The sequence below is a fragment of the Roseivivax sp. genome (assembly GCF_054552075.1).
Map to the genome: position 1 here is coordinate 1 of NZ_JBTOLZ010000023.1, position 55,712 is coordinate 55,712.

52 protein-coding genes and 4 tRNA genes (1 of these 56 running past the window's edge) are annotated in these 55,712 nt (G+C 69.1%); 26 read left to right on the forward strand and 30 right to left on the reverse strand.

Annotated elements, in window-relative coordinates; all coding sequences use genetic code 11:
* Positions 1-649 precede the first annotated feature (649 nt).
* The 7 genes from ACX938_RS15625 to ACX938_RS15655 all read right to left on the reverse strand — a co-directional run bounded on the left by ACX938_RS15625 (position 650) and on the right by ACX938_RS15655 (position 6,244).
* Positions 650-724 (reverse strand) — tRNA-Glu (locus ACX938_RS15625).
* A gap of 104 nt (positions 725-828) precedes the next feature.
* Positions 829-903 (reverse strand) — tRNA-Glu (locus ACX938_RS15630).
* Positions 904-959: 56 nt separating this feature from the next.
* On the reverse strand, positions 960-2,714 hold the full coding sequence (recJ, locus tag ACX938_RS15635; RefSeq protein ID WP_459431744.1) for a single-stranded-DNA-specific exonuclease RecJ: 1,755 nt from the start codon (positions 2,712-2,714) through the stop codon (positions 960-962).
* Between the two features lie 71 nt (positions 2,715-2,785).
* Positions 2,786-3,751 (reverse strand): class II fructose-bisphosphatase, encoded by a 966-nt coding sequence (glpX, locus tag ACX938_RS15640; protein ID WP_232755446.1) that lies wholly within the window; start codon positions 3,749-3,751, stop codon positions 2,786-2,788.
* Between the two features lie 83 nt (positions 3,752-3,834).
* Complete coding sequence (locus tag ACX938_RS15645) at positions 3,835-4,236, reverse strand: NUDIX hydrolase (protein ID WP_459431745.1); 402 nt, start codon at positions 4,234-4,236, stop codon at positions 3,835-3,837.
* A gap of 3 nt (positions 4,237-4,239) precedes the next feature.
* Positions 4,240-5,526 carry a homoserine dehydrogenase gene (locus tag ACX938_RS15650; RefSeq protein WP_232755444.1) on the reverse strand — a complete coding sequence of 429 codons (1,287 nt, stop codon included), beginning with the start codon at positions 5,524-5,526 and terminating at the stop codon, positions 4,240-4,242.
* 433 nt (positions 5,527-5,959) lie between these two features.
* Positions 5,960-6,244: a hypothetical protein gene (locus ACX938_RS15655; RefSeq protein WP_459431746.1), complete on the reverse strand. Its 285-nt coding sequence runs from the start codon at positions 6,242-6,244 to the stop codon at positions 5,960-5,962.
* A gap of 107 nt (positions 6,245-6,351) precedes the next feature.
* Here ACX938_RS15655 and ACX938_RS15660 point away from each other — a divergent pair, with 107 nt between their 5' ends.
* Positions 6,352-6,939, forward strand: coding sequence for a TetR/AcrR family transcriptional regulator (locus ACX938_RS15660; protein WP_232755442.1), 588 nt, complete (start codon positions 6,352-6,354; stop codon positions 6,937-6,939).
* 3 nt (positions 6,940-6,942) lie between these two features.
* Here ACX938_RS15660 and ACX938_RS15665 read toward each other — a convergent pair whose 3' ends face one another.
* A complete protein-coding gene (locus ACX938_RS15665) occupies positions 6,943-7,410 on the reverse strand; it encodes a c-type cytochrome (protein ID WP_459431747.1) in 468 nt (155 codons plus the stop codon).
* Positions 7,411-8,334: 924 nt separating this feature from the next.
* On the opposite strand from ACX938_RS15665, the gene ACX938_RS15670 reads away from it, so the two are divergent.
* On the forward strand, positions 8,335-8,769 hold the full coding sequence (locus ACX938_RS15670; RefSeq protein WP_459431748.1) for a DMT family transporter: 435 nt from the start codon (positions 8,335-8,337) through the stop codon (positions 8,767-8,769).
* A 13-nt stretch (positions 8,770-8,782) separates the two neighbouring features.
* Here ACX938_RS15670 and ACX938_RS15675 read toward each other — a convergent pair whose 3' ends face one another.
* From ACX938_RS15675 to ACX938_RS15690, 4 genes are all read right to left on the reverse strand, one after another.
* Entirely contained in the window at positions 8,783-9,445 is a 663-nt protein-coding gene (locus ACX938_RS15675; protein WP_459431749.1) for a DUF3047 domain-containing protein, read from the reverse strand.
* A gap of 272 nt (positions 9,446-9,717) precedes the next feature.
* Positions 9,718-10,503 (reverse strand): calcium-binding protein, encoded by a 786-nt coding sequence (locus ACX938_RS15680; protein WP_459431750.1) that lies wholly within the window; start codon positions 10,501-10,503, stop codon positions 9,718-9,720.
* 176 nt (positions 10,504-10,679) lie between these two features.
* Positions 10,680-11,366, reverse strand: coding sequence for an ABC transporter ATP-binding protein (locus ACX938_RS15685; protein ID WP_459431751.1), 687 nt, complete (start codon positions 11,364-11,366; stop codon positions 10,680-10,682).
* Positions 11,359-12,645, reverse strand: coding sequence for a lipoprotein-releasing ABC transporter permease subunit (locus tag ACX938_RS15690; protein ID WP_459431752.1), 1,287 nt, complete (start codon positions 12,643-12,645; stop codon positions 11,359-11,361). The genes ACX938_RS15685 and ACX938_RS15690 overlap by 8 nt, the downstream gene beginning before the upstream one ends.
* A gap of 122 nt (positions 12,646-12,767) precedes the next feature.
* On the opposite strand from ACX938_RS15690, the gene ACX938_RS15695 reads away from it, so the two are divergent.
* The 4 genes from ACX938_RS15695 (at position 12,768) to ACX938_RS15710 (ending at position 15,239) form a co-directional block, all read left to right on the forward strand.
* On the forward strand, positions 12,768-13,409 hold the full coding sequence (locus tag ACX938_RS15695; RefSeq protein WP_459431753.1) for an NAD(P)-dependent oxidoreductase: 642 nt from the start codon (positions 12,768-12,770) through the stop codon (positions 13,407-13,409).
* A gap of 71 nt (positions 13,410-13,480) precedes the next feature.
* Positions 13,481-13,807, forward strand: coding sequence for a DnaJ family domain-containing protein (locus tag ACX938_RS15700; protein WP_459431754.1), 327 nt, complete (start codon positions 13,481-13,483; stop codon positions 13,805-13,807).
* A 39-nt stretch (positions 13,808-13,846) separates the two neighbouring features.
* Positions 13,847-14,968 (forward strand): pyridoxal phosphate-dependent aminotransferase, encoded by a 1,122-nt coding sequence (locus ACX938_RS15705; RefSeq protein WP_459431755.1) that lies wholly within the window; start codon positions 13,847-13,849, stop codon positions 14,966-14,968.
* 91 nt (positions 14,969-15,059) lie between these two features.
* Positions 15,060-15,239 carry a hypothetical protein gene (locus tag ACX938_RS15710; protein ID WP_459431756.1) on the forward strand — a complete coding sequence of 60 codons (180 nt, stop codon included), beginning with the start codon at positions 15,060-15,062 and terminating at the stop codon, positions 15,237-15,239.
* 5 nt (positions 15,240-15,244) lie between these two features.
* On the opposite strand, the gene ACX938_RS15715 is transcribed toward ACX938_RS15710, so the two are convergent.
* Complete coding sequence (locus ACX938_RS15715; RefSeq protein WP_232755431.1) at positions 15,245-16,441, reverse strand: pyridoxal-phosphate-dependent aminotransferase family protein; 1,197 nt, start codon at positions 16,439-16,441, stop codon at positions 15,245-15,247.
* Positions 16,442-16,617: 176 nt separating this feature from the next.
* Between ACX938_RS15715 and ACX938_RS15720 the strand changes: the two genes are divergently transcribed.
* From ACX938_RS15720 to ACX938_RS15735, 4 genes are read left to right on the forward strand one after another with little or no spacing between them, the layout of a single operon-like run.
* Positions 16,618-17,328 (forward strand): phosphatase domain-containing putative toxin, encoded by a 711-nt coding sequence (locus ACX938_RS15720; RefSeq protein ID WP_459431757.1) that lies wholly within the window; start codon positions 16,618-16,620, stop codon positions 17,326-17,328.
* Positions 17,328-19,127, forward strand: coding sequence for an ABC transporter ATP-binding protein (locus ACX938_RS15725; protein WP_459431758.1), 1,800 nt, complete (start codon positions 17,328-17,330; stop codon positions 19,125-19,127). Before ACX938_RS15720 ends, ACX938_RS15725 begins: the two co-directional genes overlap by 1 nt.
* 58 nt (positions 19,128-19,185) lie before the next feature.
* Positions 19,186-19,929 (forward strand): CAF17-like 4Fe-4S cluster assembly/insertion protein YgfZ, encoded by a 744-nt coding sequence (ygfZ, locus tag ACX938_RS15730; protein ID WP_459431759.1) that lies wholly within the window; start codon positions 19,186-19,188, stop codon positions 19,927-19,929.
* Complete coding sequence (locus ACX938_RS15735) at positions 19,926-20,726, forward strand: fructosamine kinase family protein (RefSeq protein WP_459431760.1); 801 nt, start codon at positions 19,926-19,928, stop codon at positions 20,724-20,726. Before ygfZ ends, ACX938_RS15735 begins: the two co-directional genes overlap by 4 nt.
* A 484-nt stretch (positions 20,727-21,210) precedes the next feature.
* Here the strand turns inward: ACX938_RS15735 and efp are convergent, their stop codons facing one another.
* Positions 21,211-21,774 (reverse strand): elongation factor P, encoded by a 564-nt coding sequence (gene efp, locus ACX938_RS15740; RefSeq protein ID WP_459431761.1) that lies wholly within the window; start codon positions 21,772-21,774, stop codon positions 21,211-21,213.
* Between the two features lie 214 nt (positions 21,775-21,988).
* On the opposite strand from efp, the gene ACX938_RS15745 reads away from it, so the two are divergent.
* Positions 21,989-22,309, forward strand: a complete 321-nt coding sequence (locus ACX938_RS15745) for a DUF6280 family protein (protein WP_232755425.1) — start codon at positions 21,989-21,991, stop codon at positions 22,307-22,309.
* Between the two features lie 250 nt (positions 22,310-22,559).
* On the opposite strand, the gene ACX938_RS15750 is transcribed toward ACX938_RS15745, so the two are convergent.
* From ACX938_RS15750 to ACX938_RS15775, 6 genes are all read right to left on the reverse strand, one after another.
* Positions 22,560-23,990, reverse strand: coding sequence for a hypothetical protein (locus ACX938_RS15750; RefSeq protein ID WP_459431762.1), 1,431 nt, complete (start codon positions 23,988-23,990; stop codon positions 22,560-22,562).
* Positions 23,991-24,062: 72 nt separating this feature from the next.
* Positions 24,063-25,469, reverse strand: coding sequence for a TolC family outer membrane protein (locus ACX938_RS15755; protein WP_459431763.1), 1,407 nt, complete (start codon positions 25,467-25,469; stop codon positions 24,063-24,065).
* A gap of 59 nt (positions 25,470-25,528) precedes the next feature.
* Positions 25,529-26,182 carry a protein-L-isoaspartate O-methyltransferase family protein gene (locus ACX938_RS15760; RefSeq protein WP_232755422.1) on the reverse strand — a complete coding sequence of 218 codons (654 nt, stop codon included), beginning with the start codon at positions 26,180-26,182 and terminating at the stop codon, positions 25,529-25,531.
* Between the two features lie 121 nt (positions 26,183-26,303).
* Entirely contained in the window at positions 26,304-27,380 is a 1,077-nt protein-coding gene (locus tag ACX938_RS15765) for an AI-2E family transporter (protein ID WP_459431764.1), read from the reverse strand.
* Between the two features lie 73 nt (positions 27,381-27,453).
* Positions 27,454-27,795, reverse strand: coding sequence for a hypothetical protein (locus ACX938_RS15770; RefSeq protein ID WP_459431765.1), 342 nt, complete (start codon positions 27,793-27,795; stop codon positions 27,454-27,456).
* Between the two features lies 1 nt (position 27,796).
* On the reverse strand, positions 27,797-28,156 hold the full coding sequence (locus ACX938_RS15775) for an ElaB/YgaM/YqjD family protein (protein WP_232755419.1): 360 nt from the start codon (positions 28,154-28,156) through the stop codon (positions 27,797-27,799).
* A 571-nt stretch (positions 28,157-28,727) separates the two neighbouring features.
* Between ACX938_RS15775 and ACX938_RS15780 the strand changes: the two genes are divergently transcribed.
* From ACX938_RS15780 to ACX938_RS15815, 8 genes are all read left to right on the forward strand, one after another.
* Entirely contained in the window at positions 28,728-29,726 is a 999-nt protein-coding gene (locus ACX938_RS15780) for a type 2 periplasmic-binding domain-containing protein (RefSeq protein WP_459431766.1), read from the forward strand.
* A gap of 26 nt (positions 29,727-29,752) precedes the next feature.
* Positions 29,753-30,259, forward strand: coding sequence for a TRAP transporter small permease (locus ACX938_RS15785; RefSeq protein ID WP_232755417.1), 507 nt, complete (start codon positions 29,753-29,755; stop codon positions 30,257-30,259).
* Between the two features lie 12 nt (positions 30,260-30,271).
* The gene (locus ACX938_RS15790; protein ID WP_459431785.1) at positions 30,272-31,588 is read left to right on the forward strand and encodes a TRAP transporter large permease; all 1,317 of its coding nucleotides are present in this window, start codon (positions 30,272-30,274) and stop codon (positions 31,586-31,588) included.
* The gene (locus ACX938_RS15795) at positions 31,585-33,888 is read left to right on the forward strand and encodes a xanthine dehydrogenase family protein molybdopterin-binding subunit (RefSeq protein WP_459431767.1); all 2,304 of its coding nucleotides are present in this window, start codon (positions 31,585-31,587) and stop codon (positions 33,886-33,888) included. Before ACX938_RS15790 ends, ACX938_RS15795 begins: the two co-directional genes overlap by 4 nt.
* Positions 33,885-35,105 carry an FAD-dependent oxidoreductase gene (locus ACX938_RS15800; protein ID WP_459431768.1) on the forward strand — a complete coding sequence of 407 codons (1,221 nt, stop codon included), beginning with the start codon at positions 33,885-33,887 and terminating at the stop codon, positions 35,103-35,105. The genes ACX938_RS15795 and ACX938_RS15800 overlap by 4 nt, the downstream gene beginning before the upstream one ends.
* Complete coding sequence (locus ACX938_RS15805) at positions 35,102-35,851, forward strand: maleate cis-trans isomerase family protein (RefSeq protein WP_459431769.1); 750 nt, start codon at positions 35,102-35,104, stop codon at positions 35,849-35,851. Before ACX938_RS15800 ends, ACX938_RS15805 begins: the two co-directional genes overlap by 4 nt.
* A gap of 100 nt (positions 35,852-35,951) precedes the next feature.
* Positions 35,952-36,025: transfer RNA gene (locus ACX938_RS15810), tRNA-Cys, on the forward strand.
* A 224-nt stretch (positions 36,026-36,249) separates the two neighbouring features.
* A complete protein-coding gene (locus tag ACX938_RS15815; RefSeq protein WP_459431770.1) occupies positions 36,250-37,698 on the forward strand; it encodes a hypothetical protein in 1,449 nt (482 codons plus the stop codon).
* Positions 37,699-38,040: 342 nt separating this feature from the next.
* Here ACX938_RS15815 and ACX938_RS15820 read toward each other — a convergent pair whose 3' ends face one another.
* The 4 genes from ACX938_RS15820 to ACX938_RS15835 form a co-directional block, all read right to left on the reverse strand.
* A complete protein-coding gene (locus ACX938_RS15820) occupies positions 38,041-39,609 on the reverse strand; it encodes a GMC family oxidoreductase (RefSeq protein ID WP_459431771.1) in 1,569 nt (522 codons plus the stop codon).
* 18 nt (positions 39,610-39,627) lie between these two features.
* Positions 39,628-40,152, reverse strand: coding sequence for a Twin-arginine translocation pathway signal (locus ACX938_RS15825; RefSeq protein ID WP_459431772.1), 525 nt, complete (start codon positions 40,150-40,152; stop codon positions 39,628-39,630).
* A gap of 81 nt (positions 40,153-40,233) precedes the next feature.
* The gene (locus ACX938_RS15830) at positions 40,234-40,629 is read right to left on the reverse strand and encodes a VOC family protein (protein WP_459431773.1); all 396 of its coding nucleotides are present in this window, start codon (positions 40,627-40,629) and stop codon (positions 40,234-40,236) included.
* Between the two features lie 104 nt (positions 40,630-40,733).
* Positions 40,734-41,033 (reverse strand): ribbon-helix-helix domain-containing protein, encoded by a 300-nt coding sequence (locus tag ACX938_RS15835; protein ID WP_459431774.1) that lies wholly within the window; start codon positions 41,031-41,033, stop codon positions 40,734-40,736.
* 231 nt (positions 41,034-41,264) lie between these two features.
* On the opposite strand from ACX938_RS15835, the gene ACX938_RS15840 reads away from it, so the two are divergent.
* The 4 genes from ACX938_RS15840 to rfbA all read left to right on the forward strand — a co-directional run bounded on the left by ACX938_RS15840 (position 41,265) and on the right by rfbA (position 45,208).
* The gene (locus tag ACX938_RS15840) at positions 41,265-42,359 is read left to right on the forward strand and encodes a DUF1972 domain-containing protein (RefSeq protein ID WP_459431775.1); all 1,095 of its coding nucleotides are present in this window, start codon (positions 41,265-41,267) and stop codon (positions 42,357-42,359) included.
* Positions 42,360-42,459: 100 nt separating this feature from the next.
* Positions 42,460-43,500 (forward strand): dTDP-glucose 4,6-dehydratase, encoded by a 1,041-nt coding sequence (gene rfbB / locus ACX938_RS15845; protein WP_459431776.1) that lies wholly within the window; start codon positions 42,460-42,462, stop codon positions 43,498-43,500.
* Positions 43,497-44,339, forward strand: coding sequence for a dTDP-4-dehydrorhamnose reductase (rfbD, locus tag ACX938_RS15850; RefSeq protein ID WP_459431777.1), 843 nt, complete (start codon positions 43,497-43,499; stop codon positions 44,337-44,339). The genes rfbB and rfbD overlap by 4 nt, the downstream gene beginning before the upstream one ends.
* Positions 44,336-45,208, forward strand: a complete 873-nt coding sequence (gene rfbA, locus ACX938_RS15855; RefSeq protein ID WP_459431778.1) for a glucose-1-phosphate thymidylyltransferase RfbA — start codon at positions 44,336-44,338, stop codon at positions 45,206-45,208. The genes rfbD and rfbA overlap by 4 nt, the downstream gene beginning before the upstream one ends.
* Before the next feature lie 166 nt (positions 45,209-45,374).
* Here rfbA and ACX938_RS15860 read toward each other — a convergent pair whose 3' ends face one another.
* From ACX938_RS15860 to ACX938_RS15880, 5 genes are all read right to left on the reverse strand, one after another.
* Positions 45,375-46,667: a M10 family metallopeptidase gene (locus ACX938_RS15860; protein WP_459431779.1), complete on the reverse strand. Its 1,293-nt coding sequence runs from the start codon at positions 46,665-46,667 to the stop codon at positions 45,375-45,377.
* Between the two features lie 127 nt (positions 46,668-46,794).
* Positions 46,795-47,514, reverse strand: coding sequence for a peptidase (locus ACX938_RS15865; RefSeq protein WP_459431780.1), 720 nt, complete (start codon positions 47,512-47,514; stop codon positions 46,795-46,797).
* Between the two features lie 97 nt (positions 47,515-47,611).
* Entirely contained in the window at positions 47,612-48,448 is an 837-nt protein-coding gene (locus tag ACX938_RS15870) for a transglutaminase family protein (protein WP_232755403.1), read from the reverse strand.
* A complete protein-coding gene (locus ACX938_RS15875; RefSeq protein WP_232755402.1) occupies positions 48,445-49,398 on the reverse strand; it encodes an alpha-E domain-containing protein in 954 nt (317 codons plus the stop codon). Before ACX938_RS15875 ends, ACX938_RS15870 begins: the two co-directional genes overlap by 4 nt.
* Before the next feature lie 4 nt (positions 49,399-49,402).
* On the reverse strand, positions 49,403-50,815 hold the full coding sequence (locus ACX938_RS15880) for a circularly permuted type 2 ATP-grasp protein (RefSeq protein ID WP_232755401.1): 1,413 nt from the start codon (positions 50,813-50,815) through the stop codon (positions 49,403-49,405).
* Between the two features lie 179 nt (positions 50,816-50,994).
* On the opposite strand from ACX938_RS15880, the gene selD reads away from it, so the two are divergent.
* On the forward strand, positions 50,995-53,208 hold the full coding sequence (gene selD / locus ACX938_RS15885) for a selenide, water dikinase SelD (RefSeq protein WP_459431781.1): 2,214 nt from the start codon (positions 50,995-50,997) through the stop codon (positions 53,206-53,208).
* 129 nt (positions 53,209-53,337) lie between these two features.
* Here the strand turns inward: selD and mnmH are convergent, their stop codons facing one another.
* Entirely contained in the window at positions 53,338-54,405 is a 1,068-nt protein-coding gene (gene mnmH, locus ACX938_RS15890; RefSeq protein WP_459431782.1) for a tRNA 2-selenouridine(34) synthase MnmH, read from the reverse strand.
* A 183-nt stretch (positions 54,406-54,588) separates the two neighbouring features.
* Between mnmH and ACX938_RS15895 the strand changes: the two genes are divergently transcribed.
* A tRNA-Phe gene (locus ACX938_RS15895) sits at positions 54,589-54,663 on the forward strand.
* Between the two features lie 210 nt (positions 54,664-54,873).
* Positions 54,874-55,712, forward strand: partial view of an AMP-binding protein gene (locus tag ACX938_RS15900; RefSeq protein WP_459431783.1) — the start only. It continues 1,705 nt past the right edge of the window; 839 of the gene's 2,544 nt are visible here — the first part of the coding sequence; the start codon lies at positions 54,874-54,876; its stop codon lies beyond the right edge, outside the window.

The window sequence follows — 55,712 nt, forward strand, 5'->3', positions numbered from 1 at the left end:
ACCAGCAATGTCAAAGAGCCAGAGACAAAAACCAGACCGTTGCGCCCTATCTCTACGGCGCGCCCGCCCGGATCTGCCTCAAATTCTGCCACCTTCCCCAGCAACCCCGGAACCCTCAAGGCCCCGCCGTCGCCGCTTCCGGCGTCCCGTCAGCGCCTCAGCGCCGCCGGTGAGGGGCCTTCTACGGATACCCACCAAAACCCGCAAGGGGAAAATTCAGAAGATGAGGGATTTTTTGTCGGATTTCCGCCAAGGGCCTGCGCATGGGGCATTTTTCGCGGGTGGTAGCTTGGCGGGAGCTGGGTTTGGGGGCTTTGCTGGACTGGGGAGTGCGGTTCCCGGCGGTGGGCGCGGCGAGTCACGGCCTGGGGATCTGCGGGCGCCCTACCCTTCGGGGCGTCTTGGGCCCTGCCCGACCATGCGAAGAGAGGGGTGCACGCCCCTCTTAGCAGAAGAGCACAGGCGACTCGCTGGAGGGGAGACTACTCTAGGAGAGACGGAGCGACCCGAAGGCGCGGCCATTCACTGCAAAGGCCCCTACCCCGCCGGCTCTGCGTCACAGACCACAGCCCGAAGCGCCCACAACGAAAACAGCGCCCAATGCCCACGGGCGCGGCGCGGCACTCATCGCAATGTCACAAGAAGGAAGTGGCAGCCCGTAGGGGAATCGAACCCCTCTTTCCAGGTTGAAAACCTGGCGTCCTAACCGATAGACGAACGGGCCGTCCTGTGCCCGTCACCTAGACCGTCGCGCGGCCCGCGGCAAGCGGGTTTGCCGCCCCTCCCCGATCCGACCAGCCCGAAGGCCCGAGGATCACCGCGGGAAGGTGGCAGCCCGTAGGGGAATCGAACCCCTCTTTCCAGGTTGAAAACCTGGCGTCCTAACCGATAGACGAACGGGCCATGCCGTGGCGTGGGCGGTGTTTAGAAAAAGCGGCGCGCCCCTGCAAGAGGGATTTTCAGGAATTTTTGTCGACCGGCGTCGCGGCATCCTCGAGGCGCAGCTGCACGTTGCGGCGGCCGCGGAACTCGTTGATCTCGAGCCGCCCGGCGAGGTGGAAGCGCTGGCCCCTGTGGTCCTTCAGCGCCTGGCCGAGCGGGCCGTCGAAGGCCCCGAAGGCGATGGCGTCGATGCGCGCGCCGAGCCCGTCTCCGAAGGTCAGCTTGAGGTGGCCGGTGCCGACCTCCTTGGCGAACAGGATCTGCGCGTCGGGAAAGACGTAGCGCGGCGCCGGGGCGCCCGCGCCGAAGGGGCCGGCGCGCTCCACCGCCTCGATCAGCTCGGGGTTGGCCGCGCCGCACATCAGCAGGCCGTCGAGCGCCAGGTCGGCGGCACCGCCCTGCCCCGCGCCCTGCTTGGCCAGAAGCTCCGCGAGCCGCGCCATGGCCGGTTCGAGCTGATCCTTGGCCACGGTCAGCCCCGCGGCCATCTTGTGGCCCCCGCCTTTCACCAGGAGCCCCTCGGAGGCCAGCCGCTGCACCGCCGCGCCGAGATCGACGCCCGCGACCGAGCGGCCGGAGCCCTTGCCCTCCTCGCCGTCGAGGCCGATCACCACGGAGGGGCGGTTGGTCATCTCCTTGAGGCGCGAGGCGACGATGCCGACGACGCCCGGGTGCCAGCCCGCGCCCGCCGCCCAGACGAGCGGCGCGTCGAGGCCCCGGGCCTCGGCCTGGTCGAGTGCCGCGGCGCGGACCTCGCCCTCGATCTCGCGGCGCTCGGTGTTGAGAAGGTCGAGCTTCTCCGCGATCGCCGCGGCCTCGTGCGGATCTTCCGTCGCCAGAAGCCGTGCGCCGAGGTCGGCAGCCCCGATGCGCCCCCCGGCGTTCACCCGCGGGCCCAGCACGAAGCCCAGGTGATGGGCGCTCGGCGCGGTCTCGAGCCGGGAGACATCGGCCAAGGCCACCAGCCCCGGACGCCCACGCCGCGCCATGACGGCCAGCCCCTGGCGCACCAGCGCCCGGTTCACCCCGCGCAGGGGCGCCACATCGGCCACGGTCGCCAGCGCCACGAGGTCGAGCATCTGCATGAGGTCCGGCCCGCCCGCGCCGGCCTCGCGCAACTGACGCCCGCATTCGACCAGCATCAGGAAGACCACGGCGGCGGCGCAGAGATGGGCCAGCGCACCGTCCTCGTCCTGGCGGTTGGGGTTCACCAGCGCATGGGCCTCGGGCAGGGTCTCGCCGGCCAGGTGGTGGTCGAGCACCACCACATCCGCCCCGCGCGCCGCCGCGATCGGCCCGTGGCTGAGGGTGCCGCAATCGACGCAGACGATCAGGTCATGCGCCGCGGCCAGCTCGGCCATGGCGGCATCATTGGGGCCGTAGCCCTCGTCGATGCGGTCAGGGATATAGAGCGTCGCCTGCCGCCCCATCTGGCGCAGCCAGTCGATCAGCAGCGCCGCCGATGCGCCGCCGTCCACGTCGTAATCGGCGAAGATGGCGATCCGCTCGCGCCGGGAGACGGCGGCGAGCAGCCGGGCGGCGGCGCGCTCCATGTCGCGCAGGCTGCGGGGATCGGGCAGCAGGTCGCGCAGCCGGGGCTCGAGGAAGGCTTCCGCCGCGCCCGGGGTCACGCCGAGCCGGGCCAGGGTGCCGCAGAGCGCGGGCGCCAGCCCGGTGTCCTGGGCCAGGGCCTCGGCCTGGCGCTGCACCTCGGGCGCGGGTCCGACCCAGCGCCGGCCCGTCAGCGACTGCTCGATGCCGAGGAAACTCAACCGCCCTGCCCTTCTACTTCACGTGCGTCTTGGGACAGGCAGCGGAGACCGGGCCCCGCCGCCCGAGAGGCTCACCGCGTCGGGTTGCGGTAGACCATGCGCCGGACCGAGCCGGTCTTGGAACGCATCAGGATGGTCTCGGTGGTCAGATAGCCGACCTCGCGCTTGATCCCCGGCAGGAGCGAGCCCGAGGTCACCCCGGTCGCCGCGAAGATCACGTTGTCGGTCACCATGTCGTCGCGGGTATAGACCCGGTCGAGGTCGGTGATGCCGGCCTTCTCGGCGCGCTTGCGCTCGTCGTCGTTGCGGAAGAGCAGCCGGCCGTAGATCTGGCCGCCCATGCATTTCAGCGCCGAGGCCGCCAGCACGCCCTCGGGCGCGCCGCCCGAGCCCATGTACATGTCGATGCCGGTGGTCACCGGGTCGGCGGTATGCATGACGCCCGCGACGTCGCCGTCGGTGATCAGCCGGATCGCGGCGCCGGTGGCGCGGACCTCGGCGATCATCTCCTCGTGGCGCGGACGCTCGAGGATGCAGACCGTCACCTCGTCCTCGCGGCAGCCCTTGGCCTTGGCCAGCGCCGCCACCCGCTCCTTGGGCGACATCTCCAGGGTGACCACGCCCTCGGGGTAGCCCGGGCCGATGGCAAGCTTGTCCATGTAGACGTCGGGGGCGTGCAGCATGGTGCCGCGCGGGCCCATGGCGATCACGGTCAGGGCGTTCGGCATGTCCTTGGCGGTGAGCGTCGTGCCCTCGAGCGGGTCCAGCGCGATGTCCACCTCGGGGCCGTGGCCGGCGCCGACCTCCTCGCCGATATAGAGCATCGGCGCCTCGTCGCGCTCGCCCTCGCCGATCACCACGGTGCCGCGGATGTCGAGCTTGTTGAGCTGCTCGCGCATGGCGTTGACCGCGGCCTGGTCGGCGGCCTTCTCGTCCCCCCGGCCGATATAGTCGGCCGAGGCGATGGCAGCCTGTTCGGCGACCCGGGCCAGGCCCAGGGACAGCATACGGTCATTGAAATCCTTGGGCGCGCTCATGCGGAAAGCTCCAATCCTCGGGCAATATGTTGTGCCCTCTCCTAGCAAGGGGCCGCGGCTCACCGCAAGCGCGTCTGGGCCCCCTAGAGCGCGACAAGGCCGAGATGTGCCGCCCGGAGGGTCAGACGGTCGACATCGGCGCTCATCATTAGGGCCCCGGCGATGACCCGGGCGATGGGAAACCAGGCGGCCTCTTCGGCGTCATCGGCGGGGCTGGCGCGGCCCGCGGCCTTAGGGCAGGCCCAGGCGTCGAGACGGTAGTCGCGCCCGGCGCGGGAAATCTCCAGCGCGCCGAGGCGATGACCCTCGGTCGCCGTCAGACCCGTTTCCTCGTGAAGTTCGCGCAGCGCGCAATCGAGGGCCGTTTCACCCGGCTCACGCTTGCCGCCGGGAAAGCCCCAAAGCCCGGCGTCGGGCCGATGCCCGCGGCGGACCAGGAGGACGCGCCCATCGCGGATCACCACCGCGAGGGACGCCTCGATCATTCCTCAGACCTGCTCGATGCGCAGGGCGACCGGGTCGCTCGACAGGACGCCGGTGGTGCTCATGGCGCCGATCGCGCGGTCGAGCGCGTCGCGGGTGGTCTTGTGGGTGACGATCAGCACCGGCGCGGTGTCCGAGGAATGGTCGTACTGGCGCATCCGGTTGATCGAGATGCCCGCCTCGCCCAGGGCCGTGGCGATCTTCGCCAGCGCGCCGGGTTTGTCGAGAAGCCGCATGCGCAGGTAATAAGGCGCGGGCGTCACCATCTTGGCGGGCTGCGCCTCGATCAGCGCGCTCGCGGGCTTGCCGAAGGTCGGGATGCGCAACCCGCGCGCGATGTCCATGACGTCGCCCATGACCGCAGAAGCCGTCGGCCCTTCGCCGGCGCCGGGGCCGCGCAGGGTGATCTGGCCGACCATGTCGCCTTCGATCACCACCATGTTGGTGCCGCCCTCGAGCTGGCCCAGCGGCGAGGTCTGCGGCACCAGGCAGGGCGTCATGCGCTGCTCGAGCCCGCGGCCGGTCATCCGCGCCACGCCCAGGAGCTTGATCTTGTAGCCCATGTCGGCGGCCTGGCGGATATCGTCGATCGAGACCTTGCCGATGCCCTCCATGGTGACGCCGGAGAAGGCGACCTGGGTGCCATAGGCGATGGAGGCCAGGAGCGCGAGCTTGTGGCCCGCGTCGATGCCGCCTACGTCGAGCTCGGGATCGGCCTCGAGGTAGCCCAGGTCATGGGCCTCGTCGAAGGCCTCGCGGTAACTCAGCCCCGCCGATTCCATCCGCGTCAGGATGTAGTTGCAGGTGCCGTTCATCACGCCCATGACGCGGGTGATCTCGTTGCCCGACAGCCCCTCGGTCAGCGCCTTGATGACCGGGATGCCGCCCGCGACCGCCGCTTCGAAGCGCAGCACGGCGTCGTTTTCCTCGGCCAGACTCGCGAGCCGCTGGCCGTGATGGGCGAGCATGGCCTTGTTGGCGGTGACCACGTCCTTGCCGGCGGCCAGCGCCGCCTCCGTCGCGGCCTTGGCGGGGCCGTCCGAGCCGCCCATGAGCTCGACCAGCACGTCGACGTCGTCGCGCTTGGCCAGGGCCACCGGGTCGTCGACCCAGTCGTAATCGGAAAGCCGGACGCCGCGGTCCTTGTCGCGGTTGCGCGCCGAGACGGCGACGATCTCGATGGGGCGGCCGGTGCGGGTGGCCAGGAGGTTGGCCTTCTGCCGCACGATCTTCACCACACCCGCCCCGACGGTGCCGAGACCTGCAATACCGAGGCGCAGGGGATCAGACATGAGAGGGCGCTCCTTCCGGCGGTGATCTGTCGAGAGCCCCTCTAGCCCGTCCGGCGCCGGGCTGCAACGCGGGCACGCGCCCTGTGGAGGTACGGGCGGGCGCGGCGTGGTTTATGTGCCGGGATGTTGGGCGCGGGGGACGGTGGGGCGGCGGCGCTGCGAGTCACGCAGCAGGCCCCTGCCCTCGGCGCTTTCCATGGCGGCACCTGCTCGCATGGCTTTCAGCCGCGTTTGTCGTGGTGCCGCGTTTGCCGTGGTGCCGTGGTGCCGTGGAGCCGTGGAGCCGTGGAGCCGTGGAGCCGTGGAGCCGTGGAGCCGTGGAGCCGTGGAGCCGTGGAGCCGTGGAGCCGTGGAGCCGTGGAAATCTCGCCGCCAGGCTTGCGCAGGTCCATGCTTCGACCACTTGCGTCCGGCAAAGCCGCCCGCGCCCGCCCTACGGCTGCGCGACCCCGCGCGCCATGCGTGCCCGGGTCTCGGCGTCGATCACCGGCCCCTGCAGCACCGCCGCCCGGGCCCGGAGGCCGGCCGCCCGCGACACAAGGCTTGCGCGCATGTCCGGCGTGGCGCGCGGCGGCGCACCCCTCAGGATCTCCTCGAGCGGCAGAAGACGCGGGTAGTCGGCCTCGGCCACCCCCGGCGTCGCCGTGGCGTCGAGCTCGGGAAACTCGGTGCAGGCCAGCAGCGCCGTGCAGGCCAGAAGGGCAAGCGCGCGGGTCATCCGCTCTCCTTGCGGTGCGAAGCTCCCTTTGTCTTGCCCGACCCCCTGCCCCTTGGCAAGGACGAAGCCGCTTGATCTGAACATCCGTTCATATCACTCTGCCGCCCATGGCCCGCACCCGAGGATCGCATTCCGACATCACCGGCCCGCGCGTGGAACGCGCGGCGCTGGATCTCTTCGCCAAGGAGGGATTCGCCGCCGTCTCCATGCGCCGCATCGCCTCGCGGGTCGGCGTGCAAGCCGGCGCGCTCTACAACTACACGCCGGACAAGCAGACGCTGCTCTATTCGCTTCTGAAGACGCATATGGAGGACTTGCTGGCGGCCTATCACGACTGGCCGAAACCCGCCGATCCGCTGGGGCGGCTCGAGGCCTTCACCCGCTTCCACATCCGCTACAACTCCGAGCGGCCGCAGGCGGTCTTCATCTCCTACATGGAGCTGCGCAACCTCACGCCCGCGCATTTCGCCGAGATCGAGGAGCTGCGCCGCAGCTACGAGGGCGCGCTGGTCGAGATCCTGCGCGAGGGCCGCGAGGCCGGGGTCTTCGGCATCGAGGACGCCCGCATCGCCGCCTTCGCGGTGATCGGCATGCTGACCCAGGTGAACACCTGGTATCGCGACGGCGGGCGGCTGAGCCTGGCCGAGGTCGAGGAGCTCTACTGGGCCATGGTCCGCCGGCTCGCCGCCGCCTGAGCCCTAGCGCGTGGCCTGGATCGAGCGCAGGTATTCCACCAGCGCGACCAGCTTGCGCGGGGTCGGCGTCGCCACCCCGTCGCCGCTGTCATAGGGCACGAGGTCACCCGCGAGCAGCTCACCGAACTCCGGCATCCCCGGCCCGTCGAGATCGGAGCGCGCATAGCCGTCCACGGTCGAGAGCACCCGCGCGGCGGGGAAGCTGTCGCCCGAGCGCACGGAGAGCAGCGTGAGGTTCTTCGGCGGCACCCGCATGGCCCGCGCCATGGGCCCGTCGCCCTTGCCGTCCGTGCCGTGGCAGGTGGCGCAATACTGGGTGTAGAGGCGCGCGCCCTCGGCGGGCCCGGGCATGGCGGCGTTTGTGGTGGCGGAGGTCCCCGCGGCAGGGGACATGGTGCTGCCGGGATCGCAGGCGGCCAGCGCCACGAGGCTCAGACCCAGACCGAAAGTGGCGATGATAGTGCGGCGCATGGGTCCCTCCTGTGCTGTTCCGGTTCAATTCTCTGGCGCGGCGAGCTGGGCGGCGCAAGCCTCGATCGGGCCCGGCGGTGCGGAGGCCGGGTGGCGTGGCCTGAGTGGGACGGTTGGCGGGGGGTGGTGTGAGTGGGGAGGTTGGCGGAGGGACGCAGTCCGAATGGGCGGTTGAGGCGGCGAACCTGCGATAAGTGGCACGGCTGGGAGCAATCCTATGCCAGAGCCTTGCAGACAAGCGCACCCGGAGCCGACCCCATCACCCAGACCAGCCACTTCCAATCATCCCCGCTTCCCGCACCACCCCTCCCAAAGGTCGGCGCGCGCTGCTGAGGATCGGGATCTCAGACGTCAGGCGGATGGCGCGGGGGGTCTTACAGTCCGACCTGCCACTGGGTTCGACCACCCCGAGGCACCGCTTCCATCCATCCCCATCTCCCTCTCCACCCCGCCCAACAGAGGGCGCGCGCCGGACCGGGGGCCGGCGCTGCCGACCTCTGAGCGAGGCACTTTATCCAGGCAAGGTCAGGACTAGAGGCACACTAAGCACGCCAACCAAAGGAGCGCCGGCCCAAGGGGCCGGTCCGGCGCGCGCCCGGCACCTTCGGTGCTATTCGGGCGCAAGGGGGTGCGCGGGGTGGAGAGAGGCGTTTGTTGCCCGAACGGCGCCCGGCATCATTGGTGCTGGGAGGGCGTAAGGGGGGAGCGGGCAGGATGAGGCGCGGCGTTCGTCGTCTGGGCCGTACCCGGCCCGTCGGGGATGTTTGGTTGCACGGTCGGAGCGCGGTCCGAGGTGCATCATGGCTCGCCGGCGCACCCCCGCGGCCCATTGCCTCCGCTCAACCGCCCAGATCCACGCAGCCACAATCCCCCCGTGACAACCGGCCCCCCACGCGGCAGGGTCGCGCGCAAAAGGAGACCGCCATGGCCCATCACGCCGCCATCATGCTGCTCGCCGGAATCGGCATCCCGCTCCTCGCCGCGCTCAATGCCGCGCTGGGGGTGCGGATCGGCTCGCCCGCGGCGGCCGCGGCGGTGCTCTTCGTGGTGGCCTTCGGAGCGGCGGCCCTGGTGACCCTGATCACCGGCCCGACCGCGCTGCAGAAGCTGCCGGGCACGCCAAGGCACCTCTTCCTCGCCGGGCTCCTCGTGGCCTTCTACGTGCTCTCGATCACCTATATCGCGCCGCAGTTCGGGGTCGGCAACGCGGTCTTCTTCGTGCTGATCGGCCAGCTCATCTCGGCGGCGCTGATCGACCAGTTCGGGCTTTTCGGCGCGCGGCCCTCGCCGCTCACGCTGACGCGGGCGACGGGGATCGCGGTCATGGCGCTCGGCGTCTGGATCACCCAGCGCGCCTGAGCGCCCTCTCCTCTCAGTTCACCGTCAGACCGCTGACATCGGCGCGGATCATGCTGTCGGTGTCGTCGCTGTCGCCCGAGACCGCGATGCCCACCAGCGCCTCGGGGCTGCCGCCGAAGGCGCGGGCGTAATCCGCCGCGAGGTCGACGTTTTCGCGATGCGAGCCGGTGCCCGCCGGGCGCAGCACCACGGTCTTGCCGCGCGCGCCGAGGTAGGGGCTCGGCAGAACCGCGCCGCGGGCGTGATCCCCGCCCCAGACGTAGACCAGCGCGCGGATGTCGTCCTCGTTCAGAAGCCGGGTGATCGAGGCGCCCTTCAGCTCCTCGGCGCGGGCCTCGGGCAGGAAGACAAAGTAGAGCGCCAGGTTGCGGTCGTCGCCGCCCTTCTGCGTCAGATCCGTCGCCGGCACGCCCTGCGAGACCGACCAGGACCAGCCGGCGCTCTCAGCGCCCCAGGCGCCTTCGGAGAGCGGGCGGTAGGCGATCGAGACGGTGCCGTCCGAGGCCACCGACAGGCTGTCGCCGCCGAAGCCGTAGTCGTTGCCCGAGAAGAGCGAGAAGCGCTGCACCTTCCAGCTGTCGTTGAAAGGCACCTGCGCGGCCTGAAGCGGCGCGGCAAGGCCCAGGACGGCCAGAAGGCCCGCGAGGGCCGGGATGCGGGAAATAGGGGTCGGCATGATGCTCCTCCGGTTCGGTGACGCGCAGGAGCCTAGGGCCACAAGCTGTTTCAGCGAGGAACGATTGAGTGAGAAGCGGTGGCTTGGGCGGAGAGGCGCTCGGGACGAGCCGCGCGGCGGGCCGGTGCGGACCCGCCCCTCGGCGGGCGGCGCGGGCAAAGGCCCGTGCCTGCGGGCAAAGCGTAAGACAGCCCACCTTCGGCGGCCCGAGACACAGAAAAGCCCGCCATAGGCGGGCCGATGGGTAAGCAAGTTCGCCTCCGGGCCGGCGCTCAGAGCGCCTCGGCGCCCTCGGGCCCCATGAAGGCGATCCGGTCGAGCGGCACCTCTTCGGTCAGACCGTCGAGGGTGATCGTCGTGCCGTCCGAGAGGTTCAGCACCACGCCCTGCGAGGTCACCTGCTGGCTCTCGACCTCGGGCGCGGGCTCCATGTCGTAGCGGATGACCAGCTGGTCCTCCTCGGCGTCGAAATCGGTGATCGCGGCGGAGCCGTCGACCGCGAAGGTGTCGACCCCGTCTCCGCCGGTGCCGCTGTCGCCGTCGCCCATGTAGAGAAGGTCATCGCCCTCGCCGCCCTCGAGCGTGTCGGCCTCCTCGTCGCTGTCGCGGCCCGCGCCGTCGCCCAGCACGTCGTTGCCCGCGCCGCCCGAGAGGAGGTCCGCGCCGCTGCCGCCGGCGATCGTGTCGTCGCCGAGCGCGCCGAAGATCTCGTCGTCGCCCTCTTCGCCGTAAAGCAGATCGTCGCCTGCGCCGCCCTCGATGGTGTCGTCGCCGAGGCCGCCCAGGATCGAGTCGTCACCCCCCAGCGCGTCGATGAAATCGTCGTCGGCCAGCAGGTTCGCGATCTCCTGGTCGTCGGTGCCTTCAAGGGAATCCGCCTCGTCGGTGCCCTCGAGGTTGATGTCGAGCATGCCCACGTCCTGGAAGGTGTCGCTCTCGGGCTCCATGTCGCCCGAGAAGTCCTCTTCCTCCTCGCCGCCGTCGCCAATGCCCAAGAGCCCCGTTCCCAGGGCCAGGGGCGTGAGAGCCACCAGTGCAAAGATCAGTTCAAGCGACATATCTCGCCCTCGCAGGTGTCGTGCCCCCTGTTTATCCGGTTTGAATATGGCCGAACTTTGCCCAGTTCGGGCCGATGCGAAGGAATGTTTCGGGTTTACAGCAATTTGCGCGGGCCAATGAAAGAACCCCGCGCAAGTGGCGCGGGGTCCTCGATAATTCGCCGCGACGGGCCGGTTCAGGCGAAGGCGCCGAGCCGCCCCTGGTCGAGCCGGACCTGCCGGTCCATGCGCCGCGCCAGCGTGTGGTTGTGGGTGGCGATCAGCGCCGAGAGGCCGGTCTCGCGCACCAGATGCATGAGCGCGTCGAAGACCTTGTCCGAGGTCTCGGGGTCGAGGTTGCCGGTCGGCTCGTCCGCCAGAAGCAGGCGCGGGCCGTTGGCCATGGCGCGGCAGAAGGCGACGCGCTGCTGTTCGCCGCCCGACAGCGCCGCCGGGCGGTGATCGGCCCGCGCGCCGATGCCGACGCTGTCGAGAAGGCTGCGCGCGCGGTCCTGCGCCGCGCTGCGTCCGGTGCCATTGGCGAGCTGCGGCAGGATCACGTTCTCGGCGGCGGTGAACTCGGGCAAGAGGTGGTGGAACTGGTAGACGAAGCCCACCGCCTCGCGGCGCATCCGGGTGCGCGCGCGGTCGCTGGCGCCGGTCATATCCGCCCCGCCGATGGCGACCCGGCCTGCGTCGGGCGTGTCGAGAAGGCCCGCCATATGCAGAAGCGTGGACTTGCCCGCCCCGGAGGGCGCGACCAGCGCCACGACCTCGCCGGGGGCGACGGTCAGGTCGACCTCGCGCAGGACCTGCACCTCGCCGGGCAGGCCCTTGTTGTAGGTCTTGACGATGCCCTCGAGGCTCAGCGTCGGCTCACTCATAGCGCAGGGCCTCCACCGGGTTCATGCGCGCCGCCCGGCGCGCTGGGAAGATCGTGACCACGAAGGACAGCCCCAGCGACAGCGCCACGGCGGAAAGCACGTCGCCCGCCTCGAGCTTGGCGGGCAGCTGGTAGAGCCCACGCACCGAGGGGTCCCAGACCCCGCCGCCGGCCACGTAGTTCACCGCCGAGAAGATCGGGTCGATGTAGACCGCGAAAAGACAGCCCAGGATCACCCCGGCCACCGTGCCGATGATCCCGGTGAAGGCGCCGCAGATGAAGAAGACCCGCAGCACCGCGCCCTCGGTCAGGCCCATGGTGCGCAGGATGCCGATGTCGCGGCCCTTGTTCTTGACCAGCATGATCAGCCCCGAGGTGATGTTCATCGCCGCGATCAGCACCAGAATCGAGAGGATCACGAACATCACGTTGTCCTCGACCTCGAGCGCCGAGAGGAAGCCGCCCGAGGCGTCCTCCCAGGTCCAGAGATAGGTGCCCGCGCCCGCGGCGGCCTGGATCGCCGGGCGAAAGGAGGCGGCCTCCTCGGGGTCGGCGAGCATGACCTCGATCTCGTCGGCCTGCCCCTCGCGGTTGAAGTAAAGCTGCGCCTCCGAGAAGGGCATGTAGACCCGCGTGCGGTCGATGTCGTAGCGCCCCGCCGAGAAGATGTAGACCACGTCGTAGGACTTCACCCGCGGGCTCTGGCCGAAGGCGGTCTTCACCCCGTCGGGCGAGATCAGCTTGACCTGGTCGCCCAGGTCCACGCCCAGCTCGCGGGCCACGCCCGAGCCGATGGCGATGCCGCTTTCATAGTCGGAGATGTCGCCGCGCCCGGTCTCGGGATCGACGATCCGGGGCAGCGATTGCAGGTCCTCGGCGCGCATCCCGAAGACCTCGACACCGGAGTTGCGCCCGCCGGCATTGGCCATGACCTGGCCGCGCACGATCGGGGCGGCATGGATGACGCCCTCGACCTCGGCCACCCGGGCGGCGCGGTCGTCGAACTCGGCGAAGGTGCGGCTGGCGTTGCCGGCCTCGTCGATCTCGCCCTGGGTGTAGACCGTGACATGGGCATTGGCGCCCAGGATCGTGTCGACGAATTCGGCCCGGAAGCCCGAGCGCACCGCCAGCGTGGCGATCAGCGCGAAGACCGCGAGCGTGATGCCGACAAGGCTGATCCAGGTCATCACGCTGACCCCGCCCTCGGCGCGTTTGGCGCGCAGATAGCGCCAGGCGATCATCCATTCGAAGCCCGCGAAGGGCGCGGTGCGTCGGGCCATGGCACTCCACTCCTGCCGTTCGGGCCTAGGTGATCGCTAAACCCACGAGGGTCAAGCGCGCCCCCGCCTTTTCTTCGGCGCCCGCGCGCTTAGCTTTGGAGCAAGCGAGGAAGAGGCAGGACATGACGCGGATTCTGGTGATCGGCGCCACCAAGGGCATCGGCTTCGAGGTGGTGAAATACGCCCTGGAGCGGGGCCACGAGGTGCGCGCCTTCGCGCGCGGCGCGGGCGAGATGACCTATGAACACGAGCGGCTCCTGCCCTGGGCGGGGGACGCCACCTCGACGGAGGACCTGGCGCCCGCGCTCGACGGCGTCGACGCCGTGGTCAGCGCGCTCGGCATCGAAGAGAGCCTCTCGATGCTCTGGAAGCCGGTCAGCCTGTTCTCGCGCGCGACCGAGGCGCTTTTGCCGCTGATGCGCGAGGCCGGGCCGAAACGGCTCCTGATCGTGACCGGCATCGGCGCGGGCCGCTCGATCTCGGCGCTCTCATCGCTGGAGCGGCTGGGCCATTCCTTCCTGCTGGGCGAGCCCTACAAGGACAAGACCCGCCAGGAAGAGATGGTCACTGCCACGGATCTCGACTGGACCATCGCCCGCCCGGTGATCCTGACCAAGCGCCCGATGACCGGGCGCTACAAGGTGCTCTCGCGCCCCGAGGACTGGCGCATGGGGCTGATCTCGCGCGCCGATGTGGCGCATTTCCTGGTGCATGCCATCGAGGACGGCAGCCACATCCGCGAAGACCCGGTTCTGGCCCGTTGAGCGGGCGGTGCGGATCGCGCTAGGCTGAGGCGCGGCCCGACGGACCGCCCCCCGAGACAAGGAAACCCCGCATGTCGCTTTTCCCGCGCATCGCCGAACAGAAGATGCTCGACGCGCTCGAGGACGGGGCCTTCGACAACCTGCCCGGCGCGGGCCGGCCGATCGCGGATCTCAACACCTCGGACGGGCTCGATCCGGTGACCCGCGCGGGCTACCGCATCATGTCCGAGGCCGGCGCCCTGCCCGAGGAGCTGCAGCTGCGCAATCTGTTGCGCGACGCGCGGGCGGAACTGGCGCGCGCCACCGACCCCGAGGAACGCGCCCGGCTGGGCGCCCGGGTCGCCGACCTGGGCCTGCGCCACGCCATGGCGCAGGAGGCGCGGCTGCGCGGGCGCTGACCCCTTGCCGCCCCGGCGCGGGACTGCATACTCGCGCGCATGACCGGACCCAGATTCACCCGCCTCGCCGAGACCCTGCCCACCGATGTGCCCTTCGTGGGCCCCGAGGCGCAGGAGCGAAAGATGGGCCAGCCCTTCCGCGCCCGCATCGGCGCCAACGAGTCGGTCTTCGGCCCTTCGCCCCGCGCGGTCGAGGCGCTGAAGGCCGAGGCCGCGGAGGTCTGGAAATACGCCGATTCGGCCAATCACGACCTGATCCGCGCCTTGGCCCAGGACATGGGCGCCCGGCCCGAGAACATCGTGGTCGGCCCCGGCATCGACGGGCTGCTGGGCGTGCTGGTGCGGCTCCTGATCGAGCCGGGCGACCCGGTGGTCACCACGCTCGGCGCCTATCCGACTTTCAACTACCATGTGAACGGCTTCGGCGGGACGCTGCACAAGGTGCCCTTCGCCGCCGACGAGCGCGAGGATCTGCCCGCGCTTCTCGACCGGGCGCGGGAGACCGGCGCGAAGCTGGTCTATTTCGCCAATCCCGACAATCCGATGGGCAGCTGGTGGTCCGGCGAAGAGGTGGCCGCCCAGCTCGACCGCATCCCCGAGGGCACGCTGCTGCTCCTTGACGAGGCCTACGTGGAGTTCGGCCCCGCGGGCACCGCGCCCGCCATCGACCCCGACGATCCGCGGGTGATCCGCATGCGGACCTTCTCCAAGGCGCATGGGCTGGCGGGGCTCAGGGTCGGCTATGCCTGCGGCGCGCCGGGGCTGATCCGGGCCTTCGACAAGGTGCGCGACCACTTCGGCATGAACCGCCCGGCGCAGGTGGCCGCGCTCGCCTCGCTCAACGACCGGGTCTGGCTCGAGGAGGTGCGCGCCGGGGTCGCCAAGGCCAAGGAGCGGATCGCCAAGATCGCGGCGGCCAACGGGCTGACCGCTCTGCCCTCGGCGACCAATTTCGTCACCATCGACTGCGGCGGCGACGGCGCCTTCGCAAAGGCGGTGCTGGATGCGCTGGTGGCGCGCGGGGTCTTCGTGCGGATGCCCTTCGACGCGCCGCAGAACCGCTGCATCCGGGTGAGCTGCGGCACGCCCGAGGATCTCGACGTGCTGGCCGAGATGCTGCCCTTGGCGATGGCCGACGTGCGGGAGACGGCGGCGGGCTGAGGCGCCCTTAGCGCGGTCCGGGGGCAGAGCGCCCCCTTCCCAAATTTCGCCGTGACGTTATCGTTTCCCCGTCGAGACGCGGGAGAGAGCGATGCGCGACAGGCCGCCCGGCCGGGCACCGGATTACACCACCGCGGCGCTCATCATGGGCGGGATCAACCTGTTCTGGATCTTCGCCGTGGTGCAGGTCATCTTCGGCCTGCCGGTGGTCCTGCTGCTGGGCTGGCTTCTGAACCTCGGGATCTCGCGGCTGGCCGCCCGGCGCGCCTGAGCGCCTCAGCCTCCCGCGATCACCCGCGCCGCCGCCGAGACGCCGCCCGGCCCATGCGGCACGCCAAGCGCCGAAAGCCCGGCCTCGACCGTGCCCAGGAGCCCCAGGATCATATGGGCGTTCACATGGCCCATGTGCCCGAAGCGGAAGAAGCCCTCGCCCTTGGGGTCGCCCTCCTCGGACATGCCGAGCCCGATGCCCAGCGTCACGCCCGCCTGTTCCGCCGTCCAGGCCCGGAGCCGCGCGCCATGCGGCGCCCCGAGCCGCAGCGCGGTGACCGCGTGGCTGCGATGCGCGGGATCGGGAATGTTGAGCCGCAGGGGCCCCTCCTCGCCCCAGACCTCGGCCGCGGCCCAGATCGCCCGGGCCAGGACCGCGTGGCGCGCCCAGACCGCCTCGAGCCCCTCGTCGTGGATCAGGTCCAGCGCGGCGCGCAGCCCGTAGAGGTGATGCGTCGGCGCGGTGCCGCCGAAATACTGGTAGAACATCTCGGGCGCGGCGCGCTCGCTCCAGTCCCAGTAGCGCGAGACCCGCGGCATGGCGCGACGCACCTCGGCGGCGCGGTCGTTGAAGAAGACAAAGCCCAGGCCCGGCGGCACCATGAGCCCCTTCTGCGAGGCGGTGATGGTCACATCCGCGCCCCAGAGGTCCATCTCGTAGCGGTCGCAGCCCAGCGAGGCGATGCAATCCACCATGAGAAGCGCCGGATGGCCGACCTCCTCGAGCACCCGCCGGCATTCGGCGATGTCCGAGCGCGCCGAGCTGGATGTATCGGTATGCACCGTCAGGACCGCCTTGATCTCCTGGCCCGCGTCCTTGGCCAGCCGCGCCTTCAGCGCCTCGGGGTCGATCGGGGCCTGGCGGCCGAACTCGAGGATCTCGGCCTCGATGCCCATGCGCTCGGCCATCTCGGCCCAGCCGTGACCGAAGCGGCCGGTGGCGCAGACCAGCACCCGCTCGCCGGGCATGGCGACATTGGCCAGCGCCGCCTCCCAGGTGCCGTGACCATTGGCGATATAGATCGCCACATGGCCCTCGGTGCAGGCCACGCGCTTGAGGTCCGGCGCGATGCCCGCGACCATCTCGACCAGCTCGCCCTCGTAGATATTGGGCGAGGCGCGGTGCATGGCCTGCAGGACAGCATCGGGCATAACCGAGGGGCCGGGGATGGCAAGATAGGGGCGGCCATGGGCAAGCGACATCCGGGGGGGTTCCTTTCCTCTCCCGCCTGCCACTTGCAGAGGGGTCGGGCGGAGCCTAGCTACCGGGTCTGCCGCGTCAACGCCCGAGCGGGGCAAATCGCCCAAGGCCCGGGGAAAGGCTTTCCCCCCGGGGCGTAAGCCGGTAGACCCCCGCACGCAGGATGAAGTCGGACGTCATGATCAAGACCCTCTGGACCCGGATCGGCGAGGCAGAACGCCGCCTCATGCGCTCCTTCGGGCGGGATATCTCGACCCCGATGCAGCGCGCGCTGGCGCATGTGCATTTCTCGCTCTTCGATCACGCGATCCTGCGCGGCTTCTGGACCAATTTCTACGAAATCGCTCCGGGGGTTTTCCGCTCGAACCACCCCACCCACCGGCGTTTCCGCCGCTTCCGGCAACGCGGGATCAAGACGGTGGTGAACCTGCGCGGCCCGGACAAATATTCCTTCTACCTCTTCGAGAAGGAAATCTGCGACGAGCTCGGCCTGAAGCTGATCGACGCCAAGCTCTGGGCCCGCCAGGCCTCGAGCCGCGAACGCTTCCTGACCGCCATCGCCGCGCTGCGCGAGGCCGAGAAGCCGGTGGTCTTCCACTGCAAGTCCGGCGCCGACCGCACCGGGATCATGAGCGCGGTCTACCTCCTGGTCTTCGAGGGCGCCTCGATCGCCGAGGCCCGCAAGCAGCTGGGTCTGCGCTACGTGCACCTGAAGTCCACAAAGACCGGCATCCAGGACTACATCCTCGACGTCTTCGAGGCGCGCCAGGCCAAGGGCGAGATCGGCTTCGAGGACTGGATCGCCACGGAATACCACGCGAAAACCATGCAGGCCGAGTTCGACGCGGGCCGCCCGCCCGCGGAGGCCACGGCGGCGAAGGGAAGTTGATGCAGACCAAGGGCCCGCTCCGCTCGACCGAGGACGACATCACCCCGGAGGACAACACCTTCGGCGAACGCCTGGCACTGGTGCGCTGGATCGGCCGCGACTACCTGGCCAAGCACTGGGCCTGGTTCATCGCGGCCTTCTTCTTCATGTCGATCGAGGGCGCCATGTTCGGCGCGCTCTCCTACATGATGAAGCCGATGTTCGACCGGGTCTTCGTCGGCGGCGAGGCCAATATGATCGGCCTCGTGGGGCTGATCTTCTTCGGCATCTTCACCATCCGCGCCATCGCCGGCATCGCCCAGAAGACGATCCTCGGCCGGGTCTCGCAGATCAGCGTGAACGAGCTGCGCGAGGACCTTCTGCGCCACGTCATGCGGCTCGACGGCAGCTTCCACCAGACCTACGGGCCGGGCTACCTGATGCAGCGGCTGAGCGGCGACGTGAACACGATCAACTCGGTCTGGAAGGCGGTGCTGACCGGCGCGGGCCGCGACGCGGTGGCGCTGATCTCGCTTTTCGGCGTGGCCTTCGCGATCGACTGGCAGTGGACGCTGGTGGCGCTCGTCGGCGCGCCGGTGCTGATCCTGCCCGCCTTCGCGATCCAGCGCTTCCTGCGCGGCACCTCGCGGCGGGCGCGCGACATGCAGGCGGGTCTTTCGACCCGTCTGAACGAGATCTTCACCGGCATCGTGCCGATCAAGCTCAACACGCTGGAAGACTACCAGGCGGGCCGCTTCCGGGCGCTGGCCGACCGGCTGCTCTGGGTGAAGATCCGCAGCTCCGCGGCCTCGGCGGCGGTGCCCGGCCTCATCGACATCATGTCCGGCATGGGCTTCGCCGCGGTCCTCTATTTCGGCGGCTCCGAGATCATGTCGGGCGACAAGACCGTCGGCGATTTCGTCGCCTTCTTCACCGCCATCGGCCTGGCCTTCGAGCCGCTGCGCCGGCTCGGCGCGCTTTCGGGCACGCTGCAGCCCGCGCTGGCGGGGCTCGAACGCCTGCGCGAGCTCTTCGACCTCGAACCCGAGGTGCGCGACCCCGCCCGGCCGAAGCCCGCGCCGGCCTCCATGCCCGAGGTCCGGCTCGAGGGGGTCACCGCGGGCTATGGCGACACCGCCGTCCTGCGCGGCGCCAGTTTCACCGCCGAGGCCGGCAAGGTCACCGCGCTGGTCGGCCCGTCCGGGGCGGGCAAATCGACGGTCTTCAACCTTCTGACCCGGCTCATCGACCCCAAAAGCGGCGCGGTCACGCTCGACGGCGTGCCGACCCACGAGATGAAGCTCGGCGATCTGCGCGCGCTCTACTCGGTGGTCTCGCAGGATGCGCTGCTCTTCGACGAATCGCTGCGCGACAATATCCTGCTCGGCCGCGACGACATTCCCGAGGCGCGCCTGCAGGCCGCGCTCGACGCCGCCCATGTGACGAGCTTCCTGCCCGACATCGAGGGCGGGCTCGACGCGCCGGTCGGCCCGCGCGGCTCCAAGCTCTCGGGCGGGCAGCGCCAGCGCGTGGCCATCGCCCGCGCGATCCTGCGCGACACGCCCGTGCTGCTGCTCGACGAGGCGACCTCCGCGCTCGACGCCCGCGTCGAGGCCGAGGTGCAGGAGGCGCTCGACCGGCTCGCCCGCGGCCGCACCAGCCTGGTCATCGCGCATCGGCTCTCGACCATCCGCGACGCCGACCGCATCGTGGTCCTGCAGGAGGGCCAGGTCGCGCAGGAGGGCACCCATCAGAGCCTGCTCGCCGAGGGCGGGCTTTACGCCGACCTGCACCGCCTGCAGGTCGACAGCTCCCGCTAGCCCGGTTGCGAGCCCGCCGCCACAAAGGCTACAGTCCCCCCGACAACACGAGGCAGACATGAGCGAGACGGACCGCAGGGTCTTCCGCATCTCCGGCGCGGAGGCCCATCACTTCCTTCAGAACCTGGTGACCAACGACCTCGACCGCTTGCACGAAGGGCCGGTCTATGCGGCGCTTCTGACGCCGCAGGGAAAGTATCGCGCCGATTTCATGCTGGTCTCCGACGGCGAGGCGGGCATCCTGCTCGACGTGGCCGCGCCCCTGGCCGACGACCTCGAAAAGGCGCTGGCGCTCTACAAGCTGCGCGCCAAGGTCACCATCGAGCGCACCGAGATCACGGTCGCCCGCGGCACCGGCCCCGCATCCGAGGGCGCCTTCGCCGACCCGCGCGACCCGCGCATGGGCTGGCGCGCCTACGACGGCCGCCCCTCCGAAGAGGGCGTCGACTGGGACGCCCTGCGGGTCCAGGCGCGTGTGCCCGCCTCGGGCGTGGAACTGACGCCCGACAGCTACATCCTCGAGATGGGCTTCGAGCGGCTGAACGGCGTCGACTTCCGCAAGGGCTGTTTCGTCGGCCAGGAGGTCACCGCCCGGATGAAGCACAAGACCGAGCTGAAGAAGGGCCTCGCGCTTGTCGAGGTCGCGGGCAGCGCCGAGCCGGGCACCGAGATCACCCGCGACGGCAAGCCCGCGGGCACGCTTTTCACCCAGGCCGGCGGCGCCGGGCTGGCCTTCCTGCGCTTTGCCCGCGCGGGCGGCGAGATGGAGGCCGGCGCGGCCCGGGTCAAGGTGCAGGCATGAGCCTTCCCCAGGCGCTCCTCGACACCTACGGCAGCCATGTGGTGCGCCACGAGCCGCTGCATGGCGGCGATCTCTCCGAGGTGGCGCTGGTCACCCTCGACGACGGCCAGCGGCTGGTCGCCAAGCGCGGCCCGCTGGTCGATGCCGAGGCGCGGATGCTCTCGACCATGGCGATGCTCTACGCGCCGGTGCCCGAGGTGCTGCACGCCGAACACGGGCTGATCTGCCTGGAATACCTCGAGGAGGCCGCCCCGGGCCCGCGCCGCTGGTCGGACTTCGGCCAGGCGCTGGCGCGGATGCACTCCTGGGACGGCCAGGGCTACGGCTGGGGCGAGGACTACGCCTTCGGCAGCCTGCGCATCCCCAACGAGACCCTGCCGACCTGGCCCGAGTTCTGGGCCGAGCGCCGGCTCCTGCCGTTCCTGTCCTATCTGCCCGCCGGGCTCGGCAGCCGGATCGAGGCACTCTGCGCGGGCCTGGGCGAACAGCTGCCGCGCGCGCCGAAGCCCGCGCTGCTGCATGGCGATCTCTGGACCGGGAACCTGCTGTTCACCGCCGAGCGCGCGGTGATGATCGACCCCGCCGCCTATTACGGCCATTCCGAGGTCGACCTGGCGATGCTCTCGCTCTTCGGCGAGCCCGACCCCGCCTTCTGGCGCGGCTACGGCAAGCTCGAGCCCGGCTATTCCGAGCGCGACCCGATCTACAAGCTCTGGCCCGCGCTGGTGCACCTGCGCCTCTTCGGCGAGAGCTACGCGCCTTTGGTCGACCGCCTGCTCACCGAAGCCAGCGCCTGAGCGCCACGGAGGGCGGCGTGGGCCGCTCTCCCCGCGCAGTGGGCCCTCGGGGGCGGCCCCGCCGCCGATCACGGCACCGCCGCCCGGCGAGCTCCCCGCACAGCGCGCGCTTACAATGAGCACACCGGCCGACACCACCCCGGCCCCGCTCCCCCGCGCGCCCAGCAAACCCTAAAAAACCGCGCCCCCAGCCCACACGGCGCACAGCCCCCACCACAGGCGCCCCACATAGAAACCCCAACCCCACGCCAGCCCCGGCGCGCAACACCACCACCAAACACCACCCCCACAGGCTTCAGCTTGGCAAAAATACCTCGGGGGTGATTGCGGGCCGACAAGGCCCGCAGAGGGGGCAGCGCCCCCTGACACGCAAAACCCCCGCCCGATCGGGCGGGGGTTTTGCCAGGGATGCCCGTGCGGGGTCCTACCCCGCGCGGTCCATCGGATCAGGCGCCCCGGGTCCCCCCCGACACGCCCGGATACATCACGCCCGCTCGGCGTATTCCATCGTCTCGGTGTTCACCACGATGGCCTCGTCCTGCCCAACGAAGGGCGGCACCTGCACCTTCACGCCGTTGTCGAGCACGGCGGGCTTGAAGGAGTTCGCCGCGGTCTGGCCCTTCACCACCGGCTCGGTCTCGACGACCGTGCAGGTGACCTTCTGGGGCAGCGTCGCGTTCAGCGCCTCGCTTTCGTAGAACTCCACCACGATGGTCATGCCGTCCTGCAGGAAGGGCCGGCGCTCGCCGAGGATCTCGGCGTCCAGCGTCACCTGGTCGAAGGTCTCGGCGTCCATGAAGGTCAACTGGCCGTCGGCCTCGAAGAGGAACTGCATGTCGCGCTGTTCGAGCCGCACGCGTTCGACCTTGTCGGCCGAGCGGAAGCGTTCGTTCAGCTTCGAACCGTTGCGCAGGTTGCGCATCTCGACCTGGGCGAAGGCCCCGCCCTTGCCGGGCTTCACGTGGTCGACCTTGACCGCGGCCCAGAGGCCGCCGGCGTGCTCCAGGACGTTCCCGGGGCGGATTTCGTTTCCGTTGATCTTGGGCATGGCAAAACCGTGGCAAAAGGTTGATCGGTGCTTGGCCGACCCTATATCTGGCCATCAGCACGCCTGCAACCTCACCAGATCCTGTGACGGGCGCGCCAAAGATATGCACCGGATGCAAGCGAGCTATGCGTTTATGCTGTATCCGAATCGAACCAAATACGCCATAAGGCCCCCTACGCCCGAAACACAAGAGCAATAATTTAAAGGACGACCCATGCGAGATTTCGTTGACGCAACGGCCTTCAATTCCGAGCAGGGCAACCGTGCCCGCAAGCTCTTCGCTGCCGTTGTGCTTGCTGCGCTCGACGATGCCATCGCCGATGACAAGAAATACGGCAACGGTCCCGAGCAGATCGCCCGCTGGGCGCGCTCGCGGGATGGTCGTGAGGTGCTGAGCTGCGCCGGGATCGACCCCAACGAGCGTGTTGTCGAAGGTCTGATGGAATTCGTCGGCAAAGGCGTGCGCACCTCGGTGGCGCTGTCGCGCGAGGAAAGCGAACGGCGCAACGCCGCGCTTCAGGCGGAAGCCGCCTGAGCGCATCCAGTCAAGAGTTCAGATTTGGCGCGTCCTGCGGGGCGCGCCTTTTTTGTTGGCGGGTGGCGCGGGGTGGCGTGTTGAGGCGCGTCGGATCTCGGAGAAGAGCGCCCCTCTCCTAAAGGGCCGGTCACAGGCTCTCAGAGGCGCGGAGAGGCGCTGCATGGCTGTCACTAGCCACAAGGGCCAGCACACGCCCCCAAGGACGCCCCTGCCCCGTCTCCGGCCCGCCTGAGCGGCCCTCAAAGCCTTACTCGAAGTCCTGGCTCGCCAGCGTGCGCTGGATCTCGCGGCGCACGAGCTTGCGGACGTTGCGGGTGATGCGCTCGCCGAGGACACCCTGCAGCTCCTTGCGGATCACCTCGGCCACCAGCTCGCGCAGCGCCGCCTCGTCCATGGCGGGCAGCGCCTGGGGCGCGGGCTCCTCGGGCAGATCGCTGCCCAGGTCCTCGGCCATGCGCGCGAGCTTGCCGGCTCGGCGCGACTGGAAGAGCGCGCTGCCGTAGGGCGAATCCTCCCATTCGAGCGGTTCGGCGGGCCCGCCTTGTGCGGCGGCCTCCGGGCTTGCGCCTGCGGCGGGCGCGGCCTCCTCGGGCGCGGTCTCGGATGCGGTCTCGGAGGATGCACTCTCCCCCCAGCCCTGGGCCTTGCCGCCGATCATGGTCTCGAGCTCGGCGATCTTCTCTTCGAGGCTGAGACCGGTCGGGCGGGGGCGGTCGAAGCGCGCCATCTCCTCGGCCTCGGCGGCACTGGGTGCCTCGGTCGGGCGGCCCGCTGCGGGGGTCTCGGAGACCTCGGGCGCCACGCGGCGCTGGCCGGGCATGGTCGAGGGGCTCGGGTCGGCCTCGGATTCGGTCGCCGGATCCTCGGCGGGCGAAAGCGCGCGCAGCATCTCCGCCGCGCTGCGCGCCGCGGCGCCGGAGCGGGCGGCCCCCAGCGCAGGATCGGGGCGGAAGGTGGCGGCGGGTTCGGCGGCCTCGGTGTCCGCCTCGCGTGCCTCCTGCGGCTCGGCTGTGGCGGAGGAATGGGCCGCCAGAAGTGCTGCCAGCTCGTCCTGCACCACGCGGGTCAGCGCGTCGGCGTCGAGATCGGCGGGGGTTTCCTCGCGAGGCGCGGTGGCATCCTCGGCGGTCTCGCGGGCCTGCGGTGCCTCGGGCTCCGCATGGGCCCTGCCCGTCTCGGCCGCCAGGGCCTCTTCGGCCTCGGGCGCAAGGCTCTCGGTCGGAGGCTCCACGGGCGCGACCTCGGAACGCTCCTCGGCGTCGGCCTCGGGCGTCTCCTCGGCCTCAAGCGCCTCCCCCTCTTCCGCCGGATCCTCCAGATCCGCGGAGAGGTCCACCTCGGGCGCCTCGGCCAGCTCCGGTGCGGGATCGGTGAGCAGGATCGGCCCGGCCTCTTCCGCCGCCTCGGGCGAGGCGGCGCTTTCGGCGGCTTCGGGCACGCGCTGTGCGGGGGTCAGGATCAGCCGGTCGGGCCGTGCGGGAGCCTCGCCCCCGGCGGGCACGGTCGCGCGCTCGGGCGCGGCTTCCAGCGCCGGCTCCTGCACCGCATTCACCGCCCCGGAAGACGCCGCAGTAGACGCCCCAGCCGGCGCGCCGGGCCGGCGTCCGTCATCGGCCACCAGCCGCCGAATCGACGCCAGCACATCCTCGATTTCCACGTTCGAGACTGGTTTTGACATGTTCTTCACCGCTCTGCCTCAGGCGGGAAGTGTAGCCGCGCGCCGGGGTCCGCACAACAGACCGGAACAACCTTAGTCTTTTCCGATCGCACGCAGGACACGGTCGAGCTGTTCGCCCTGCGAGGACAGCGCCGGGGCGTCCTTGACCAGGTTGTAATAGGCGGAAGGGTCGTATTGCTGGACCGGCAGTCCCAGCTCGCCCACGGTCAGCCGCCCCATGGCCGAGATCACGTTGTAGGCGGCGACATATTCGTCGACCCGGGCCGAGATCAGCAGCGTCCGCGCGTCCAGAAGATCCTGCTCGGCGTTCAGCACGTCGAGCGTGGTGCGCGCGCCCAGCTGGGCCTCCTCGCGGACGCCGTTGAAGGCGACCTGGGCGGCCTCGACCTGGCGCTGGCTCGATTCGATGGCCGAGCGGGCGACCTGCAGGTTCACATAGGCATTGGCGACGTTCTGACGGACCTGTTCGGAGGCCACATGCAGGTTGGCGCGGTTCTGGTCGCGGTTGGCGACCGACTGGCGCAGCGCCGAGGTCAGCGCGCCGCCGCGGTAGATCGGCCCGGAGGCGCCGAGCGAGATCGAGCCGCCCTGCTGGTAGTTGTCGTGATCCTCGAGGTCCTGGGTCACGCCGTAGTTGCCCGACAGCTCGACCCGGGGCTTCAGCGTGGCGCGCGCGATGGCGATGTTCAGCTCGGCCAGCGCCACCTGGTGCTGGGCCGCGGCGAGGTCGGGATGGGTGCGCAGCGCGATGCCCGTCGCGGTCTCGAGCGAAGAGGGGATCGCGGGCACCCGGGCGGGCATGTTCACCCCGCCCGGCTGGCGCCCGGTGGCGCGCAGGTATTCCTGCTTGGCGGTGGCGACATCGCCTTCGGCCACGGCGAGCTGGCTGCGGGCCTCGGCCAGGCGCGCCTCGGCCAGGGCCACGTCGGTGCGGGTGACCTCGCCGACCTCGAAACGGTCGCGGGCGGCGCGCAGTTCGCGGCTGATGACGTTGAGGTTGCTCTGGCGCAGGCGCAGGGTCTGCTGGGCGCGCTCGAGGCTGAAGAAGGCCTGGGCGGCGCGCAGGAGCACCTGCTGCTCGATCGAGACCAGCTGCGAGCGGGTCGCCAGCACCGCCTCCTTGGCGGCGTCGACGCCCAGCCGGGTGCGGCCGAAGTCATAGACCAGGAGCGAGGCGGTGAGCCCGATCGAGGCTTCCTCGGTCACGCGGTTGATGATCAGACCGCCAGTGTTGGCAGACCGGCTCTCGCTGAAGCTGCGGGTCACATCGGCGGACCAGTTCAGCACCGGGCGCAGCGCCGAGACCGCCTGGGCGACATCCTCGTCGGCGGCGCGCAGCACCGCGCGGTTCTGCTCGAGCAGGCCGCTGGTGTTATAGGCGCCGACCATCGCGTCGGCGAGCGTGTCGGCCTGGGCGACGGCGCCCGAAACCAGCGTCGCGGCCAGAGCCGCGGCCTTGAAGATGACACCTGTGCGCATGGCGGTCCCTGCCCTGTCCCTGTTGTCTCGCGGGCCGCCCCGGGCCCTGCCTCGCGCGCTTACAGCGCGAAGGCCCGTTCGGTCGCGAAGCCCGGCAGAACCGGCGCGCTGGCGTTGAAGGAGTAGCGCCAGTTCAGATGGCCGTCGATCTTGTGACCGACGCGCACCGTGCCGAGCCGTCCCTCGACGAAGAGGCAGACGATGCGCCCGCCCTCCTTGAGCTGCGCCTCGAGCCCCTCGGGCAGCTCCTCGATGCCACCCTCGACCATGATCGCGTCATAGGGGCCGTGTTCGGCGGCGCCCTCGGTCAGCGGGCCCTGGTGCAGGACGACGTTGTCGGCGTGATGATCGGAGAGCAGCTGCGCGATCTCGGGGGTGACCTCCTCGAGGTCCTCCACCGCGACGACCGCCTCGGCGATATGCGCCAGCACCGCCGCCGAATAGCCGTAGCCGCAGCCGATATCGAGCACCAGCATGTCCGAGGTCACGTTCAGCGCCTCGAGCATCTTGGCGAAGGTGCGCGGCGCCAGCACCGTGCGGTCGGGCGTCAGCGCGACATGTTCGGAGGCATAGGCGACCTCGGCCTTGTCGTTGGGCAGGAAGGCTTCGCGCGGGACGGTGAGCATGGCCTGGATGATCGGAAACTTGGTGACATCCGAGGGGCGGACCTGAGTGTCCACCATCACCCGGCGGAGGGTCGCGTAGTCTTGCATCCGCTAAACTCTTTCGTTCAGTAAATCACCTCCGGTTCTGCCACAGCTTACCGGAGGCGGCAACAAACCGAACCGCCTAAATCGCCGCTCGGGGCGGATGCCGATCACTTCGTTGTCAGGATCACACGTCCCGGGGCTCGGGCGGGCGGCCGATGCCGCGGGTCTGGTTGTAGCGGGCGATGATCTTGTCGTCGGCCATGGCCAGCCCGCAGACCAGGACGGGAATCGCCACGATGCCGCCGATCGGCCCCCAGAACCACAGCCCGAAGACCAGCGAGAGGAAGACCACCAGCGGGTTGAGCTTCACGTGCCGCCCGACGAAGGCCGGGGTCACGAACTGCGCCTCGATCATGTTGAGCGTCAGGAAGGCGGCGGCGGGAGCGGCGACCATGATGCCCTCGAAGTTGACGAGCCCCGCGACCAGCAGGAGCACCACCATGAGCGCGGGCCCGAGGTAGAGGACGTAGTTCATGATCGCGACCGCAAAGCCCCAGACGTAAGGGAGCGGCATGCCGAGGGCGGTCATCACCGCGGTCGTGGCGAAGCCGAGGCCGAAGTTCACGATGGTGATGGCGATGAAATAGCGCGAGACGAGGTATTCCGCGACGCGGAAGCGGGTCTTGATCGTCTCGCCCTCGCCCGCCGCGCTGAGCCGCCCGGCCAGGAAGGAATAGACCGAGAGCCGGTTGACCAGGAAGAAGTAGAAGGTGCCGGCGAAGATCAGGAACTGGGTGAAGACCGCGGGTGCCGCGAAAAGCGCGTCGGTCAGGCTGGGGACCGCGGCCTCTTCCTCCTCGCCGCCGCCAGAGGCGCCGCCGGGGCCGCCGCCGAGGGCTTCCTTCACCTCCTCGTTGACGTTGCCGAGGCTCTGCAGCGTGTCGCGGAACAGGAAGACGATCTCTTCGATCTCGCGCCGGATCGCGGGCACGGCGTCGACGAAGCGCCAGAACACCGGCTCGAGCGAGACCACCGCCGTGGCCAGCGCGCCCAAGGTGAACAGAAGGATCAGCGCCGCGCCGAGGCCCTTGGGCAGGCCCATCCGGTCGAAGGCCTCCATCACCGGGGCGAAGATGATGCCGGTGATGATCGCCAGCGTCATCGGCGCCGCGATGTCCTGCGAGACATAAAGCACCCCGGCGACCAGGATGCTGGCCACGATCACCAGCGCGGTCGCCATGCCGTCCTTGCGTTGCCTCACGAAAGCCTCCAGCCCGGCAGCGGGGCCGGTCAGTCAGATGAACAGACGCCCCGGCCCGCCGTCCGGCGCGGGATTAACGGCGGCGCGAGCGGCGCCCGGCCTCGAGCCCCACCACGAAGCCCTCGATCAGCTGCGCGATGGGCAGCGCCGCGGCCGCCCCGCCGACAGGTGCCACGTAGCGCGGGCGGCGCGAGATGATCTTGCCGATGCCCAGGAAGATCAGCCCGAAGGCAAAGAGCCCGCCGCCGATGACCTGCGTGGCAAACAGCGTGTCGCGCAGCTCGGCCAGCACGATGAACAGTGCGACGCAAAGAAAGCCGGCGCCCGCCAGGATCAGCACCACGCCGACGATGGAAAAGGCGGCGCCGCGCAGCTTGCGCCGCGCGGCCAGTTCGAATTGCGGGATCAGCGCCATGTCACTTCCGGCTGGTCAGGAGGCCCGCGAAGAAGCCCGCCGCCACGGCGATGCCCAGCGCGGTGACCGGCTGGCGGCGCACCGCCTCGAGCGCCTGGTCCTGCGCCTCCTGGGCGCGGTCGCGGGCGTCCTCATACATACGCTCACCGTCCCGGCGGGCGGAGTCGTAGCGTTTGCGGGCCGCCTCGACGGTCTCGTCCTTCCGGCGTGCGCCGATGTCGCCCAGAAGTTCCGTGATCGAGGCCAGATCCGCCTTCAGCGAGTCGATCTGCGCCTTCAGCGCCTCGGTGTCGCTGCCGGTCGAGCGCGCGGCCTGGGACTCGACGTCCTTGATGTTCGCGTTGGACTGGCTTTGGGCCATTTTCGAGCGTCTCCTTCTGTGGGTCGCGGTGAAAACGCCGCGCCCCCGCCGGAGGTTCCCGGGGGTGGACGGGGTTTCGGGCGCCGATGCTGCGGAGCGGCACGGGCGGATCGGGCGCTGCGCGGCGGGATTGACGGGATGGCGCGAGGGTGCCGAGAGGGGTGATTTTGTATCCCAAATCAGAGGCGGCGATTGAGCGCCCAAATTTTCCGCATCTACGCTGGGGATTTTCGCGTGCCGAACGTGGCTCTGAAGAACGCGCCGCAAGTCACAGAAATAATGTGATTTATCGCAAGCCCGCCCTAACCCGTCACAAAAAATCCGCCACACCCGCCCGCGAAACAATCCTGCGCCCGCACGATCCCTGACCGAAAATCCTTGCGCGAATCGCAAACGCCCGGAAATTTAGTATACATTGAGACCGCGCAACTCGGCGCGGGCTCGCCCACATCCGGAGGCAGGAGTGCTGCGGTCAGGGCGAGGCTTGTCCGACCCGTCGGACCAGCCGCCGCCGCGCGCCCTCTCGGCCCTGACTTCGCTCCGTCACGCCAGCAGGAGGCAAGAACTCACTATGTCGTTTATCACTCGCATGAAGGCGGGGGCCGCCGCGCTTGTCGTCACCGCCGGGATCGCCAGCGCCGAAGAGGCGACCATCTCGGCGGTCTATTCGCTGCCCTCCACCAACGACCTGATGAAGAGCTACCTGGCCTTCGTGGAAGACGTGAACGCCAATGGCGAAGGTGTGCTGCAGATCGACCTGCGCGGCGGCACCGAGATCATCCCCCGCAACGAGCAGATGAACGCCGTCTCGCGCGGGATCATCGACATGTACATGGGCCCGGCGGGCTACTACCAGCGCCAGATCCCTGAGCTGACGCCGCTCGACGCGGCCTCGGTGCCCGCCGACAAGCTGCGCGCCGCGGGCCTGCACGAGGCCATCGACGCCGCCGCGCGCGAACGCGCGGGCGTGGCCTTCCTCGGCGCCATGGGCACCGGCTACGCCTTCCAGTTCTACACCACCGAGAAGCCCGAGATCGCCGAGGACGGCACCATCGCGCTGGCCGACATGAAGATCCGCGGCGGCTCGAGCTACGACCCGATGTATTCCGCGCTGGACATCGCCCGCGTCGATATTCCGGCCGGCGACATCTACACCGCGCTCGAGCGCGGCCTGGTCGAGGGCATCGGCTTCACCACCATCGGTGTCAGCTCGGGCGGCTGGCAGGAGTTCCTAAAGTACCGCATCTTCCCGACCTGGCGGCAGGGCAACACGATCCTGGCGATGAACGCGGCCAGCTTCGACGGGCTCACCGAGGCGCAGCGCGACTATCTCATGGAGATGGTGATGAAGCACGAGATGCTGGCCTATGAGGCGGCGCAGAACCTCGAGAAGGTGGACAGCGCGGCACTGGCCGAGGCCGGGGTCGAGGACATCGTGCTCGAGGGCGCCGGCGAGGCGCAGATCACCAATGCCTTCCAGGAGACCTTCTGGGAAAGCGTCTCCGAGACGCTCGGCGCAGAGCCCGCCGCGGAGTTCCGCAAGATCGTCGACGCGGCCAACGCCAGCTGACGGGCGCCAGCCCCCGGGAGACTTCCATGCAGACCTTCTGGTCCCTATTCGACCGGGTGCTGAACGCCTTGGCCCTGATCGCGGCGGCGATCCTTCCCTTCGTCTTCGCCGCGATCATCTACGACGTCACCACGCGCAGCCTGCGCATGTTCCAGATCAACTGGGCGGTGGCGATCACCGAATACGCGCTTCTGTATATCGCGGCGCTCGGCACGCCCTGGCTCCTGCGCGAGAAAGGCCATGTGTCGATGGAGGCCTTCCGCGCCATGCTGCCCGCGAGGGTCAACCGGGTGATCGAGGTCCTGGTGATCCTGCTTTGCGTGACCGCCTGCCTGGTGGTCGCCTGGGCCGCGGTGCCGGTGACGCTGCAGAACATCGGCGTGGTCGACATCCGCGCCAACTTCCTGACCCGCTGGCTGCTCTACGCCCCGATCGTGCTGTGCTTCGGCCTCTCGGCGGTGCAATTCGCCCGCTTCCTGATCACCCGAGAGTCGCTTTACCGCGGCATCGACCCCGACGCAGAGAGCCTCTGAGCCATGGTGATGATGGAATGGTGGGAAGCGGCCTTCGTCATGCTCGGCATGGTGATCGGCCTCATGGCGCTCTGCGTGCCGGTGGCCTTTGCCTTCCTGATCGCGAACCTGATCGGGGCCTATATCTTCATGGGCGGCTGGATCGGCATCGAGCAGCTCGCCGCCAATACCGGCGAGGCGGTCACCAGCTTCGTGCTGGTCACCGTGCCGATGTTCGTCTTGATGGGGAACCTCTTCTTCCACTCGGGCATCGCGCTGAAGATCATCGAGACGCTGGACAAGTCGCTGCGCAAGGCGCCGGGCCGGCTGAGCTACATCTCGGTGCTCTGCGGGACCATCTTCGCGGCGCTCTCGGGCTCGAACATGGCCAATACGGCGATGATGGGCAGCCTGCTCTTGCCGCAGATGGAAAAGCGCAACTACCGCCGGCACATGTCGATCGGGCCGATCATCGGCTCGGGCGGGCTGGCGCTGCTGATCCCGCCCTCGACGCTGGCGGTGCTTCTGGGCTCGATCGCGCAGATCAGCATCGCCGACCTGCTGCTGGCGGGCGTGCTGCCGGGCTTGGTGCTGGCGCTTCTCTACCTCGCGACGATCTGGCTGCAACTGCGCCGCGGCGGGCCCGAGATCGCCCCGGCCTATGACGTCGAGACGGTGAACACCCTCGAGAAGCTGCGCCTGGTCTGCGTCTACATCCTGCCGATGTCGCTGGTGGTCTTCTCGGTCGTGGGGCTGATCCTCCTGGGCATCACCACGCCCTCCGAGGCCGCGGCCTTCGGGGTGCTCTCGGTGCTTTTCCTCTCGGCCTGTTACGGGCGGCTCAACGTCGCGATGATCATGAAATCGCTCGACGGCACGCTGCGCGTCACGGTCATGGTGTTCTTCATCATCATCGCCTCCAAAACCTTCTCGCAGGTGCTGGCCTTCTCGGGGGCGACCTCGGGCCTGATCCGCTGGGCCACGGGCTTCGAGCTCGACGCGATCACCATGCTCCTGATCATGTTCGCGGTGCTCCTGGTGCTGGGGATGTTCGTCGACGCGATCTCGATGATGCTGCTGACCATCCCGATCTTCTTCCCCATCGCCCAGGCCATCGGCTTCGATCCGATCTGGTTTGGGCTGGTGATGCTGCTCGCCATCGAGATGAGCGGCACCACCCCGCCCTTCGGGCTCTTGCTCTTCGTCATGCAGGGGGTGGCGCCGCCGGGCACCAGCTATTGGACCATCGCCCGGGCGGCGGCGCCCTACCTGCTGTGCGACCTGATCCTCTTGATCCTGCTGATCGCGGTGCCCGCCCTGGCGCTCTGGCTGCCCGAGGTGCGGCTGTGAGCGGGCCGCGGCCCGCGGGCTGGCAGCGGATCGGCCGGGCCGAGACCCGGCCCGCCGACGACAGGCTGTTGCGCGGCGCGGGGCTTTACGCCGATGACGCCGCCGAGGAGGGCGCGCTCTGGCTGCATGTGCTGCGCAGCGACCATGCCGCCGGGCGGATCGCGGGGCTCGACCTCGCGGAGGCGCGCGCGGCACCGGGCGTGCGGCTGATCCTGACCGGCGAGGACATGGAGGAGCTCGCGCCCTTCGCGCTGCGCTACGTGCCGCCGGGCTGCGAGGTGGCGCCCACGCCTTTCTACCCGCTCGCCCGGGACGCGGTCCGCTGGGCCGGGGAGCCCATCGCGGCGGTCATCGCCGAAAGCGAGGCCGAGGCGCTCGACGCCGCGGAGCTGATCCTGCCCGAGATCGAGGATGCCCCGGCGGTGACCGAGCCCCGCGCCGCCGCCGACCCCGCGGCCCCGCGCGTCTGGGCCGACCGGCCCAACCTCGCCTTCACGCAGGAGCTGGGCGACCCCGGAGCCTGGCAGGCGGTCCTCGCCGAGGCGCATCACGTCGTCACCGCCCGGCTCGAGATCAGCCGCGTCGCGGCGGTGGCGCTCGAGCCCCGGAACGCGCTCGCCCGCCCCTTGCCTGACGGGCGGCTGGCGCTGCGGACCGGCACGCAGGCCCCGCACCGCGTGCGGGGCGAGCTGGCCCATGTGCTGGGCCTCGCGCCCGAGGACCTGCGCATCGAGGTCTCCGAGACCGGCGGCAGCTTCGGGATGCGCAACGGCGCCTACCCCGAGGATGCGCTGGTCCTTTTGGCCGCGCGGAAGACCGGCCGCCCGGTGCGCTGGCGCGCGACCCGCTCGGACAGTTTCCTGTCGGACACCCAGTCGCGCGAGATGTCGGTCGACGCCACGCTGGCGCTCGATGCCGAGGGGCATTTCCTCGGCCTCGGGGTCGACGGCTACGCCCCGGTCGGCGCCCAGCTCGGGCAGATGTCCATGCATCCCATGACCTCGAACCTGCCGGGGCTCGCTGGGGTCTACCGCACGCCGGTCCTGCACACGGTGATGCGCGGGGTCTTCGTGAACACGATGCATATGGCGCCTTATCGCGGCGCCGGGCGGCCCGAGGCGATCTATATCGTCGAGCGCATGGTCGACATCGCCGCGGCGCGGCTGGGCCTCGACCCCGCCGATCTGCGCCGCCGCAACATGATCGGCCCCGAGGAGATGCCCTATGCCACGCCGCTCGGCTATCTCTACGACAGCGGCGATTTCCCGGCGGCGCTGGATCTGGCGCTGAGGACCGGGGACCGTGCGGGCTTTGCCGCGCGGCGCGCGGGCTCCGAGGCGCGGGGGCGGCTGCGCGGCCTCGGCATCGCCGCGGCGATCGAACCGGCGGGCGGCGGGCCCAAGGGCGCGCAGCTACCCGAGTTCGCCCGGCTCGAGATCGGCGCCGAGAGCGGCGCGCGGCTCTCCATCGGCTCGGGCGACGCGGGCCAGGGCCATGCCACCGCCTACCGCCAGATCCTGCACGACCTTCTGGGCTGGTCCGGCGCCTTCGAGGTCACCGCCGGGAACACCGACGCGGTGCGGCTCGGCACCGGCACCTTCGGCTCGCGCACCATGTCCTCGGCGGGCCACGCCATGGCGAAGGCCGCGCGCGACATCCTGAGCGCCGCCCGCGCCGATGCGGCGGGCTTCCTCGAAGCCCCCGAGGAGCAGGTGCAGTTCCGCGACGGCAGCTTCCACGCCGAGGGCGGCAATAGGTTCGTCACCCTCGAGGAGCTCTGCCGCGCCACCGGACGCGCCTATGCCGCCGAGGCTTTCGAGGCGACCGAGGCGGGCACCTTTCCCAACGGCGTACACCTGGCCGAGGTCGAGATCGACCCCGAGACCGGCGCCGTCTCGGTGCTGTCCTACCGGGTCGCCGACGACCTGGGCACGGTGATCAACCCGCTCCTCGCCGCGGGCCAGATGCATGGCGGCATCGCCCAGGGGCTGGGCCAGGCGCTCTCGGAACAAATGGTCTTCGACCCCACTTCCGGCGCGCTTCTGAGCGGCTCCTTCATGGACTACGCCCTGCCCCGCGCAAACGACCTGCCCTTCCTCGCGCTCAACCCCTGTCCGACGCCCACCACCGCCAATGCGCTGGGGGCCAAGGGCGCGGGCGAAAGCGGCACGGTCGGCGCGCTGCCGGCGGTGATGAACGCGGTCAACAACGCCCTGGCCTCGGCCGGCGCGGGGCCCATCGACATGCCCGCCGCCCCGGCGCGGGTCTGGCAGGCCCTCAACCAAAAGGAGACGCCATGACATCCTGCGCCGTCATCGGGGCCGGCCCCGTGGGCACCAGCATGGCGCTGGCGCTGCTGCGCGAAGGCTTCGAGGTCACGCTCTACGAGCGCGAGGCGAGCCTGCCCGCCGATCCCCGCGCCGCGACGCTGCAACCGCCGACGCTGGAGATGCTCTCCGCGCTCGGCACCGGGGCGGAGATCATCGCGAAGGGGCTGAAGGCGCCGGTCTTCCAGTTCCGCGACCGCGCCTCGGACGAGATCCTCGCCGAATACGACTACGGGCGGCTCGAAGGCGCGACGCCCTACCCCTTTGCGGTGCAATGCGAGCAGTTCAAGGTCGCCGACACCAATGCCCGCGCCATCGAGGCGCTCCGACCCGGCACGCTGCGCCTCGCGACCGAGGTCACGGGCTTCACCCAGGACGACCAGGGCGTGACGCTCACCGCCCGGGGGCCAGAGGGGTCGCACGAGCAGCGCGTCGACTACCTGGTCGGCTGCGACGGCGGGCGCAGCGCCACCCGCAAAACCCTGGGCATCGCCTTCGAGGGCTTCACCTACGAGGAACGCTTTCTCGTGCTGACCACCCCGCGCGACTTCTTCGACCGGGGCTTCCGGGTGCGGAACTACGTGCTGGATCCGACCCAGTGGTGCGCGCTTTTCAAGGTGCCGCACGAGGGGCCGCCGGGGCTCTGGCGCATCGTCTTCCCCGCGCCCGCCGCCGACGCGGGGCTGGATCCGACCTCGGACGACTACGTCCGCGAGCAGATCCAGGGGCTCGACAGCACGCTCGACCTGCCCGACATCGCCCATCGCAACATCTACGCGGTCAACCAGCGCGTCGCCGCGGCCTTCCGCAAGGGCCGGGTCTTTCTGGCCGGGGACGCGGCGCATGTGAACAACCCCTTGGGCGGGCTGGGCATGAACTCGGGCATTCACGACGCGATCAACCTCGCGGAAAAGCTGGTCGGTGCCCGCGCCGCGCCGGGTGACGCCGAGGCGCTCTTCGAGGCCTACGACCGCGAGCGGCGCGGCATGGCCGACCGCTACGTGCAGGCCCAGACCATCCAGAACAAGAAACGCCTCGAGGCGCGCACACCCGAGGCCCGCCGCGCCGCCGCCGAGGAGCTGCGCGCCACCTGCGCCGACCCCGAGCGCCACCGCGCCTGGGTGATGAACGCCTCGCTGATCGCCGGCCTCGCCGCGCTGTCCGACACAGAAAGGAGCCCTGCCCGATGACCTCCGGAACCGACGCCCTGGGATACCGCCAGAAGATCGGCGTGGTGGTGCCCTCCACCAACACCATCGTGCAGCCCGAGACCGACGCCCTGCGGCTGCCCGGCGTGACCTATCACCTTGGCCGCATCCCGATCAGCAACAAGCCGATCTCTTCGGACAATTTCCTCGATCACGTCGCCGCCATGCGCGCGGGGATCGAGACCGCGGCCGCGCAGGTGATGACCGCCGGGGTCGACCGGCTGATCATGGGCGTGGCGCTCGAGGCCTTCTGGGGCGGGCTCGAGGGCTCGCGCGACCTCTCCGCCAAGCTCGAGGCGCACGCCGGCGTGCCGGTGGTCCTGGGCTCCGAGGCGGTGGCCGCCGGGCTCCGGGCCTTCGGCGCGACAAAGATCGCCGTGCTGACCCCGCATATGCCCAAGGGCGACGCGCAGGTCCGCACCTGGCTCGAGGAGGCAGGCTTCGAGGTGCTGGGCCTGACCGGGCTCGAATGCGCGAGCCCGCGGGCCATCGCCGAGGTGCCCGAGGCGCGGATACGGAGCGCCCTGCGCGCCCTCGACGCCCCCGAGGTCGAGGCGCTGGTGCAGGTCGGCACCAATCTCGCCGGTGCCGCGGTCGCCGCCGAAGCCGAACGCTGGCTCGAGAAACCGGTGATCTCGATCAACACGGTCAGCGCCTGGCACGCCCTCCGCGGCGCCGGCATCACCGACCAGCTGCGCGGCCGCGGACGGATCTTCGAGGAGCACTAAGGGGCCTTTTGGGCCCGCGCCGCCGGGCCGCAATTAACCGCGCAGAGGCCCCTTGCGGGCGGCCGAGGAAGCCGTTAAGCCCTCTCCAGCACGAAGCGACGGCGAGTTGGCGGAGTGGTTACGCAGCGGATTGCAAATCCGTGTACACCGGTTCGATTCCGGTACTCGCCTCCATTTACTTTCAGTGACTTAGCTGGAAAATTGGGCCTAAAAGGCTTGGCTAGGCAAAAAGTCAATATGTTCGTGATTCCCTCAAACCGCCTAACCTGTTGAATTTATGTGCTTTTACTACGCGCGGGCGTACAAAACACTCAGAAGATTCAACAATAGCTTGTAAACACAAGAGTAAGCCACCACTCTGAATTCAATAGTTTATTGATTGTTTTTGGAGTTGACCAATGGGATTTGGACAGAGCTTTTCTAGTGTTTTCGGGGTTGCTGCGAAAGACATGCGTCGGTTGGGTGTCCTTGACCCCACATTGGACGTCGATGCTCGGCTGTTCATAGATCCGTTTCTTCTACCTCATAGCCAACACACCGAATTCAAAGACTGTGCGTTCGCAAAATACGAAGAACACTTCACGCAAATCTACAAATTGATTATTTTGTCGCAACAGGAAGGGGACAAAGCTTGGAAGGCCGCGCTTCGCAAATTTCAATTTTCTGAATCCAAAGGAATGAGTGGAACCTGTCTTGGGTATAGCAAGGCTTCAACTCACGGGCACGCGTTCGGCCCCCAAAAAGCTGCCCAATCTCTAAGATGGGCCAAACAAGTAATTGACCTTGGCGTTAAAGATCCCGAGATGTTCTCGTCGCTTTCACTTTTTGAAGACGGCATTGGCGCAGACTTAATTAGCGATATGATAGCCGCAATCACAGTCGAGTGTATTATTGCTTTCAACCATCGGATCCTGAACGAACTCAACAAAACCGTTCGGATAACAACCGAAGAATTCACGCTCCAAGGTCACAAAGCAATGCTGCCTCGGAACCCCTTTTCAAATCACGGTGATCCAATCATCCTGCTTGCTGACGATATTCTGAAGCACCTCCCAATAATGGATGATCCAAAACAAATTCCTCAGGTTATCGAAGGCAACGAAAACCTGCGCGACCGCGTCAATGAACACATCGGCGAAGTTTTCGCTACCAAGTCAAAGAAGGACAAAGAGCGTATTAAAGATCGAGCCATGCAGAATGCGGCAGCGTTTCAATCTTTCCTGGATATGCTCAAGCTCCTAGAACAATCAAAATATAACGTACATGAAGACCCGGAAGGGCTATTGGTTTGGCGAGACGTAGCAGAATCAACAACTGCGATTAACAAATTACAACTGACCGTAGACGACTCACTTCCGCGTCTTGATCGGATCAACAAAGTGGTTGAAAGCATACTTGCTCAATTCACCCGGCTTGTCGAGAAGAACCGCCTTAACCGGGTCTTTCATTTCAGCGGAAAACCTCGAAAGGAAGCATTTGCGCAACTTCTGTTTTACGCAATCTCTAGTTCGTACTGCGACGCAGCAGATATTGGTATGACAGCAGAAGCTGATGCCGGCGTCGGGCCTGTTGATTTCAAGTTCAATGACGGCGCAGACAACGTATTGGTTGAGATAAAACTATCAACAAACTCAGCAACCGTCACCGGATATGAAGCGCAGCTAGGAGCCTACGGTGAGGCTGAACGTGCAGGCTATGGACACTATGTTGTGATCGACGTTGGAAAACTCGGGAAAAAATGGAAGCGGCTAACCGAACTTCGTGCGAGCAATGCTGAATTCGCCAAGCGCAACTTCATACACCTCGTAGATGGCACATTGAAGCCTTCGGCGAGCAACAGGAAGTAGTGTTTCTGCATCTAAACATTCACGTTTTGCCTGCCGATTCCCGAGGACAAATACACGCAAAAATTTAAACAAACCAATCACATCCTTCTTTTTTACAAGAACGTGTACACCGGGCCGGTTCCGGCACTCGCCTCCGCCTTTCCCCGAAAAATTTTTGACTTCATCGCCTATGCTGGGTGCGCGACGCGCCGAGTGGTAGCTTCGGGCGCACGCTGATCGTAAGTGTCTGCAAAACCAGCATCGGCTCGGCGTCACTCCACCCCGCGCAGCAAAACCTGCCCCCCCAAAAAAAACGGCGCGGAGAGCCCCCCTCCGCGCCGCAAAGCGAACCTCCTCGGGTGCTCAGAGGTTCTGCGCCGACATCTCCCGGGCGATGTGGTCGGCCTGGCGGATCGCCAGCGCCACGATGGTCAGCGTCGGGTTCTCGGCCGCACCAGTGGTGAACTGCGAGCCGTCGGAGACAAAGAGGTTCTCGATGTCGTGGCTCTGCCCCCAGCGGTTGACCACCCCGTCCTCGGGCCGCTCGGACATCCGGTTGGTGCCGAGGTTGTGGGTCGAGGGATAGGGCGGCGTCGGGAAGGTGCGGGTCGCGCCCACCGCGTCGTAGACCTTGGCGCCCTGGGCATAGGCGTGGTTGCGCATCGCGACGTCGTTGGGGTGATCGTCGAAATGCACGTTGGCGACCTTGAGCCCGTATTGGTCTTCGGCCTCCGAGAGGGTCACGCCATTGCCTTCCTGCGGCATGTCCTCGCCGACGATCCACATGCCGGCCATGTTCTCGTAGGCGTCGAGCGCGGTGGTGAACTCGCGCCCCCAGCCGCCGGGATCGAGGAAGGCCGCCATGAAGGGCAGCCCCAGCGACAGCGTCTCGAGCTCGTAGCCGCCGACGAAGCCGCGCGAGGGATCGTGCCGCGCCTCGTCCTGGATGATCCCGGCCATGGTGGTGCCGCGCCACATCCGCACCGGCTCCTCGAAGACGCCGTAGACCGAGCCGGTCATGTGCCGCATGTAGTTGCGCCCGACCTGCCCGGAGGAATTGCCCAGCCCCTCGGGGAACATCGAGGAGGCCGAGTTCAAGAGAAGCCGTGGGCTCTCGAAGGAGTTGCCGGCGACGCAGACCACCCGGGCGCGCTGCATCTGCAGATTGCCCTCGGCGTCGAAATATTCGACCCCCGTCACCTTGCCGCTGTCGTCGTGCAGGATGCGCGCCACATGGGCCTTCTCGCGCACCTCGAGGTTGCCCGTCGCCTCGCCGCGCGGGATGTCGGTATAGGCCGCCGACCACTTGGCGCCCCATTTGCAGCCCTGGAAGCAGAAGCCGGTCTGCTGGCAGGCCATGCGCCCGTCGTATTCCTGGCTGTTGATCGCCATCCGGCCGGTGTGGACCTCCTTGTAGCCGAGCTTCTTCGCCCCGGCCTGGAAGACCTTGTAGTTGTTGCAGCCCGGCAGACCCTCGAGCCCGTTGGTCCGCGTCACCCCAAGCTTCTTCTCGGCGAGGTCGTACCAGGGCGCCATCTCACTGCCGTCGATCGGCCAGTCGAGCAGGTTCGCGCCCTCGACCGCGCCGTAGTTCGTCAGCGCCTTCCACTCGTGCTCCTGGAAGCGGATCGAGGCGCCGGCCCAATGGGTCGTCGTGCCGCCCACCGCCTTCACGATCCAGGCGGGCAGGTTCGGGAAGTCGTCCGAGACCCGCCAGCTGCCCGAGGTGGTGCGGGTGTCGAGCCAGGCGAGCTGGCCGAAACTGTCCCATTCGTCGTTGATGTAATCCTCGGGCAGGTAACGCCCGCCGGCCTCGAGGGCGACGACGCTCACGCCCTTCTGGGCCAGTTCGTTGGCCAGGACGCCGCCGCCGGCGCCGGTGCCGATGATCACGACGACACTGTCGTCGCTCATGTCAAAAGGTGCAGCCATGGTTGTTCTCCCCCTGCCTCAGATCCACTCGATGTCGTCGAAGCCGCGGTACATGTAACCGCCCTTGGAATAGGACTCGCCCTCGTAGCCGAAGATCGGCCAGACCGCCTTCTGGTTATAAAGCCCGGTCACCAGCCCGCCGCGGATGCGCTGGAAGAAAGCCGTGTCCTCCATGGCGCGCAGCACGTCGACGCGGTCGCGCTCCCAGCCGATGGCCAGGTAGCCCGCATGTCCCCGCGCCTGCGCCGCCTCGTCGAGCGCCAGGATCCCGGCCTCGGTGAACTCGGCCTCCTCGGGGACGTCGTAGCCCTTGACCGCGGCGGCGTAATATTCGTCGCCGACCTTGTCGTGGGGATAGATGTCGCGCGCCATCTGAATGAGCGTCGCCATGGTTTCCGGCTTGAGCGCGTTCATCTCGGTCGCCCAGGCGGCAGTGCGGCCGGCGACGAAGCCCGAGCCGACGACCAGCCCCGCCCCCGCCGCGACGCCGCGCGACAGAAGCTGACGGCGTGTCATCTTCCGGATGTGAATGGTCTCGGTCATGAGTTCTCCTCCCTCTGATGGACCGAATGGAAGGCGTGGGCCGCGGCCTCAGGCACGCGCGCCCCACGCCGCTGTCTCAGCTCACGTGAAGCGGCCCGAGCGTTCGAGCACCTCGATCTGGTAGCCGTCGGGATCGGCCACGAAGAAGAACCGCCCCACCAGCGTGCCGCCGGGCGCGAATTCCACCAGTTTCCGGGGGTTGAGGCCCTGGGCCTCGAAGCGGGCGTGTTCGGCGTCGAGATCGGCGACCGAGACCGCCAGGTGCCCGTAGCCGTCGCCCAGGTCATAAGGCGCGGTGCGCCCCTTGTTCACCGTCAGCTCGACCTCGAAATCGCTCTCGGCGTTCTTGAGGTAGACCAGGGTGAAATCCTCGAAGTCGAGCCTGTCGGCGACCTCGAGACCGAAGGCGGTGTTGTAGAATGCGATCGACCGCGCCTCGTCGAGAACGCGGATCATGCTGTGAATGGCTTTGGCCATGCCTGCTCCCCGTGGTGATCGTGTCGGGAAGAGGATCGGCCGGATCCACGGGCGGCGGGTAGTAAACCCTTACTACAGGGCCGAGGGGCGGCCCGGACGGGGGGTCATTCCGCCGCGATGGTCGTATCGCCCGGCCCCTCGGCGGCGGTCTGGCCCACGAAGATCAGCGCCGTGGTGCGCAGGAGCGACGAGAAGTTCTCGGGCTCGCCCCGGGTCTCGAGCACCTCGGCATGCAGCTGCGACAGGAAGTGCGGCGTGGAGACGCCGTCGCGCTCGGCGATGCGGTCGAGGATGTCCCAGAAGGCGTTCTCGAGCCGGATGCTGGTGCTTTGCCCGTTGAGCCGCAGCCGCCGGGTCGCGGATTTGTAGCGCTGCGGGTCCTGGCCCGCGAATACCTGGCACATGACGGTCCTCCCTGTCGTATTCTTGTTTATGCATGTCACCGCTGGGTGGTTCATCCTAATACGGATCGCGTCTCCGGGGAGCGCGACGCTCTACGACTTTGGTCGCGCGCGAGGATCATCTGTGCGTGAGGTGGGGGGCGCCCGTGGGTCCGGTTCCAGCGCCGTTAACCAAACCCACATCCCTAAGCGCGAGGATGGGGCCCTCTGACCCATCTCCCGAAGGGCCCCGCCATGCGCGCCGCCAGCTACGCCATCGTCGGCACCGTCGGCATTCCCGCCTGTTACGGCGGCTTCGAGACGCTGGCCGAGGCCTTAGCGCGGCACCATGCGGCGCGGCGCGGCAATGCGGCGCTCGCGGTCTATTGCTCGGCGCGGCAGATGCCTCGGCGCGCGGAGTGCGAAGGCGCCCGGCTCCGCTACCTGCCGCTGCGGGCCAATGGCGCGCAATCGCTGCTTTACGACGCGCTGGCGCTTCTCGACGCGGCACGGCGCGGCGACGACGCGGTGCTGCTGCTGGGGGTTTCGGGCGCCTGGGCCCTGCCCTTGGTGCGGCGGCTTTGCGATGCGCGCATCGTCACCAATGTCGACGGCTGCGAATGGCGGCGGGCGAAATGGGGGCCGTTCGCGCGCATCGTCCTGCGGCTTTCCGAGGCGGCGGCGGTGCGCTGGTCGGATGCGCTCGTGGCCGACAACCCGGCGGTGGCCGAGGGACTTCTGGCGCGCTATGGGCGCGCGCCGCATGTGCTGGCCTATGGCGGCGACCAGGCGCTGACCCATCCGGCCGAGCCGCTGCCCGGGGTGAGCCTGCCCGAGGATTACGCGCTGGCGATCTGCCGGGCCGAGCCCGAGAACAACCTTGCCCTGATCCTCGAGACCTGGCCCGGGGCCAGCGATCTGCCCCTGGTGGTCGTCTCGAACTGGCAGGACACGACCGATGGCCGCATGCTCCTGGCGCGGTATCGGGATCACCCCCGCCTGCACCTTCTGCCCGCGACCTATGCGCCGGGCCCGCTGCGCTGGATCCGCGAGGGCGCGCGGGCCTATCTGCACGGCCATTCCGCCGGGGGCACCAATCCCTCGCTGGTCGAGATGATGTTCTTCGGGGTGCCGGTCCTGGCCTGCGACACGCCCTCGAACCGGCAGACCACGGCGGGGCGGGCCTTCTACTTCGAGGACGGCGCGAGCCTCGCCGCCCAGGCCCCGCGCCTTCAAAGCCCCGAGGCCGCGGATCAAGGCCGGGCGCTCGCTTCGCTGGCGCGGGCCCGCTACCGCTGGGCCGAGATCGCCGAGGGCTATTTCGACCTGCTCGCCCCGCGCAGCGATTAGGCCACAACCGCGCCGCGCGCGCCCCGCGCTCAATGGTCTTGCGCGCATATTCCCGCTAACGCTGAAGCGCGGGAGCGCGCGACAGAAGGAGGCGGACGGCATGAAGATTCTCGTCACCGGCGGCGCGGGGTTCATCGGCTCGGCGGTGGTGCGGCTGGCCATCGCCCGCGGGCATGAGGTCGTGAACCTCGACGCGCTGACCTATGCGGCCTGCCTCGCCAATGTCGCCGAGGTTGCGGACAGCCCGCGCTATGCCTTCGAGAAGGCCGACATCCGCGACCGCGCGACGCTCGACCGGGTCTTCGCGGCGCATGCGCCCGATGCCGTCATGCACCTGGCCGCCGAAAGCCATGTCGACCGTTCCATCGACGGGCCCGCGGCCTTCATGGAAACCAATGTCACCGGCACCTTCCACCTGCTCGAGGCCACCCGCGACCACTGGGTTTCCCGCGGCCGGCCGCAGAACTTCCGCTTCCACCACGTCTCCACCGACGAGGTCTTCGGCTCGCTCGGCCCCAGCGGGCATTTCACCGAGGACACCGCCTACGACCCGCGCTCGCCCTATTCCGCCTCCAAGGCCGCCTCGGACCACCTGGTGCGCGCCTGGGGCGAGACCTACGGGCTGCCGGTGGTGCTCTCGAACTGCTCGAACAACTACGGGCCCTATCACTTCCCCGAAAAGCTGATCCCGGTGGTGATCCTGAACGCCCTGCATGGCGCGCCGATCCCGGTCTATGGCGCGGGCGCCAATGTGCGCGACTGGCTTTATGTCGAGGATCACGCCGAGGCGCTTCTGACCGTGCTGACCCGCGGCGCGCAGGGGCGCAGCTATGCCATCGGCGGCAACAACGAGCGCAGCAACATCGAGCTGGTGCGCGAGATCTGCGCGCTGCTCGATGCCCGCCGCCCGGGGGGCGCGCCGCATGCCGATCTGATCACCTTCGTGGCCGACCGCCCCGGCCACGACCTGCGCTATGCGATCGACGCCAGCCGCATCCGCGAGGAGCTGGGCTGGCAGCCCTCGGTCACGCTGTCGGAAGGGCTGACCCGGACCGTCGACTGGTATCTCGCGCATGAGGACTGGTGGCGCCCGCTTCTGACCCGCGGGGGCGTGGGCGAACGACTGGGGACGCGGGCATGAGCCTTCTGGTGTTCGGAGAGACCGGCCAGGTCGCCACGGCGCTCGCCCGGCATCCCGGCGTGGTCACGCGCGGACGGGCGGCCTGCGACGTGACCGACGCAAGCGCGCTGGAGGCGACGCTCGACGCCCTGGCCCCGCGCGCGGTGATCAACGCCGCCGCATACACCGCGGTCGACCGCGCCGAGGAGGAGCCCGAAGCCGCCTTCGCCCTCAACGCCGAGGCGCCGGGCCGGATCGCGGCGCTCTGTGCCGCGCGGGGCCTCCCGCTGGTGCATATCTCCACCGATTACGTCTTCGACGGCAGCGGCAGCGCGCCTTTCGCCCCCGGCGATCCGACCGGGCCGCTGAACGTCTACGGCCAAAGCAAGCTCGCCGGGGAAGAGGCGCTGCGGGCCACCGGCGCGGTGCATGTGATCCTGCGCACCTCCTGGGTCTTCTCGGAGACCGGCGGCAACTTCGTGAAGACCATGCTCCGGCTCGGGGCCGAGCGCGCGGCGCTGAACATCGTCGCGGACCAGGTCGGCGGGCCGACCCCGGCGGCGGCCATCGCGGAGGCCTGCGTGACCATCGCCGAGACGCTGATCGCTTCGCCGGAGACCTCCGGCACCTACCATTTCTCGGGCGCCCCGGACGTGAGCTGGGCCGATTTCGCCCGCGCCATCTTCACCGAGGCCGGGCTCGACTGCAGCGTCAGCGACATCCCGACCAGCGCCTATCCGACCCCGGCGCGGCGGCCCGCCAATTCGCGGCTCGACACCAGCGCGACCGAGGCGGCCTTCGGCCTCTCCCGGCCCGATTGGCGCCACCATCTGCGCCTTATCCTGAAGGAGATGACATGACCCAGCGCAAGGGCATCATCCTCGCCGGCGGCAGCGGCACGCGGCTCTACCCGATCACCATGGGGGTCTCGAAGCAGCTCCTGCCGGTCTACGACAAGCCGATGATCTACTACCCGCTCTCGGTGCTGATGCTGGCGGGCATCCGCGAGATCTGCGTGATCACCACGCCGCAGGACCAGGACCAGTTCCGCCGGACGCTGGGTGACGGCGCGCAATGGGGGCTCTCCCTGAGCTATGTCGAACAGCCCGCGCCCGAGGGGCTGGCCCAGGCTTACCTGCTGGCCGAGGAATTCCTCGACGGCGCGCCCTCGGCCATGGTCCTTGGCGACAACGTGTTCTTCGGCCACGGGCTGCCGGAGCTCCTGGCCGAGGCGGACGGGCGGACCACGGGCGGCACGGTCTTCGGCTACCAGGTCTCGGACCCCGAACGTTACGGCGTGGTCGCCTATGACGCTCAGGGCCGGGTGACCGAGATCGTCGAGAAACCCGAGGTCGCGCCCTCGCGCTACGCGGTGACGGGGCTTTATTTCCTTGACGGCACGGCGCCCGAGCGGGCCCGGGCGGTCACCCCCTCGGCCCGCGGCGAGCTGGAGATCACCACGCTTCTCGAGAGCTACCTGCACGAAGGCCAGCTCGAGGTGCGGCGCATGGGGCGGGGCTATGCCTGGCTCGACACCGGCACCCATGGCTCGCTTCTCGACGCGGGCAACTTCGTCCGCACGCTGGTCGAGCGGCAGGGGCTGCAGATCGGCAACCCCGACGAGATCGCCTATATGGCCGGCTGGGTGGACGCCGCGCAGGTCGCGGCGCGGGCGGAGTCCTTCGGGAAGAACGACTACGGGCGGTATCTGAAGCGGCTGATTGATTGAGCGGGCGGCGCCGGTGAGGCGGCGCGACCTTCCCTTTTGATCAATACCTTAGAAGGTGCAGTTGAAGTTTCGCGCAACCCTTCGCAGGGCCGCGAAGGCGTGAGCCTAAGCCCGCACCTCAGATCACTCCACCGCCGGACAGGCCGCCACCCCAGCCAGCCCCGCGTCAGACCAGATACTCCGCCTCCGCCGCGGTGGTCGAAGCGCCGATGCCCTCGAAGAGGATCGTCTGGTCGAAGAAGCTCAGCTCGAAGCCTTCCGGCGTGCGGTCGAAGGAGAAGTTGCGCAGCCCTATCCGCCCGTAGTCCGACAGGTCGAGCTGGTCGTCGCCGTTGCCCCAGTCGGTGATCGTGTCGTAGCCACCCTGCCCTTCGACGAAGATGAAGGTGTCGTCACCCGCCCCGCCGGTCAGCACGTTGTCGGCGGCATTGCCCACGAGCGCGTCATCGCCCGAGCCGCCGGTGGCATTCTCGATCACCACGCCGTTGGCGATCGTATAGCCGCCGTAGATGCCCTCGGCGTAGGAAATCCAGCCGCCGCCGCCTTCCTCGACCTCGAGCGTGGCGGGCCGCAGGTCCAGTACCGCGTCGGCGCTGCCGTCGTAGCGCAGCTCGTCGGTGCCGCCGGCGTCCCAGATGCAGCTGTAGAAGGTGCCCGGCGCGTTCACATCGGCCAGCACATAGGTGTCGTCGCCCGTGGCATGGTCCATGTTGGCGCCGTATTTGTCCTGCAGGACCGCGATGTCCAGCGCCATGGGCGTGCCCTGGTAGCCGTAGTCCGGCGTCACCACCGGCGAGAGCGCCCCGTCGGGGTTGGTCGCCCAGCCGTCGATATAGGACATCATCGTGTAGACGCCCTGGTTGAGGTCGAAAAGCCCGGTGTCCGCGCTGGAGGAGACCCCCGGCAGGACCGAGGAGCCGCCGCCGGTGTCATGCGGATGCGCCAGCCCCAGCCCGTGGCCGAATTCGTGGATCAGGATGCCGAAGCTGAAGCCGCCCTGCTCGAGCGCGCCGGGGTCGTTCCAGCCGATGCCGGTGCTGCTGAAGCCCGCGTCGCCTTCGTTGAAAAGGCCGGGCGGGTTCATCACGCCGAGAAAGAGGTCGCGCGCGTCGAACTTGTGCAGTTCGAACTCGGCGTCACCGGGATTGGTGGTTTCCACGAACTCGACGTCGATGAAGACCTCGAAGGTGTCGAAGGCGGCCTCGACCTGGGCCTTCTCGTAGTCGGTCCATTCCTCGCAGGTGAAGAAGCCGAAGCGCTCGCCCTCGGGGGCGAAGTAATAGTCGATGACCATGTCGCCGTCGCCGTTCACCTGCCCCGAGGTCACCTGGGTGCCCCAGTCGATGGCGTCGGTATAGGTCGTGGGCACCGGCGAGACGGCGGCCAGCCCGGCCCAGCCCCCCGTGCCCGTGTTGGTCTCGGCATTGATGGCGGCGGACTTGTCGCAGTAGATACACATGGGAAAAGACGTGCCTCACGCTGGGGCTGCGGCGAACCGACAGGATCGCAAGAATCTTATCCACATGCCCCCGCGTCGGGCAATCACGTTGATGCCCGGCTCCGCAGTTTTTCCGTAATGGAAACGCTCAGGCCGCGTCGATCTCCTGGAAGGCGCGGCGCAGCGCCTCGGACCAGGCCTGGCTCATCTGCTGGAACGAGGGATCCTCGGCCTCGATCCGCCGCGCGCGGGTGATCTCCAGCGCGTCGTTGCCGATCACCACGAGGTCGAGCGGCATGCCGACCGAGAGGTTCGAGCGCAGCGTCGAATCCATCGACAGAAGCACCGCCTTCTCGGCATCGGCCAGCGAGGTCTCGGGCGTGATCACCCGGTCGAGGATCGGCTTGCCGTATTTGTGCTCGCCGATCTGCAGGTACGGCGTCTCGGCGGTGGCCTCGATGAAATTGCCCTGCGAGTAGATCAGGAACAGCCGCATCCCGCCGTCGCGGCGCTGGCCGGCCACCAGCATGGAGGCCGAGACGCTGTCCTGGCGCTGCATCTTGCCGCGCACCTCGTGGGTGACCTCGCCGAGCGTGGTGCCGACGATCTCGGCCACGCCCAGCATCGAGGGCGCATGCATGATCGAGCGGTGTTCGTCCTGGGTCTCGATCGCCTCGGTCAGCCGCGCGATGGTGGTCTGGGTGACCGAGAGGCTGCCCGCGGTCATGATCGCCACGACCCGTTCGCCCGGCGCCTCGAAGGTGAACATCTTGCGGTAGGTCGAGATGTTGTCGAGCCCCGCGTTGGTGCGCGTGTCGGCCAGGAGCACCATGCCTTCGTTCAGCAGGAGACCCACGCAATAGGTCATCGAATCATTCCTATTCCAGCAGCCGTCGAGGGATACTGCCAAGCCGCCCCCGGGCGCAATGCCGCCGCCACGGCAGCCCGCCCCGGGGGCCCCTGTCCTACTGCTGCTGTTGCTCGCTGGCCGCGATGTCGCGCACCTTCACGCTGACGTCGAGGCGCTCGCCCGCCCCGCCCGAGACCACGCCCCGGATCGGCGCCGCGTCCTGGGAATCGTAGCCCGAGCCCAGGCGGATGTAGCGGTCATCCGGGCAGACCCGGTTCGAGGGGTCGAAGCCGACCCAGCCGAGGTCATCCACGTAGAGCTCCGCCCAGGCGTGGCTCGCCTCGGAGATATGGTCGGGCATGGCGCTGAAAAGATAGCCCGTCACGTAGCGCGCCGGCACGCCGGACATCTGCGCCACGGCCATCAGCACATGGGTCTGGTCCTGGCAGACGCCCTTGCCGCCTTCCAGGGCCTCGGCCGCGGTGGTCAGGCTCTCGGTCTCGCCGGGGACGTATTCCACCGCATCGGCGACGGCGTTCGATAGCGCATGCGCGCGTTCGATCGCCGGCCGCCCGTCGAGCGGGGCCAGGGTGTCCTCGGCCAGCTCGCGCAGCGGCTGGCTCGGCCAGGTCCGGGCGGTGGGCGTCAGATAGGCCGAGGGCGGCACCTTCTCGCGGTGGTCGCGCAGGACGCCGGCGAAATCCTCGGTCTCGATCTCGCCGGTGACCTCGATCTCGAAGGCATCGAGCGGGCCGTCGACGCTGACCGTCTCGGTCCAGTCGCCGGCGCCGTCGCGGAAGGCCGCGCCGCGCACCGCCTTCAGCATGTTGACCTCCCAGGAGATCACCCGCTGGTTGGCGCAGCGCGAGGGCGTGAGCCGGTGCGACTGGATCAACCGGGTGACCGGGGTCTCGAAGACGTAGCGGGTGACATGGCTGACGCTGAGTTTCATTCCGGCACCCCCACAAGATAGCTCGATTGCACGGCCTGGGCGATTTCCCCATTGCGGCCCATGAAGCGCAGGAGGAACTGGTGCAGCCCCTCGTCGAAGATGTCCTCGACATGGGCCTCGGCCAGTTCGCCCAGGTGCCCGCGCGCCAGCGAGGTGGCCTTGGGCGTGATCCCGTAGCCGCGCGCCAGCGCGTCGAGGTGGTCCACCGTCGCCTGGGTCGCCGACAGAAGCGAGCGCGGGAACTGCCGGTTCAGGATCAGCAGATGCGCGATCTTGGCGGCGGTGATCTCGCCCTTGTAGGTCCAGACGAAGGCGCGATGCGCATGCATCGAGCGCAGAAGCGTCGCCCATTGCGACTGGTCGAGCGCCGAGCCGACGTAGGAGAGGCTGGGCAGCAGCACGTAATACTTCACGTCGAGCAGCCGCGCGGTGTTGTCGCCGCGCTCGATCGAATGGCCGAGCCCCATGAAGCGGAAGCCGTCGTTGCGCAGTTGCGTGCTTTCGATGGCGCCGCGGATCAGCGCGCCCGAGCGCAGCGTCCAGTCGGCCAGCTCGTTCACGATCAGCTTGGAGCGCTCCATCCGGTGCAGCGCCTGCATCTCCTGGAAGGTGGTGTTGATCGCGTCCCAGACCTGGCTCGTCAGCGCGGTGCGGACCACCCGCCCGTTCTCGCGCGCCGCCGAGAAGCAGGACATGACCGAGGCCGGGTTCGAGGCGTCGAAGAACAGGAAGGTCTCGACGTTGCGCTGCACGGGGTCGCCGTATTTCTCGCGGAAGGCCTCGAGCTGGCCAAGCGCCTGGAGGACGGCCTCCCAGTCGTTGCGGAAGCCCCCGCCGATGTCCGGCAGAAGCGCGTTTCTTGCGCCCATCTGCAACAGCCGCGCCGTGGTCTCGGCGCGTTCGATGTAGCGGGCCATCCAGTAAAGGTGTGATGCGGTGCGGCTCAGCATGATGTCACTCCGCCAGGACCCAGGTGTCCTTGACGCCGCCGCCCTGGCTCGAGTTCACGACAAGCGATCCCTCGTTCAGGGCCACGCGGGTCAGGCCGCCGGGCACGAGTTCGATACGTTCGCCGACCAGGCAATAGGGGCGCAGGTCGACATGGCGCGGCGCCACGCCCTCTTCCACGAAGGTCGGACAGGCCGAGAGCGCCAGCGTCGGCTGGGCGATGTAGTTCCAGGGCTTCTCGGTGATCTTGTGGCGGAAGGCCTCGATCTGGCTCTGGTCGGCCTTGGGCCCGACGAGCATGCCGTAGCCGCCCGAGCCGTGCACCTCCTTGACCACCAGCTCCGAGAGATGTTCGAGCACGTATTTGCACTCGTCGGGCTTGGCGCATTGCCAGGTCGGCACGTTCTCGAGGATCGGCGCCTCGCCCAGGTAGAACCGGATCATGTCGGGCACGAAGGTGTAGATCGCCTTGTCGTCGGCAACGCCCGCGCCCGGGGCCGAGCAGATCGACACCCCGCCCGAGCGGTAGACGTTCATCAACCCCGGCACGCCCAGCATGGAGTCCGGCCGGAAGCACAAGGGATCCAGGAAGGCGTCGTCGATCCGGCGGTAGATCACGTCGACCTTCTTCGGCCCCTCGGTGGTGCGCATCCAGCAGAAGTCGCCCTCGACGAAGAGGTCCTGCCCTTCGACCAGCTCGACGCCCATGAGGTCCGCGAGGAAGGAATGCTCGTAATAGGCCGAGTTGAACTGCCCCGGCGTGAGGATCACCACCGTCGGATCGCCGTCGCATTTCTTCGGCGCGACCGAGGCCAGCGTGTGGCGCAGCGCATCGGCATAGCCGTCGACCGGCGCGATGCGGTTCTCCACGAAGAGATGCGGGAACATCCGCATCATGATCTCGCGGTTCTGCAGCATGTAGGAGACGCCCGAGGGCGTGCGGCAGTTGTCCTCGAGCACGTAGAACTGGTCGGGCCCGGTGCGCACCAGGTCGACGCCGACGATATGGCTCCAGACGTTGCGCGGCGGGCGCATGCCCACCACGGCGCGTTCGAAGGCCTCGTTGTGGGTGACGAGATGTTCGGGGATCTTGCCCGCGCGGATGATCTCGCGCTGGTCGTAGACATCGGCCAGGAAGGCGTTGAGCGCCGCCGCCCGCTGCCGGATCCCGCGTTCCAGCTTGCGCCATTCGCCGGCGGTGAAGACCCGCGGGAACATGTCGAAGGGAATGAGCCGCTCGGGGTCGCCGCCCTCGCCGTAGACCGCGAAGGTGATCCCCACCCGGCGGAACAGCGCCTCGGCCTCGCTTTGTTTCATCTGCCTCAGGTCGGCGGGCATCTCGTTCTGCCACCGCTCCAGGCTTTGGTAGGCCGGGCGCACCTGCCCGCCGTCGATCATCTCGTTGAAGGTCTCTGGCATTCGAACTCCTCACTGCCCCGTCAGGACACACGCTGCGGGCCGGAAAGGCAATGCTTTCGGCGTGGCGCCGGGTCTCGCAGCCGAACATCCGGGTCGCAAGGCCCGAAATTTGCGGTCCAATTGCGCTTGCCGTAAGGCGGCGCAACCCGCAGGCTCCGCCGTCAGGAGGTCGACCCGAGATGCATCAGCCGCCGCTGCCGAAGACCCGTGACCTCGTCCTGGTGGGCGGCGGGCACACCCATGCGCTGGTGCTGCGCAAATGGGCCATGGACCCGCTGCCGGGCGCGCGGCTGACGCTGATCGACCCGGGCCCCGTGACCGCCTATTCGGGCATGCTGCCGGGCCATGTGGCGGGCCATTACACCCGCGAGGCGCTGGACATCGACCTGGTGCGGCTGGCGCGCGCCGCGGGCGCCCGGCTGATCCTGGGCGCCGCCACCGCGGTCTCGCCCGGCGCCCGCGAGGTGACCGTGCCGGGCCGCCCGCCGGTGGGCTACGACGTCTTGTCCCTCGACGTGGGCGTGACCTCGGCCATGCCCGGGCTCAAGGGCTTCGGAGAACACTCGGTGGGCGCCAAGCCGCTCGGCCCCTTCGCCGACCGCTGGCGCCGGTTTTTAGCCGAGACCGAGACCGGCCGCCCGCGCGCCGCCGACCGCGAGAGCTGGCAGCGCTTCCTGGCCGAAAGCGGCCCGGCCCGGGTGGTGGTGATCGGCGGCGGGGTCGCGGGCGTCGAGCTGGCGCTGGCCATGGCCCATGCGCTGCGCCAGAGGCCCGCCGAGGTGGTGCTGCTCGAACGCGAGACGCTGCTCGCGGGGCTCTCGCGCCGGGCCCGCGCACGGCTTCGCGCGGCACTTGAGGACTACCGCATAAGGGTCTCGGAATACGCGGATATTTCCGAGATCACGCCGCAAAGCGTGGTCTTCTCGGACGGCCGCGAACTGCCCGCCGCGCTGGTCGTGGGCGCCGCCGGCGCCCGGCCGCACCCCTGGGTCGCCGAGATGGGCCTGCCGCACGACCAGGGGTTCCTTTCGGTCTCCGAACATCTGCAAAGCGGCGATCCGGCGATCTTCGCGGCGGGCGATTGCGCGCATCTGGCCTTTGCCCCGCGCCCCAAGGCAGGCGTCTACGCGGTGCGCGCCGCGCCGGTCCTCTACGACAACCTGCGCGCCGCGCTCGGCGCCGGAGAGATGCGCCCCTACCGCCCGCAGCGCGACTACCTGAAGCTGGTCTCGCTGGGCCGTCAGGCGGCCATGGGCGAACGCTTCGGGCTGACCTTCTCGGGCGCCTGGGTCTGGCGCTGGAAGACCAACATCGACCTGAAGTTCATGCAGCGCTTCCGCGAGCTGCCCGCCATGCCGCCCGCCGCGCCGCCGAAGATCCGCGCCGCGGGGCTCGAGGAGGCGCTGGGCGACAAGCCGCTCTGCGGCGGCTGCGGCGCCAAGGTCGGGCAGTCGACGCTCTCGCGCGCGCTCTCTGTCCTGGGCCCGCCCCGGCGCGGGGATGTGACCGCCCTGCCCGGCGACGACGCGGCGCTTCTGGAGACCGGCGGCACGCGGCAGGTGCTTTCGACCGACCACCTGCGCGCCTTCGTCGAGGACTCGGTCCTGATGACCCGCATCGCCGCGCATCACGCCCTGGGCGACATCCTCGCCATGGGCGCCGCGCCGCAGGCCGCGACGCTGAACCTCGTCCTGCCCCGCGCCTCGGACGCGCTGACCGGGCGCACGCTCTCCGAGATCGCGGCCGCCGCCGCCGAGGTCATCACCGCCGCCGGGGCCGAGGTCGTGGGTGGCCACTCCTCGCTCGGCGACGAGCTGACGGTGGGCTTCTCGGTCACCGGCCTCCTGGAGCGCGCGCCGATCACGCTGGGCGGGGCCCGGCCCGGCGACCGGCTGGTGCTGACCAAGCCCATCGGCTCTGGCACGATCCTCGCCGCCGAGATGTTGAGCGCCGCGCCGGGCCGCGCCGTGGCGCAGTGCTGGCAGATGATGTGCCGCGAGCAATGGAGCGCCGCCGCCTGCCTCGGCGAGGCCCGCGCGATGACCGATGTGACCGGCTTCGGGCTGATCGGCCACGCGGTGAACATCGCCGCCGCCTCGGGCTGCGGGCTGCGGCTGGAACTGGCCTCGGTGCCGCTCATGCCCGGGGCCGAGGCGCTGGCGCAGGCGGGCCATCATTCCTCGCTCTACCGCGAGAACCGGCGCGCCGCGCCGCATCTGCCCGAGAGCCCGCGCCACGCGCTGCTCTTCGATCCGCAGACCGCCGGAGGGATGCTCGCCGCGCTGCCGCCCGAAGCCACCGGCCCGGCCCTCGCCGCCCTGCGCGAGGCGGGCTATCCGGCGGAAGAGATCGGCACGCTGACCGAGAGCGTCGGACGCGTGGACGTGGTTTGAGGTGGGGGTTGGCGGCCCGGTGGTGGCCGGCCTTGGCTTGGCGCAATGGATGAGAAGCGACGCGCAATCCACTGAATTTAAGAAGCAAATGCGTCCTCTGAAAAAGCTGGCACAACCAGCCCGCCGGCCCTAACCCCAGACCTTCGGCATCCGCTCCAGTGCCGCCGCGATCTCGCCCGCCGCTTGCTCCAGCGCCTCCGGGTCGAGCCGCGCCATCTCGACCCTCGCCGCGATCTCAGGCGCCATGGCCTTCATCGACTTGTCGTAGGCCGGGTCGTAATGCGCGGTCATCAGGCTCTCGACGAGCCCCGGCTGGTCGCCCTCGGCGATGCGTTCGAACCAGGTCTCGATCAGCGCCCGCCCCCGGTGCCGCTGCAGCGGCGCGAGCTTGTCGCGCAGGCGCTCGGGGTCGGCCAGCACGTCCTCGTAGGCCTCGACCAGGTAATGCGTGCGCGCCGCGACCGGGGCCGAGACCTCGATCCAGGGCGCCGCCTTCATCGCGGCCCAGAGCGCCGGCGGCAGGATCACCTGGCCGATCTTGCTCGATTCCGCCTCGACCACCACCGGCCGCGCCGGATCGAGCGCCAGGAGCTCGCGCGCCAGCGCGCTCTCGAAGGCCTTCTGGCTCGGCTGTCCGCCCGGCCGGTCGCCGAGGAGCGAGCCCCGGTGCCGCGCCAGCCCTTCGAGGTCGATGACCTGCACGCCCCGCGCCGCGAGCCGGTGCAGAAGGTCGGTCTTGGCGGTGCCGGTATAGCCGCCGAGCTGCACCAGCCGCAGCCCCAGCGCCTGGTCGTAGAGCCGCGCCGTCACCAGCCGCCGGTAGGTCTTGTAGCCGCCCTGGATCACCTCCGAGCGCCAGCCGATCTCCTTCAGCATCCAGGCCAGCGAGCCCGAGCGCTGCCCGCCGCGCCAGCAATAGACCAGCGGACGCCAGCCACCCTCGTGGCCGGCCAGCGGCCCCTCGATGTGCCGCGCGGCGTTCTTGAAGACCAGCGCCGCGCCGATCTTGCGCGCCTTGAAGGGCGACTCCTGCTTGTAGATCGTGCCCACCCGCGCGCGCTCGGCGTTGTCGAGCACCGGCAGGTTGATCGCGCCCGGCACGTGGTCCTCGGCGAATTCGGCGGGCGAGCGCACGTCGATCACCGTGTCGAAACCATGGTCGAGAAGCGCCGGAAGGCTGTCGGGTGCGATGGGCATGATCCCCGATCTAGCCCCTTGCCCGTTGGAGGGAAAGCCTCTTGCCCGCGGGGCCCGGGCGCCCTGCCCTCGGGTCTTCCGCGGCGGATCCCCCGGCGGCGGAAATTTTTGCCCCGGAGCCTCTGGACACCCGTGCGCCCTTTGGCTAGACCCCGCCTCACCCGAGGGTCAGCCCTCACCCGTGCCCGGGTAGCTCAGGGGTAGAGCAGTGGATTGAAAATCCTCGTGTCGGTGGTTCGATTCCGCCCCCGGGCACCATTTTTCTCCAGAAGAAACACTTGGCGCAGCGCCACCCGACGTGCGTCCTGCGCGGCTCGATCAGCCGTTCGCCGCCCCCAACCGCACAGCATCTCACCACCCAAAGCGCCTGAACTCCACCTATCCCTCCCTCCCCCACCCCAATACTTGACTAAAACACTCTGACGCCGTAGCGGGCGGCGCAACCGATCCTGTTGCGAAGGCCGCCCGATGTTCTACGACCCCGACGCCCTTGCCGCGCATGGCGCGCGGACGGCGCTGATCGCCGGTGACGGCGCCATGAGCTACGCCGAGCTCAATGCCGCCGCGGGGCGCTTTGCGGCGCGGCTGCCGCAGGGGCGCGGGCTGGTGGCTGTCGAGATGACCGCCACGAAGGAGTGCATCGCGGGGTATCTCGGCGCGCTCCAGGCGGGCCATGCGGTGCTGCCGCTGCAGGCGGGGGAGCGCGAACAGGCGACGACGCTCGAGGCGCGCTTCCGGCCGGTCGCCTCCTGGCGGCGAAGCGGTGGGCGAATGCGGCTGCTGACGCATGCCACCCCCGTCGAGCCGCACGAGGACTTGGCGCTGGTGCTGATGACCTCGGGCTCGACCGGCCAGGGGCGCGGGGTGCGGCTTTCGCGCGGGGCGCTCGCGGCCAATGCGGAGGCCATCGCCCAATACCTGCAGATCACGCCCGAGGACCGCGCCGCGCTGGTCCTGCCCTTGCATTATTCCTACGGGCTCTCGGTCCTGCAGTCGCACCTGGCCCGCGGCGCGAGCCTCTGGCTCTCCGAGACGCCGATGCTGGACCCGGGCTTCCTGCCGGCCCTCGAGGCGGCGGAGGCCACGAGCCTTGCCGGCGTGCCGCACAGCTTCCGGCTGCTCGAGGCGGCGCTCGACGGCGGCGCCCTGCCGGGCACGCTCTCCTGCCTGACCGTCGCGGGCGGGGCCATGCCGCCGGGCGAGGTCCGCCGCTGGCAGGCCCGCATGGCGGCGCGCGGCGGGCGCTTCGTGGTCATGTATGGCCAGACCGAGGCCACCGCGCGCATCGCCTATCTGCCGCATGAGGC

Bases quoted from the DNA above. Each gene is read 5' to 3' on its own strand.
- glpX (WP_232755446.1), bottom strand. From the start codon at position 3,751: ATGAGCGCGCCCAAGGATTTCAATGACCGTATGCTGTCCCTGGGCCTG.
- ACX938_RS15645 (WP_459431745.1), bottom strand. From the start codon at position 4,236: ATGATCGAGGCGTCCCTCGCGGTGGTGATCCGCGATGGGCGCGTCCTC.
- ACX938_RS15650 (WP_232755444.1), bottom strand. From the start codon at position 5,526: ATGTCTGATCCCCTGCGCCTCGGTATTGCAGGTCTCGGCACCGTCGGG.
- ACX938_RS15655 (WP_459431746.1), bottom strand. From the start codon at position 6,244: ATGACCCGCGCGCTTGCCCTTCTGGCCTGCACGGCGCTGCTGGCCTGC.
- ACX938_RS15660 (WP_232755442.1), top strand. From the start codon at position 6,352: ATGGCCCGCACCCGAGGATCGCATTCCGACATCACCGGCCCGCGCGTG.
- ACX938_RS15665 (WP_459431747.1), bottom strand. From the start codon at position 7,410: ATGCGCCGCACTATCATCGCCACTTTCGGTCTGGGTCTGAGCCTCGTG.
- ACX938_RS15670 (WP_459431748.1), top strand. From the start codon at position 8,335: ATGGCCCATCACGCCGCCATCATGCTGCTCGCCGGAATCGGCATCCCG.
- ACX938_RS15675 (WP_459431749.1), bottom strand. From the start codon at position 9,445: ATGCCGACCCCTATTTCCCGCATCCCGGCCCTCGCGGGCCTTCTGGCC.
- ACX938_RS15680 (WP_459431750.1), bottom strand. From the start codon at position 10,503: ATGTCGCTTGAACTGATCTTTGCACTGGTGGCTCTCACGCCCCTGGCC.
- ACX938_RS15685 (WP_459431751.1), bottom strand. From the start codon at position 11,366: ATGAGTGAGCCGACGCTGAGCCTCGAGGGCATCGTCAAGACCTACAAC.
- ACX938_RS15690 (WP_459431752.1), bottom strand. From the start codon at position 12,645: ATGGCCCGACGCACCGCGCCCTTCGCGGGCTTCGAATGGATGATCGCC.
- ACX938_RS15695 (WP_459431753.1), top strand. From the start codon at position 12,768: ATGACGCGGATTCTGGTGATCGGCGCCACCAAGGGCATCGGCTTCGAG.
- ACX938_RS15700 (WP_459431754.1), top strand. From the start codon at position 13,481: ATGTCGCTTTTCCCGCGCATCGCCGAACAGAAGATGCTCGACGCGCTC.
- ACX938_RS15705 (WP_459431755.1), top strand. From the start codon at position 13,847: ATGACCGGACCCAGATTCACCCGCCTCGCCGAGACCCTGCCCACCGAT.
- ACX938_RS15710 (WP_459431756.1), top strand. From the start codon at position 15,060: ATGCGCGACAGGCCGCCCGGCCGGGCACCGGATTACACCACCGCGGCG.
- ACX938_RS15715 (WP_232755431.1), bottom strand. From the start codon at position 16,441: ATGTCGCTTGCCCATGGCCGCCCCTATCTTGCCATCCCCGGCCCCTCG.
- ACX938_RS15720 (WP_459431757.1), top strand. From the start codon at position 16,618: ATGATCAAGACCCTCTGGACCCGGATCGGCGAGGCAGAACGCCGCCTC.
- ACX938_RS15725 (WP_459431758.1), top strand. From the start codon at position 17,328: ATGCAGACCAAGGGCCCGCTCCGCTCGACCGAGGACGACATCACCCCG.
- ygfZ (WP_459431759.1), top strand. From the start codon at position 19,186: ATGAGCGAGACGGACCGCAGGGTCTTCCGCATCTCCGGCGCGGAGGCC.
- ACX938_RS15735 (WP_459431760.1), top strand. From the start codon at position 19,926: ATGAGCCTTCCCCAGGCGCTCCTCGACACCTACGGCAGCCATGTGGTG.
- efp (WP_459431761.1), bottom strand. From the start codon at position 21,774: ATGCCCAAGATCAACGGAAACGAAATCCGCCCCGGGAACGTCCTGGAG.
- ACX938_RS15745 (WP_232755425.1), top strand. From the start codon at position 21,989: ATGCGAGATTTCGTTGACGCAACGGCCTTCAATTCCGAGCAGGGCAAC.
- ACX938_RS15750 (WP_459431762.1), bottom strand. From the start codon at position 23,990: ATGTCAAAACCAGTCTCGAACGTGGAAATCGAGGATGTGCTGGCGTCG.
- ACX938_RS15755 (WP_459431763.1), bottom strand. From the start codon at position 25,469: ATGCGCACAGGTGTCATCTTCAAGGCCGCGGCTCTGGCCGCGACGCTG.
- ACX938_RS15760 (WP_232755422.1), bottom strand. From the start codon at position 26,182: ATGCAAGACTACGCGACCCTCCGCCGGGTGATGGTGGACACTCAGGTC.
- ACX938_RS15770 (WP_459431765.1), bottom strand. From the start codon at position 27,795: ATGGCGCTGATCCCGCAATTCGAACTGGCCGCGCGGCGCAAGCTGCGC.
- ACX938_RS15775 (WP_232755419.1), bottom strand. From the start codon at position 28,156: ATGGCCCAAAGCCAGTCCAACGCGAACATCAAGGACGTCGAGTCCCAG.
- ACX938_RS15780 (WP_459431766.1), top strand. From the start codon at position 28,728: ATGTCGTTTATCACTCGCATGAAGGCGGGGGCCGCCGCGCTTGTCGTC.
- ACX938_RS15785 (WP_232755417.1), top strand. From the start codon at position 29,753: ATGCAGACCTTCTGGTCCCTATTCGACCGGGTGCTGAACGCCTTGGCC.
- ACX938_RS15790 (WP_459431785.1), top strand. From the start codon at position 30,272: ATGGAATGGTGGGAAGCGGCCTTCGTCATGCTCGGCATGGTGATCGGC.
- ACX938_RS15800 (WP_459431768.1), top strand. From the start codon at position 33,885: ATGACATCCTGCGCCGTCATCGGGGCCGGCCCCGTGGGCACCAGCATG.
- ACX938_RS15805 (WP_459431769.1), top strand. From the start codon at position 35,102: ATGACCTCCGGAACCGACGCCCTGGGATACCGCCAGAAGATCGGCGTG.
- ACX938_RS15815 (WP_459431770.1), top strand. From the start codon at position 36,250: ATGGGATTTGGACAGAGCTTTTCTAGTGTTTTCGGGGTTGCTGCGAAA.
- ACX938_RS15820 (WP_459431771.1), bottom strand. From the start codon at position 39,609: ATGGCTGCACCTTTTGACATGAGCGACGACAGTGTCGTCGTGATCATC.
- ACX938_RS15825 (WP_459431772.1), bottom strand. From the start codon at position 40,152: ATGACCGAGACCATTCACATCCGGAAGATGACACGCCGTCAGCTTCTG.
- ACX938_RS15830 (WP_459431773.1), bottom strand. From the start codon at position 40,629: ATGGCCAAAGCCATTCACAGCATGATCCGCGTTCTCGACGAGGCGCGG.
- ACX938_RS15835 (WP_459431774.1), bottom strand. From the start codon at position 41,033: ATGTGCCAGGTATTCGCGGGCCAGGACCCGCAGCGCTACAAATCCGCG.
- ACX938_RS15840 (WP_459431775.1), top strand. From the start codon at position 41,265: ATGCGCGCCGCCAGCTACGCCATCGTCGGCACCGTCGGCATTCCCGCC.
- rfbB (WP_459431776.1), top strand. From the start codon at position 42,460: ATGAAGATTCTCGTCACCGGCGGCGCGGGGTTCATCGGCTCGGCGGTG.
- rfbD (WP_459431777.1), top strand. From the start codon at position 43,497: ATGAGCCTTCTGGTGTTCGGAGAGACCGGCCAGGTCGCCACGGCGCTC.
- rfbA (WP_459431778.1), top strand. From the start codon at position 44,336: ATGACCCAGCGCAAGGGCATCATCCTCGCCGGCGGCAGCGGCACGCGG.
- ACX938_RS15860 (WP_459431779.1), bottom strand. From the start codon at position 46,667: ATGTGTATCTACTGCGACAAGTCCGCCGCCATCAATGCCGAGACCAAC.
- ACX938_RS15865 (WP_459431780.1), bottom strand. From the start codon at position 47,514: ATGACCTATTGCGTGGGTCTCCTGCTGAACGAAGGCATGGTGCTCCTG.
- ACX938_RS15870 (WP_232755403.1), bottom strand. From the start codon at position 48,448: ATGAAACTCAGCGTCAGCCATGTCACCCGCTACGTCTTCGAGACCCCG.
- ACX938_RS15875 (WP_232755402.1), bottom strand. From the start codon at position 49,398: ATGCTGAGCCGCACCGCATCACACCTTTACTGGATGGCCCGCTACATC.
- ACX938_RS15880 (WP_232755401.1), bottom strand. From the start codon at position 50,815: ATGCCAGAGACCTTCAACGAGATGATCGACGGCGGGCAGGTGCGCCCG.
- selD (WP_459431781.1), top strand. From the start codon at position 50,995: ATGCATCAGCCGCCGCTGCCGAAGACCCGTGACCTCGTCCTGGTGGGC.
- mnmH (WP_459431782.1), bottom strand. From the start codon at position 54,405: ATGCCCATCGCACCCGACAGCCTTCCGGCGCTTCTCGACCATGGTTTC.